This is a genomic window from Prolixibacteraceae bacterium (genome assembly GCA_019720755.1).
Classification (GTDB): Bacteria; Bacteroidota; Bacteroidia; order Bacteroidales; family Prolixibacteraceae; genus Halosquirtibacter; species Halosquirtibacter laminarini.
Map to the genome: position 1 here is coordinate 2,306,859 of CP081303.1, position 57,671 is coordinate 2,364,529.

Sequence of the window (57,671 nt, forward strand, 5' to 3'; positions counted from 1 at the left end):
AATGACTTTTTCTCTTGCTCATAACCAACAAGTAGCTTGAACTTGTGTTTTTTAATTACGACATTATACGTTGAGACCACGTTTACCATCTCATAATTATTCTGTCCATATGTAGAAAAGAATTTATTCGATTGATTAAAAGAAGCATATTTTGAACCATCTGGAAGCTTTGTAAATACAGTCTTTCTATGTTCAGAATTCTTATCATAGCTATTATTTAAGGAGTACTTAAAAGTTGTTTTCCAACGTTTAACTGGTTCAATTGATCCGATCATAGAGATCCACAAATCATCATTTTGTTTCTTAATTCCACCACCTTCTTCCATAATCAGAAGACGACTAAACGGTGAAATATCTCCATTAGGATAATACAAAGGTTGTTGAGGCCATAGTCGAAGCATATTGTGCCAGTTTACCTGAGGTTTTAACCCTTCATCTCCTGTTGGACCTTCCGTTTTACTCCTAGCATACTTGGTATCTACTGCAATATTTAACCACGAAGTGATATCCACTCCAATATGAGTATTAAAGTTGTATCGCTGATACCAATCATTACCAAAATTTAGTTGACCATCTTGGTCATAAATACCCGCAGAAAAAAAGTAACTAATCTTTTCACTTCCCCCTCTTACACTCAAATCGTGTTTTTGCCTAAAGGCTTTGTCCTTAAAGAAGATAGTCCCCCAATCATTATTCGCATTCCCATTCTCATGGTCTAGCCATGCATTACTACCATTATCTCTTGTTTCAGTAGTAATCTTTCCGTCAATATAGTCCTGCATTCGTTGAATATCCTCAGTAGAGAAATGAGGAGGTAAGCCATTACTCTCTAGTGAGTAATTATACTTTTCCGCCGCTTCTACAGAACTCATCCATTGAGGCAGATTTAAAGGCGATGAAAAGGCCATATTGTTCGAATATGAGATTTGTATCTTTTGATTCTTCTTACCCTTCTTTGTCGTAATTAATACAACCCCATTAGGAGCTCTCGAACCATATATCGCTGCAGCAGCTGCGTCCTTAAGTATCGAAACACTCTCAATATCCTCTGGATTCACTTTATTCACATCCACAGGAATGCCATCAACCAATATATACGGCGCACCCAAACCACGAATGTTCCAATTCATTCCTGCTCCAGGTTCACCTCCTAAGTTGGCATTGGTCGATAATTGTAAGCCTGGAGAGGTGCCTTGAATTGCCTGAGAGACATTTGCAACCGATCGATTCTCAATTGCCTCGGCCTTAACTACCCCAACCGCTCCAGTAATATTTACCTTCTTCTGAGAAGCATAACCGACAGCGACCACCTCTCCTAAATTGACAGAAGAACTTGTCATGGTAACATTTATTGTTGTTTTTCCAGTAAATACGACTGTTTTTCTATTTAGTCCAATGTAAGCAAAGATCAATTCATCCCCACTCTTCACCCCATCTAATTTATACTTTCCTTCAAAATCAGATACTGTTCCTTTGGTCGTTTTTTTAATCATAATAGAGACTCCTGGAACAGAGCCTCCTTTTTCATCGAACACAGCTCCTTGAATAGTGTGTGTCACTTGTTCTTGTCCAGAGACGTTCGCCAATAGTTGTGTGGAGAAAAATATAATTATAAAACAAAAAAATATTTTATAAGAACTTTCACTCAAATGATAATTGTACTTCATTTAATTTAGTTTAGTTTAGTTTTGACTTATTAGTTAGATCATTATTAAAATTTCAATTTACAACTAGATAGTAGAATTAACAATCAATATAAAACTACAAGACAAGGATTTCTATTAGTATGAGATTACTCATGTTAAATTGTGTTACAAAACACGATATCTATAAAAACAAAACACGAAAAGGAAATTTGTAACTACTCAGGTTCATTTATAGTCTAGCCTCTATTCGCTAAAGAATGGAGGTTCAAAAAACATATAATGTGTAAATTATTTTTTTGCCAACTGATCTTAAGATGGTTTTGAGATAACCAATGAGCAATCATTCTCACTACACTCTTTCCTTGTTTTTTAAGTGTATCAACAATAGAGCGTAACATGGCATACCTCTGGGCTCCTTCTTCTGTTCGATAACCTGCAGATACTTTTTGTTTTATTTTGATATTTGAAGGGATAGAACCCTTTATGTATTAGTCCACAACTACAACGGTTTTCATAAAGGCGGTGCTCAATACAAAGTGGTTCAATAGCAGATGGAATGTCAAAAAACCTAACGTTTGCATAATAGTTTAGCATCATCATGATTTAATGTATTACCACACTGACACGTCGATGTAAGATAATATGACTCTAGCTTGTTGGGAAATCACTCTGTTGTAATGTCGATCCTCTATGGTTGGGTTGACCTCCGGGTTTCCTATTGGATTTCTCTCGAAGTGAGTGATTCTTCTTTACTGTATGTAAATCTCTTGAAGGTGGAAAACTACTATTACTCCTTAATTCCGCAACTTCTTCACTTTGAAGTTTAATTTTAAATAGATACGTGATATTTGCTGATTTTGTACGTACTCCTATTACCTTAAGGACTATTTGTTTATCAATTATTATAAAAAAAACAGACTTTCCCCTACCCATCTATATATTCAGGCTATTGATCGGTGGCCTGTTGCAATTTCCGTAAAATATAAAGTTTACGTTTGATGAGTAAGATGGATAAGTCTCAAATTGGATGTAGATAAATGCATAATTTGTTGCCTTCCACTCGTTGTGAATTTAGCAACGATATTGATGACCCTAAAGGTGAATTTCTTAATTCTAGACTCTTTGTCAAGACCTTCTACAACGCTACTAAATAGCGCAACGAGCCATCGGTACATAATATGGATAATCAGGGCTTGTTCATGAATTGCTGAAATGATAAAAGGTCGACTATTCATATTATATTTGGATTGCTAAAAACAGATATAAATTATGAATAACGACCTTTCAAGTGCCGAAATTAGAAGATTCTATGAGAAATTACAAGTTAAATTAGTCGATAATCGGAGTCATGTAGGACGAAAGCATGAATTGGCATTTGTGATTACGCTTTTTATTATCTCAATTCTAACAAGTTCCGATCATCTTAGCATAAATAAGATTCATCGTAATATGGTTCGTTATTATGAGAAGTTATGTATCTGTTTACATAAAGATGTTGATCATTGTATAAGTCGAGTTCAGTTGACAAGAATTCTGTCTGAGTTTGATTATGAGTCCTTTTTGACAATTTGTGATGAAGTATACTCTTCTACAGAATGGATATCTATTGATGGTAAAGAACTTCGAGGTAGTATCGATTCTAAAAGCAATAAAAAGAGAGGGTTAAGTATTGTTTACTCTATTGGTCATAACACAAATGTACAACAGTTATTAGGTTTTTATGATGGGACAAAAGAGAGTGAAAAGAACATTGTTTATGATCATATTCTTGAGTTGCCAGAGAAGGCAAAGGTAACACTAGATGCAATGCACAATTCAGAAAATCTGTTGTCTAATATTCACCAAAATAGTCGATTCTATTTGACTCAAATAAAGTCAAATCAGAAGAAATTAAAGGATGACTTAGTGCATACATCCAATCATATAAAAGTAGGTGATGTGATGACAGAAACAGACAAATCGCATGGAAGAATAGACATTAGAAGGTACGAAATATTCCCAATCAATACAGAGATGTTAGAGCCTAGATGGAGTAATAGTGGTATATGTAATATGATTAAAGTGACAAGAGAGAGTCACAATGTAAAGAGAGGTAGAAGGAGTACAGAAACACGATATTATATCACCAATTATAATGGGGAAATAGGTGAAATTGCTGGTGCTATTAGAGGTCATTGGAAAATAGAAATAATGAACCGTATTCGTGATGTTAATTTTGGAGAAGACAAATTAAAGTCATTAGATCATGGATTACAAAAATCAATATCCTCTGTTATGTTGTTTATTTGTAGTGGATTAATGAAAATAAATAGCTACAATAACTTGAATATTTTAAGAGAAGAGCTTGTGCGCAATACTGATAAAATACACGATTTCTTCGCCGCTTAAATTTCATGAACAAGCCCTGTATGGATAATAGCTCTTATTATAAGGAAAACAGTATTCTCTTCTAATGAACTATGTGGCATCTTCTTCCAATTGAAATCATTATTTTGAATATCAAACACTCTTTCACTATTCCCTCTATTATTATAGAATCGGATGGCCTCTTCATTGGAGATTACTTTATCGTTCGTGATAAGAAACATATATTTTTTTGCATCTTTGGTAAAAGCAGATAATTGTCCTTTATTAGTAATTGTTCTGTAGACCACAATACGATGTTCATGCTTTCCGAAAATATATTTAAAACTTGAAACCTCTAAATCTTGATTGTTAATTCTGCACTTTTCCCAATGATCACAATTGCCTGCAGATAACAACAATGTCTCTGAACTAGATGCTCTTATGCTGAATAATATACGTTCTTCTTGAAAATAGTCTGTTACCTCTTTGATGTAGGATCCACAATCCATTCTTGCATATTTAGGCTTGATTCCCTTTTCTGACAATGCTTCTAATACTGATTTATGTGTTGATAATTGATTCGTTTTAACATTACAGTTGCCATTTCGGCCTTCCACATATACAGGAATATTTGATATAGTTGCAACTCCAGGAAAATAGCCTTTTCTCTTCTTGTAACTATAGGTTGCATCATATTTCTCGGTGGGAATAAATTGATGATCAAAGTCGTAAATTAATGAAGTGTCTTCAGGAATAATTTGCTTAAATTTTATTGCAGAATCAATCAAAATATCATTCATCTTGGTATTCACATTGATCTTATTTTCATTGTTGCTTTTTGTCTCAATAAAGCTGCAGGGTACAGATAATTCTTTATTTGATCGCAATATAGTATCAGCAGATGGGACTGAAATACCAGGAAGGTAATTTAAACACTCCTCTCGGATATAATTTACATTCTCAATACTACTTCCTCCACAGAAAACAGTATAAGCTTGAGTTAAGATAATATCTGAATAGCTGTAATTTGCCCCTTTGCCTCTATTCCCAAAGGATTTATTTATAAATTCCTTGACACCAAAAGATTGCAAATGCTTATTAACTAAACACAAGCCTCCAAATGCAGTAAGTTGTGATTTTGACTGTACGATCATTCACCTAAATAGGTGAATTTAATTTAACTACACAAGCGATACAATCGTAACTACTCAGGTTCTTTTTGAGTATAATAATCACACAAAAGTTCCAAACACGTTGTTTTAGTGATGATTGTTAATAATAATAGGCCGTATTGTTGATTACTTTCTGTTATAATATTTTCTAATTTGTCAAGATCGATGAATCTTTGTAGTCATGAGAACAATTGATTGTTTAGAACAAGAAAATAGAGCTTTAAAGAAGCAGGTTGAGTCCTTAAAGGAAGAGCTAGACAGAGTGATGTCATGAGTTCAAGCTTTGTCACAAGAGAATACTATGCTTCATGAAAAAGTAAAGGATCTAGAAGATAAACTATCGCGTAATCATAAAAACAGTAGTAATAGTAGTTTTCCACCTTCAAGAGATTTACATACAGTAAAGAAAAATCAATCACTTCGAAATAAATCCACTAGGAAACCCGGAGGTCAACCCAAACATAAAGGATCGACATTACAACAGAGTGATTTCCCAACAAGCATAGAGTCATATTATCCTCCATCGACATGTCAGTGTGGTAATACATTAAATCAAGAAGACGCTAGCTTGTTATGCAAACGTCAGGTTTTTGACATACCACCTGTTCTTGAACAAATCTGTACTGAGCATCGTCTTTATGAAAATAGATGCAGTTGTGGTCAACTACACAAAGGTTCTATGCCCTCAAATATAAAAGCACCTGTCCAATACGGTTCTCATTTACGTTCACTAATTGTAAGCTTGTATGTTGAACATTATATCCCTTTAAACCGTATTGGTTCACTAGTGGAAGAGATAACATCATTTAAAATTGGAGATGGGACTATTACTAATATTTTAAATAAAGCCCAAGAGGTGATGACTCCTTTATATGAATCACTTCGTGAATCGATATCCAAATCCAGTGTAGTTGACTCAGACTAAACAGGTTGCAAGATCAATGGAGGCAAAGGATGGATGTGGGTATGGCAAAATCATGAGGTAACATTCATTACAGCCAATAAGTCTAGAGGGTATAAAGTTGTTGTAGAAAATTTTAAAAAAGGATTTATTAATGCGACCTTAGTCAGTGACTGCTATGCTTCGCAATTAAAAACTCCAGCCAAACATTATCAACTATGTTTAGCACATTTACAACGAGAATTAATCTACATTAAACAACAAACGAATAACAGTTGGGCAGAGGATATTTTGAATATATTCTATAAAGCCATGAAATTAAAGAGAGAATCAGCCAAGAACCAATATCCTTTAAAAGAAAAATCAATATTTAAAGAACAGCTTTTATTACTGTTGAAAAATGACGAGTATGACGATCAGCTAGATGAGATCAAGACATTACGGAGTCGATTAATTAAAAGGATTGATAGTGTGTTTACTTTCTTAGAGTATTACGAAGTTCCTTTTGACAACAATGCATCCGAAAGGTCAATACGTAATATTAAAATAAAACAAAAAGTATCTGCAGGTTATCGAACAGAAGAAGGAGCCCAAAGGTATGCCATGTTACGCTCTATTGTTGATACACTTAAAAAACAAGGAAAGAGTGTAGTGAGAATGATTGCTCATTGGTTATCTCAAAACCATCTTAAGGTCAGTTGGCAATAAAATAATTTACACATTATATATTTTCTGAACCTCCATTCTTTAGCGAATGGAGGCTAAACTATAAATGAACCTGAGTAGTTACAAATAAAAAGCCCAGATAAAATGAAAATAATCATTGTTATCTGGGCTTTTGGATGTAGTATCTTAAATGATCTATTTATCGTAAGCCTCTAAAAAATTATCAAGCTGCTTATGTAGTTCGATACGATGTGTTTCTGTGATGAAAGAGGCATCAAAACTGTTACGTGCCAATTGAATCATTTGCTCTTTGGTTAGTTGTAATGATTGCTGTAAGGAAATGTAATTCTGAGCCAAATACCCTCCAAAATAAGCCGGGTCATCAGAATTAATGGTTACACGTACTCCTCGATCCATTAACTCTTGAAGAGGATGGTCCACTAAGTCGGCCACCACTTTAAGACTTAAATTAGAGAGAGGACAAAGAGTCATTGCTAAATCTGCTTTGTGAATTGCAGCCATCAACTCAAGGTCTTCAAGGGAACGGTTGCCATGATCGATACGATCAATCTTTAGCGTGTTCATAGCATCCCAAATATATTCAGCAGGTCCTTCCTCTCCTGCATGTGCCACCACACGTAATCCAGCATTACGAACCTCTTGAAAAACATTCTTAAATTTAGAAGGTGGATTCCCTTTCTCTGAACTATCAAGCCCTATAGCTCCAAAAAATGGTAAGAATGGTTTTAGCTCTTCCCATGTTTTCAATGCATCTTCTTCAGAAAGATGACGCAAGAAACTCGGAATCAACACATAAGTAACCCCAAGCCATCTCTTTCCATCTTCTAATGCACGATGTATTCCACGAACGATTGTTTCCATGGATACTCCTCTATGGGTATGAGTTTGAGGATCAAAGAAAATCTCGACATGAATAGTACCATCTTGATGAACTCGTTTTAGATATGCCATAGTAAGGTCATAAAAATCTTTCTCATGAATCAGCACTGCCGCTCCTTCATAGTAAAGATCTAAAAAGTCCTGAAGGTTCTGAAAATTGTAGGCTTCTCGCAATGCTTCAACACTATCGTACTTTAAAGTAATGTGATTGCGTTGGGCCAACAAAAACATCAACTCAGGTTCTAGCGTACCCTCAATATGCAGATGTAATTCTGCTTTCGGTAGTTTTGTTAAAAAGTAGTTCATCATTCTTTCAATCGTAAAAAAAATATTGGATAGGAAAGCAAAAATGCACTTTTATGATCAAATAACCATGAAAAAAATGCATGAAAAATATCACTTTAATGATGATCAATATAAGTTCCAATAGTTGGATAGAGGAAAATGAAGCCAGTACTCTCCCATTTCTCTGTGATAATGTCAGGCATATCATTAATAAGTGCAATAGATTCACCTAAAACAAGTCTAAGGATGGATTTAGGAACCGTGATATTGAACTTCAAACGATGACGACGTTTTAATGCTTTAGCCATCATCTGTTGGGTTGTATTTTCAGGCATAGCTATATTGTAACAACCCCGAATATTCTTTTTCGTTATAGCCCATTCATAACAACGAACGAGATCTTCTACTGCAATTGCTGGATAGGGAAGCTCTCCATCAATCAAATTTATACCTATCCCCATTCGTGCTAATGAAGAGATTCCTTTAAAAGCTCCTTGCTTAGGGTCGAGAACTAAAGAAAGTCGAAAAATAATGGTACGCACATTTGGGTTCGGAGGATATAAAGCAAGATGTTCCCATTTTCGACATAATTGGTTAAGAAAATCACCTCCTAAAAATTCACCATGTTCACCTGAAGGACCATTAGCAGGATAGATGCCAATAGCTGAAGTGGATATAAAAGTTATTTCACGATTTTGACTCTTTGCAACTCTATTAATAGCAGCTCTTAAATTCTGTGTTGTAATCCATCTGCTATTTTCTAATACTCTCTTATATCTATTTGTCCAACGCTGTGCTATAGATGCTCCAGATAGATGAATGACAACAGAGACATCGGATAAAATCTGATCTAGTTGCTCTGGATCATTTAGAATGGTCTCTCTCTCTAAAATAACAATTGTATGACGTTCCTGAAGAAATTCAGACAACTTCGATCCAACAAAACCTCGAGCACCGCTAATAGCTATAGTATGTTGCTTCATGCTGTATTTTTTAGATTAGAACAAGAGGCATATCCATTATGTTCTATTTTTATAGTAAAAGGCCCTTTCTATTTGCTTAGTTTTTTTTACCTTCGTAATACCTCTTTATATAATTTCATTTCAACCATACTATAGAAAATATTCACTATGCCTTTAAACCTTAAAGAGAGAATTTGTTCCGTTTCTCCACGCCAGTGGATTTACACTATTGCTATATTAATTGGGGTAGGAACTCTCTCTATTATTCTTTTTATCTTTAGTATATACATGGGTATTTTTGGTCCAGTACCAAGCTATGAGGAACTGAAAGAGATCAGCAATCCTATTGCCTCAGAGATATACAGCGCAGACAACCAGCTTATAGGGCGTATCTATCTACAAAATCGAAGTAATGTTGAATTTGACGAAATATCGAAACACGCAATCGATGCATTGGTCGCAACAGAGGATTCTCGATTCTATGAGCATGATGGTATCGATGAAAAAGCGCTTCTTCGTGTATTTGTAAAAACGATTATTCTTCAACAGCATGCAGGAGGAGGAAGTACACTAAGTCAACAGATTGCCAAGAATGTTTATGGAAGAGAGAATCATTGGATTCTTTCGATGCCTATAAATAAAATCAAAGAGGCAATCACTGCTTATCGTTTAGAGAAAACATATAATAAACATGAAATTCTAACACTATACCTCAACACGGTTCCTTTTGGAGACAATACTTATGGCATAGAGACAGCAGCACAACATTTCTTTACGAAACATGCAAAAGAGCTCTCTCTAAATGAGGCTGCCGTTCTTATTGGTATGCTAAAAGCAAATACATACTATAACCCGAGACTTCATCCGGACCATGCTTATATACGTAAAAATGTGGTGTTACATCAAATGGTAAAGAATAACTATCTCTCTCAAAAAAAGTATGAAACGATTTCGGAAGAGAAAATACTTCTAAACCTAGATAATGGTCCAATTATCACTGAGCTATCTGGATATTACAAACATGAAATTAGGGTACAAACAATCAAATATCTTGCCTCTGAGATTCGTGCAGATGGAAGACCTTTTAATATCTATACTGATGGGTTAAAAATATATACCACCATTAACAGTAAGATGCAAAAAATGGCTGAAGAGTCAGTTCTTGATCATATGAGTAGGGTACAGAAGACTTTCGAAAGACATTGGAAAGGACGTAATCCTTGGGGACGTGACACAACTATTTTAGGCAAAGCACTTCGTCGTTCTGTTAGATATCGTAGTTTGAAAAAGAATAAAGTAAGCAATAAAGAGATCCAAAAGATTTTTCGTACTCCTATTCCAGTTCAGAGATTTACTTATGATGGAATCAAAGAGGTGAAAATATCTCCATTAGACTCAATTAAATACTCAATTCAGCTCCTTCACCCATCATTCATTGCTATAGATCCTCAAACATCACAAATAAAAGCATGGGTCGGTGGACCGAACTATAAATATTATCCCTACGATCACGTGAAAGCGAAAAGACAAGTAGGTTCTACGTTTAAACCATTTGTTTATGCTGCGGCATTAGAACAAGGTATCGATCCCGGAAAATATATCAGTAATGCACAAGAGACCTACGAAAAGTATAAAAACTGGACTCCAAAGAATGCTGAAAATCATTACGATGGGTACTACTCTATGGAGGGAGCACTAGCACATTCCGTAAACACTGTTGCGGTTAAGATTATGATGGAAACAGGGCCAGAAAATGTTGTGAACCTAGCTCAAAATATGGGGATTAAAGAGCCGCTTCCTAAAGTACCATCATTGGCTCTTGGAACTGCCGACTGTTCTCTGTTGGAGTTAACTTCTGCTTATACTACGTTTGCTAATGGAGGGATGCACAGTGACCCGATATTAATCTCTAAGATTGATGATTCTGAAGGCAATACAATCCGTACAGTAGACTCCGAAATACCACGTAGGGTATTAAGTTCTGAAACCGCAAATATCATGAATCATTTTCTAGAAGCAGTAGTAGATAGTGGAACAGGAAGATCGTTACGCTCTAGATACGGGCTCAGAATTGCCTTAGCTGGTAAAACAGGGACTACACAAAATGGTGCAGATGGATGGTTTATGGGTTACTGTCCGAACTTAGTTACAGGAGCATGGGTAGGTGCGAACAATCCGAAAATTCACTTCCGTACGATTAGATATGGACAAGGGGCCTATCTCGCTCTTCCAATTGTTGGGACATTTTTCAAAAAACTTACAACAAATAGTTCGACAAGACGTCACTATCAAAGAGACTTTACTCCTCCTTCAAGAGACTTTATGAGAGAAAATGAGAAAATGTCCATGTTCTCTGAAGATGGAAAGAAGAGAGAGTCGTGGCTTAAATTTGGCTTGGATCTATTCAAAATGAAAAAAGATAGTGTTGAGAAGTTAGAACAAAGACCCGAGGGTAGTGTAAAACCTCAAAAGAAGAAAAAACGTAAGAAAAAAGGATTGTGGGGAAGCATTAAAGGCCTCTTCGGGAAAAAATAATATCGGATAAAAAAAATGTGCACTTATGGATTTTAGAAGTTTGGTCTTTCTATCGGTTGCTCGCAACCTAAATTTCACAAAAGCAGCAGAGGAGCTTCACATTAGCCAGCCTGCTGTCACAAAACACATTAAACTTCTAGAAGAGTCGTTGGAGACTACCTTATTCCAACGTAAAGGGAATCGTATCGCACTAACCGATGAGGGTTTTTTGGTGCAAAAGCACTACCTCGAAATGAACGAAATAGAAGATACTCTCACCTATGAGCTGCAACAACGTAACGATCAAACAAAAGGGGTATTACGCATTGGAGGAAGCTCAACAATTGCACAATATGTAATACCTCAAATCATTGCCAAGTTTCATCAACGTTTTCCCAACGTAAAAATCAGTTTGGTTAGCAGTAATTCTTTTCATATTCTAGAGATGTTGAATAATAACCTTATAGACATTGCCTTTGTCGAAAATCACTCTACTAGATCAGACCTGAACTATAAATATTGGATGGACGATGAATTAGTTATCATTACTGGGATGAAAACCAAATTGGGAATGGAAGAGATTACTTTGGAGAAAATAAAATACTATCCTCTTATCGTTAGGGAGATTGGATCAGGAACACTTGAAGTTATAGAGCAGATTTTTAAGAAACATGATACACAAATGGAAGATCTGAATATCCGAATGCATCTTGGTAGTACTGAGGCGATGAAGTACTATCTTAGGGAATTTGAGGGTATTGGTATTGTTTCAAATCAGGCAATAAAAAATGAACTAAAATGGAAGGAATTAAAAGTACTTCCATGTGAAGAGATAAAATTCAACCGTACATTTCGTATCTCAACAAGGAAAGGGGAGTCGAGAAGATTAATAGAACATTTTATTGATTTCACTCTTAACTATAACTTCTAGTTATAACCAATAATTATTAGGTATTTGACTTGAACCTCCTAACCACATACATTTGTAGTGTTCTTAATCAACAAAACAAATATAGGAGCTATGAATGTATCCATATTAAATAGAGAGAAATCGTATGATGGCTTATATAAGAAGTTGGTAGTTGCACTACCAATACTTTTTCTCATTCCTCATTTCGAAGCAGCCTTTGCACTACTTTTAGGAATAATTGTAGGCAATATTCCTGCACTAAACAAACATGTTCCTCGAACGATCACTGCCTCCAGTCTATTAAAATATTCCGTAGTATTAATGGGTTTTGGGATGCATTTAGCTCCCATGATTCAGGTCTCACAAGAAGGATTTATATTTACAGCGATCACCATCACCACCGCATTAGTACTTGGTAAGGTTCTTGGAAAACTATTGGGAATAGACAAGCAATTGGGGTTCTTAATCTCCTGTGGCACCTCTATCTGTGGTGGAAGTGCTATTGCAGCGGCGGCCTCTGCAACCAATGCCAAGACACAAAATATCTCTATTGCATTGGGAGTAATCTTTCTATTGAACTCTATCGCACTATTGATCTTCCCTCCGATAGGTCACCTGTTGAATATGAGTCAGACACAATTTGGTTATTTTAGTGCCTTGGCAATCCACGACACTACCTCAGTAGTAGGAGCCTGCAGCACCTACGGGGACCAAGCTCTACAGATGGGAACCATGTTGAAATGTGCTAGAGCACTATGGATTGTGCCCTTGACTTTGGGTATTGTATTTATGCACAAAAACCCAAGTACCACCGAAGATGGCAAGAAGCGTAAAACAGGATGGCCTTATTTCATTCTATTCTTTATTGGTGCGATACTATTGGTAGAGCTATGCCCACAATGGCAGGGAACTTTTGATCACCTATACTGGGGAGGAAAAAAAATGATGCTTTATGCGATCTTCTTAACTGGATTAGGAATAAACAAAGGATTAATACAACATGAAGGAACCAAACCTATTTGGATGGGGGTTGGATTATGGGTCGTGTTAATCGGAGTATCCTTATATATTACACTCAATTTTGTTCAATAATCATTAATAAATAGACTATGGACCACACTCTTGTATTGCTCTGTTTAGTCATTGCTGGGGCTAGCTTGTTAAAAGGAATGACAAGTTTCGGATTTTCATTGATGGCTTTCCCTATCCTATTGAATTTCTATTCTCCTTTGATATTGGTCCCAATGCTTACGCTTTGTAATGTATTAACCAGTGCTCAGATTGTTTTGACGACAAAGGTTAAAAAGAAGAATACGGAGAAACCAAATCATTGGTTGCTTATTGCAGGAGTAGTGGGCATTGTACCTGGAGTATTACTACTACAAACGTTAGATGTTGATACACTTAAAGTTATTGTTGGAGTAATATTTGTATTGTTATCCATTCTGTTCCTATCTGGGTTTCGTTTCAAAATAAAACATCCGATAAGAGCACAGATTATCGCAGGAACAACAGCAGGTTTTTTGGGAGGAGCCCTCTCTGTTAGTGGTCCTCCTTTAGTACTTTTCCTGACCTCTATGAAGTTTACGAACCAGCAGTTTCGTCTTCATTTTGCACGTTTTAGTGTTCTTACATCAAGCGTGGCATTCATAGGTTACTTTTTGAGTGGAATGATCACAGGCGAAGTTTGGAAACTATTCTTTATCTCATTCCCAATATTGATACTAGGAACCATTCTTGGACAGAAACTTTCAACCAAAGTCTCCATTCGATTTTTCCAAGTACTTTGTATCTCTATTTCACTGTGTGCTGGAATATGGTCATTAATAACAGGGTTACAATTATAAAAATAGACCTTCTTCATATTCACACACGATCGTATTAAACATGGTCTATGCAATAAAAGGCAGTTGACTTTCGTCAGAAAGTCTCTGCCTTTTATATTTTTTTCGACATACATTCATATCAAAATACCGCTTATATAGAAAAGGAACGATCAAAACAACCCCCTATAGACATAATCATTAATTATGAACCTATCTATATACGTTAATCCAGAGTTACAATTTCGCCTACAAACACCTTTATTAAAACATTAGGATTGACATAAATTCGATGTACATTTTTACATCGATGTTCATCGTTCACTAAAGGTTTAAAGAGCCATAGAGAACACTATACTTCAAATATTTAGGAAGAATAACAACATCCTATTTAGATTCCTATATTAGACGGTTTCTTTCCAAAGATAGATTTTCAAAAAGGAACAATGGAAAAATTGAATCTTAGGATCTCAAAGTTGAATACTTAATTATTCTACTCTTAATTTTACTTAATCGTTAAATTAGGATAAAGCTATCCTTATTTAGAACCGAATTTTAATTCATATTAAGTATAAATAAATAGCTTTGTAACGTCAAATCGAACGAACTAATACATTCAACATAATAATTACAACGATTTAATATGTCTAATAAGGATTTTAAGAACAGTAGATGGAACAAAGCCATCGATGTTAGAGATTTTGTTATCCAAAACATAACCCCATATGAGGGGGACGATAGTTTCCTTGAGGGAGCTACAGATCGTACCAACCGTTTGTGGGATGTATGTCGCCAAGCTTTAAAGGAAGAGCGTCAAAATAATGGTGTACGTGCAATCGATACAACGGTAGTCTCTACGATCAGTTCATTCGCAGCTGGATATATCCAAAAAGAGGATGAGGTGATCGTAGGTCTACAAACAGATATGCTATTGAAGCGTGCAATGAAACCATACGGTGGATACAATGTGGTTGCAAAAGCAGTTTCAGAACATGGACTAAAAGTGGATCCTAAGGTTGAAGAGATCTTCACTAAATATGCAAAGACCCATAATGATGGTGTATTTGATGTCTACACAAAAGAGATTCGTAAATTTAGATCACTGGGGTTTCTGACAGGCCTTCCTGACAACTATGCACGCGGTCGTGTTATTGGAGATTATCGTCGTTTGGCTCTATATGGAGTAGATCGACTTATCCAAGGTAAAATGGAAGATATGGATAGTCTTGTTGGTCCTATGGATGACAATCGTATCCGTCTTCGTGAAGAAGTAGCTGAGCAGATTAAGGCTTTGAAAGAGATGATCGAAATGGGAAACCATTATGGACTAGAGCTTCAACGCCCTGCACAAGATGCACGTGAGGCAGTTCAATGGACCTATATGGCTTACTTGGCTGCTGTAAAAGAGCAAGATGGAGCAGCAATGTCTTTAGGAAACGTTTCTTCTTTTCTTGACATTTTCATCCAAAGAGATCTTGAAGCAGGTGTCATTACAGAGGTAGAAGCTCAAGAGATGATTGACCAATTTGTGATGAAACTTCGTATGGTGCGCCACCTTCGTATGGATGCTTATGAGCAAATCTTTGCAGGAGATCCAACTTGGGTAACAGAATCTATCGGTGGTATGTTGACTGATGGTAGAACAAAAGTAACAAAAACATCTTTTCGATTTCTTCAAACGCTTTACAACTTAGGAGCTTCTCCAGAACCAAACATTACTATTCTTTGGTCTCAAGATCTCCCAGAAGGTTTCAAGAGATTCTGTTCAAAGGTATCTATCGACACCTCGTCAATACAATATGAGAATGATGACTTAATGCGAGTAAACCGTTGTTCTGATGATTATGGTATCGCATGTTGTGTATCATTCCAAGAAATTGGAAAACAGATCCAATTCTTCGGAGCACGTACCAACTTGGCTAAAACTCTTCTTTTGGCTATCAATGGTGGACGTTGTGAAAATACAAATACCATGATGGTAGAGGGTATCAATCCTCTTAAAGGAGAGGTACTAGACTACGACGAAGTAGTAAAGAACTTTAAAGTAGCGATGCACACTGTCGCTCGTGTCTACAATGAGTCGATGAATATCATCCACTATATGCACGATAAGTATTACTACGAAAAAGGACAGATGTCATTAGTTGATACCAACCCTAAAATCAATATCGCATATGGTATTGCAGGTCTTTCGATTGTTGCCGACTCACTTTCTGCAATCAAACACACAAAAGTGACTCCTATTCGTAATGAGGATGGATTGACAGTAGACTTTAAGATTGAAGGAGAATTCCCAAAATATGGAAATGACGATGACCGAGTAGACGATATCGCTCGTAAAGTCGTAAACCACTTTAATAATGAATTGAAAGCATTAAAGGTATACAAAGACGCAGACCCTACTCTTTCAGTTCTCACTATTACTTCGAATGTAGTATATGGTAAGAAAACGGGGGCAACTCCTGACGGTCGTAAAGCAGGGGTTCCTTTTGCTCCAGGAGCAAATCCAATGCATGGAAGAGATACTCACGGTGCAATTGCATCCCTTAACTCTGTAGCAAAAATTGACTACAAGGATTCTCAAGATGGTATCTCTAATACTTTTAGTATCGTGCCTAAATCATTGGGAGCAGATAGAGAGGACCGAGTTATTAATCTTGTTGGTACATTAGATGGTTATTTCGGAAGAAAAGCACACCATCTGAATGTAAATGTACTAAATAGAGAAACCCTTCTAGATGCCATGGAGAACCCGGAAGAGTATCCACAGCTTACTATTCGTGTCTCGGGATACGCTGTAAACTTTACACGTCTTTCTAGAGAGCAACAACAAGAGGTTATCTCACGTTCTTTTCACGATAGAATGTAATATATAAGAATTGCTTTATTGAATAAAATAAGAGTGCTTCTCATGATAAATCTTTCATGAGGAGTCACTCTTTTGTGATTTAAAAGTGTTCGCACTGCGAAATATAAAATGGATATAATGAATATGGATCAGCTATCTGTACACTCTATTGAGAGCTTTGGGACTCACGATGGTCCTGGAATCAGGATGATTATCTTTACCCAAGGATGTAAATTCAAATGTCTCTACTGTCACAATCCTGACACCATCCCTATGTCAGAAGGGACATCCTATGAAATAGATGACTTGGTAAGAAGGGCAGTCAACATGAAAAGCTATTTCGGGAAAAAAGGTGGTGTAACCATTTCTGGGGGAGAACCTCTGATTCATAGTAAAGCATTAATTCCTCTTTTTAAGAAGCTTAAGGAGGAGGGAATAAACACCAATATCGACACCAATGGTAGAGTATTGAACGCTTACACCAAAGAGTTGATAGATAATTATGCCGATCTTGTAATGCTAGACATAAAACATATTAACAACGAATGGCACAAAAAAATTACCGGTGGACATGATGTAACATATCCTCTAAGATTTGCAGCACATAGAGAATCTTCGGGTAAACCGATGTGGATTCGCTATGTGTTAGTACCAGGATGGACAGATCAACCAGAATATCTTCATGAACTAGGACAGTACTTCAAAGATTATAACACCATTGAAAAAATTGAGATTCAACCATACCACCAGTTAGGTATTCACAAGTGGGAAGGTATGGGATGGGAATATCAGCTAAAAGATGTTTCTGAAAATACACCAGAGCAGTTATCGAAGGCTAAAGAGATCTTATCACGGTACTTTAAAGAGGTAAAAGTTAACTAATGTTTGATCTTAGCAAATCAAACATTTTGATTCTGAGACTTGTTCATAATTATAAACACGATGCTATTATGAACAATCTTTACTCTTTTCTTATTATTCTATTTATATCGGTAAGTTTACACGCACAAGTAATCAAAAACTACAAGGAAGTGGATGTTACCTTTCCTTCAAAAAATATAAAACTTAATGGGTCATTGATGACACCATTAGATCAATCGTCAAATACAGCAGTTCTAATCATTTCAGGTTCCGGACCCACTGATAGAAATGGAAACTCGACCTATAGTCAAACAAATAACTTATTACAAATTGCACAATTCTTAGCCCTACACAATATCGCGTCCCTCCGTTATGATAAAAGAGCAATACAAAGGAACAACTATCTTATCAGCGAAGAACAAAATTTAAGATTTGGTCAGTTTACCAAAGATGCTGAGGCTGCTATTCAATTTCTAAAGAAGAAAAAATTTAAAGAAATATTCGTTATTGGTCATAGTCAAGGTGCTTTGATAGCATCCGTTGCAGTACAAAAGGAGAAGGTAGATGGTTTGGTTACACTCTGTGGTGCAGGAAAGACAGGGGATCAAATTATCGAAGAACAGATAAATGCAATCCCACAGAAAGAGTTCACAAACCAAGCGATTCCTATTCTTAAAATACTTCGAGAAGGAAAACAAACTCAAGATGTACCGATTACTCTACGTTCACTATTCAGACCTTCTGTTCAACCTTTTCTTATCTCTTGGTTTGCAGTAGATCCGATAGAAGAGATTCATAATGTCAAATGTCCTATTCTTATCGTGGCAGGAAAACAAGACGTACAAATTCCAATCGGTGATTCAGAATTGTTATACAAAGCATCAAAAAAGAGGTCAAAATTAGTCATTCTGAATAACATGAATCATGTCCTTAAAGACGTTGGACCGGACCTTAAAAAGAACAGAGCATCTTATAATGATCCAAACAAACCTATCTCAAAAGAATTAGTGAATGAGATATTGAAATTTATCCACTCTAATAAATAATTATAAGAACCTTTATTGAAATGAGTTTGGATTCATAACCCCATTTGTATATGAATACATATGGGGTTTATTCGTTTTCAATATTTTCAAGAAACTCACACCAGAGAAATAAATCTTTACCAAACACCTATTGAATTATAGAATGAGAATAATTCAAATCATCAAACACATGATGATTATTTGAATGTTTCTAACGTATCAAATATTCCTATTTGAGGATCAAAATATGCGTCAGGTCTTAGCTTTGACATTCTGGGCATATACCATAAAGCTCCAGATTTGCACTCTCGACACAAAAACTTGCAGGAATAGCTCTTAAAATAGACTTAGACCAAGGGAGCTTTAAAACAGACTTACACTCTTTGCAGTGGAAATTAATAGGATTCTTATCAATAGTCAATGGATCCCAAGGCAAGATGCGAAAAACCTTTGTGTCATTCATTTCTATCCGTTCCTCCAAGATACCGTATAATTGAAAAAGACGAACCATTCTAAATATAGTTGTTCTATCTACATCTACAGAGAGTTCTGACAATCTATTTAAGGAACATGTTCCTTCTACAATAAGCAGGTCTAAAATCTTCTCTCTCTCAGGAGTAGCAGTAATTCCATAATGATTTAAGCGGGCAGTAGCATTCATGATGTTGGTAATTTCGACGATTATTATATTGTTTAGTAATAGTGAATACGATATTTTATCTTTGAATAAACTTTCAATCTCTTTTTTGCACCAATTTGTTGTGCAACACAAGTAATCACGCGCAAATAACGTTTATCTCTTGCCCTCTGATCAGAGTAAACTTCCACTAATGGTGTTGGGAATGGCAATGACGATTCGTAATATTGCTTATTAAAAGTAAAAGCAGGAGGTTCTGCACCATAAACATCCGAAGGCAAAGGTTGAGCAGGGTAGATCAAAAGATTATCAAATGACACAGACTCAAGTTCCAAAATTTCAATATGGGGCTTCGCATCTAATGGTATCTCTATAAGGTTGTTTCGCATAGGTAGAGCAGGGGCTCCCTCTTTTCCAAGTTTACCCATCCCTGGAATATGTAGAAAATAGAAATCCCCAACAGGAGAACTCTTTTTCATCAACTTACCACCCGTTAAATGGTAAGTAATATCCACATATTTAGCATGCATTGTTTTCTCCAACTCAGGCTGATTATACACCGATTCATCAGCAATACTCGGCTCCTCAAAGGAGATAAATGCACTTTCACCGTAGTCCTTTGTAATACCACAACAAGAAAAAAACATCATACACAGAATCATAATGCATTGTAACTTTAGGCTTTTTATCATAGGTCCCTTTTTTACTATTTAAACACAAAGATATAGAGAAACAATAGAATCAATTCTATTTCATTGGATTAATTCAACTATTGTTGCAAAAATAGCAGCGATAATATAGAAACAGATAATAACAGACAGATGTTCTAAATATAACGAGAAAACCTTCATATCAAAACATCGAATTAAAATCAAGAGATAGCTCAAATTATAAAACATGAATACTCTTTGCATAAGATTACTTCCCATCATGCCGTATAGACAAAGAAACAATCAACCCTATTAAAATGCAAAAGGAGACCTAGCATATGCTAGAGCTCCTTAAGTGATTCAAATATATATAAACTAGGACTAATCCTCCACAATAATTCGGAAACCTACTTTAGTTACCTTTTGCCATGGATAGTAGTAGTTTCTAACTTCAGGAGTAGATAGTTCAGGACGATCTCTCCAAGATCCACCTTTCACCACCTTATATTCACGAGGTTGCCCAGTCAACTCGATCTTATCGACATAAGATGAACGAGTCCACTCTGCAACGTTACCAAGCATATCATATAAGCCCCAAGCATTAGGCTGATATGATTTCACTGGAGCAGTAAGCATCTGTTTATCATTGATTCCATGAACTCGTGGAATGAAATCAAAATACTTACGTAACCAATGGTTCTTATGCATAGGTTGTGGATTCACTCCAACAACAGCCATATCTGCAAGCATATCATCAGCAAAATTCTCATATTTTGAGAAATCAGCATTGATAGAGCCGAACCAGAAACCATGGTCAGTACCACAACGTGCAGCCCACTCCCACTGCTCTTCAGTTGGAAGAACGACCTTCACTCCATTCTTTTTAGACAATGCTTCACAATAAGCATTTGCCTCATCCCAACTTACACGAATCACGGGTTGTAATGGTTTATTCGCAGGATAACCAGCGGTCGTATGATCTTTCCACTGTTGTGCAATAAATCGACTATCATGTTTTGGGAAAATCGCACGATACTCCTCATTCGAGATTTCAGACTCACTCATCCAAAAACCTTTTTTGATCTTCACTTTACGCGCCACCTCTTGATGTGAATTAAGATCTTCATCAATAGCCACATAAGTTCCTTTAGGAACATACACTAAAGTAATCTCCATCCCTGAATCCACCACGAGTGTCTTTCGTTTGTAATCAGCAACCATGTCAACAGCACGACTCTTTCCAAAAGGCCACTTACGAACTCTAGGCTCTTTCAATGGTCTCTTTTCTACTTTCTTAGGAGTTACTGTCTTAACGGGACCTTGCTCATCAAGATACTTTGTATAATCCTCAATCTCTTTCTTCCAGTCGACAGAAACATTATTATATTTCTTCATCAACTCTTGACGACGACATACTTGGTCTACCCCATTAATATCATTACTTTGGAAAGTCCCATGATAAGGAGCATTGAAATCGATCCAATTATATAGTGTATGCCACTCTTTCTCTTCTAAAGCAACCCCATGATGACCTTTCTTCAACATCTGAACAAGATCACTAGTATTTGCGTGATACTCCATAGGTTTCATCACATGGATATCAGCTTCAGGGCCTTGACGTCTAACATATGGGTGTATCGCTAAATAACTTTTACCATAACCAATCTTTTTATCAATCGAATGATCCTTAAAATTTGGTAGATCATTACTTCCGTCGTGACAACCAATACACTTTCTATCCAAAAGAGGTTGCATCTCCAACTTAAATGTAAAAGAACGAATACCTCCTTCAGGTGCTGTAATAGCAACAGGCTTTTTACGAGAAGCGATAGTAAATTTAGGTCGAGCAATTGTATTTTGATCTTCGTGACAACCCACACAAGAAACCACCTCTCCTGGCATTGCAGTCATCCAACTTCTCATCCATTGAATTGCAGCCCCATCCTCATCTAGAGGTTGCATTGAAATAGGGATATTGGCTGGCACAGTAAACATCACTGAACCATCCTTTTCAACAGGAACAGTTCCTAACAAACGTTTCATATCCCAACCACTCTGAATACCTTGAGCAGCATGGTTCGATGGAGATTTCACGAAAGCATATTCGTAAGCAAAGATACGAAGCTCTTTTACAGAACCTCTTGGCACACCTTTTAATCCTTGACCTTCATAGATATCTTGGATATAAACAGTAGCATCTTTCTTATCTAACTTCACCTTTTCAGGAATTACAGGAGGCGTCTCTCTCTTTTTAAAAGGGACGACATCACAGAACCCGACACCTTCTTTAAGAGCAATGGGAGTCATGTTATCATAAATATCAACCAAATAAAGTCCCCAAAGGGCATCCTTATCCATCTTAGCTGATACTATAAAGTACTTCTCATTCAAAGGATATGGCTTCACAAACTGAGGATATACCCCATCAACAAGACGATCCATAATTTCAGGAACTACTTTTCTATCTTTATAAGGAATCTCTTGAACTACCCCTTTTTCTTCTTGACGTCCTTTGGTTGGATCGAAGATAACCAAGCGACCAGAACGAGCAACTCCATGGTGACCAGAAACAATAGCAACAAATTTATTGGTATTTACTCCAGGAAGAGGCTGTGCATCAAACATTGAGTTTGGCCAAAATGACCCACTACCATAAAGCTCTTTTTTGTTCGTTCCATCCGGATTCATATGCATCATGATACGTGAGAAGTAATGTGTATTATCCGTATACTCCCAACGAAGATACTGAACCTTACCATTATTCATAATCACAGGATCCCAGTCATTATCTTGTCCAAAATTCAATCGACGTAGTGCTTTTGTTTTGGGATCAAATAGAGTCAAATTACCCACCTTATCACTACCATTCACACAAGGAACACCATTATATCCTAAAGTCGAACTCATAATTACCTTTCCACTTGGAAGATAGGTCCCATCAAAGAAGTCGACATCTGCCTCATCAATATCAGTAATACGTTTAACTTTATTCCCTTTTGTTTCCAATTCAAAAAGATCCCAACGCTCATGTTCAAGTTTTTCGCTCTTTTCACTCACAGAGGTAAACATTAAACGATCTGCATTCCAATGAAGCTGAATATCAGTAATAGGGAAATCCTCCTTAGGCTTATAGATCTCTTTTGATTCTAATTTACCAGTAAAATCAGAAAGTTCAACTAATTCACAGTCATAGCCCCTTTTTCTTTTAGAAGTGTGAACAGACCAGTTATTCACTGGCATACCCATATCACGAGCACTCATTCTACGAGCTGTTACAGGATTATAATGATACTGAACCGTTAACAATTTCTCATCTTTCAAAAGATCATTATTCAATAAAATTGACTTCTGCATCTCAACAATCTTCGAAGCTAAAGCTAGTGAATTTGCATCATTTTGATAGATCCCTTTCTTAGCCTTATCTAGATTATTTTGAATAAAAGACAACTTCTCTTTTGCTTTTGCAAGTTCTTGAGTATTGTCAGCATACATATCCTCGATTGCCATCTTAATTGATGAAGGTTTTATCCACACCAAATTACTTTGAGCTCTATTAGCTGCAACGACATCAGGAATAAGGAATAATAATTTATTGATTTTTTCAACATCTCCCAATTCACTAGCCTCTTCTACCTTTAAATTAAAATAAGTAGGATCATTTAGTGTCTTCACCAAAGAGGTAACAGAAGGTGTAAGAATATCAATATCATTATGTCCAAACCAATATGATACACCTATCTTATTCTTTTGAACTGCTTCCATATAGATTGGATAATTCTTTTGCAGCTCCTCAATTGCATTCATTGCATCACATGAACCAACAGTAAATTGAACAGAAGATTTTTTGTTCACGATATCAGACAGAGCCACCTTTGCCTCAAATCGCTTATATTTTCGATTCAAAGGGACCCTTACAATAGTGTTACCATTAGAAAATAATCCATGGACAACTGGTTGCTTTTTGAAAACAAAAGCTTTTGATTTTCTCCACTTCGTCCATGAAGTACTCCAGCCAAAAGAGTCTTCAAACATCTCCTCAGTAACACGAACGGTATCTCCTTTAGTGGTAATCAAGATAGGATCAATCCACAAGAAATCATCATCCCTATTTCCATCTTTTGTGTTCCATGTAGATAGTACAAGTTTATTCAAACCTCGAACATCCACAGATACATTCTCTGACATTCCTTTACGAATGACAGAAGAGGTAAATAGATTTGGATGTTTTTCTAGCTGTTTCTGATAAGCAGAACGTTTCGAAACAACGTCATGCCCCCAGTCAGAGTTGTTATTTGCCGTGACATGCTGCGCACTCCACATACAAGAGATCGCAACAGCAAGTGTTTTTAAATTCATGGTGATTTATTTACAGGTCCAAATTATTTCTATCTCATACAATCTTCGTCCCACACCGGAAATACCGATGAGACCATCCCCAAAGAGTCTGATAGTTCAATACTCCAAACAACCTCTTTTTCTGGGGTTATCTCCATTAAACTTGACACACGCTTCTTGCCTCTTTCATGACCACCCCAATTACATATTAGGGTATTGCCACTGCTCAGACGAACTGATTCTGCCACAAAGCGTAGTGGTATATTATGGATATCATCACGTTCTATTTTACGAATCACTTCGTTTGTCAATGGATTAATCTCTAATAAGTAGTGTCCATCTCCACACGAAACCATCCAGTGATCTTCAGCCATCTCTATGGCAGAGAATGGGACTCCTCCAACCTTCACCTTTTTAAGGACATCACCAGAGTCATTTAACTCCCAAACTTCTCCTCTTCCAAAAATTGGAACCAAATAGGTACCTCTCTCTGTTTTTCTTACACGACGTAACTGTCCGTGAGGATTTTTTACTCCCGTATCAAAAGTTATTTTTTTCAATAGATGACCTGCTCTATCATACTCAAAAATTTCAGCAGGAGAACCACATTGACCTAACAAAATATTACCATCGATAGTTATCGATGCAGACTGTAGTTCAGTACCGTCAGGAGCATCATAGTTCCATAAAGTTCGGTGATCCTTCCCAACGATTTTTGCTCCCCTTCGATAAGAGTACAACACATCTCCATTGGGGGTTAAAGAGACCTCATTACACTCTTGTCCACGCTCCAATTGGTGACTCCACACAATTCGCTGATCATCAAGATCATAACGAACAATCTTATTCCATCCCGAACCTGCAATCATGATCTCTCTATTCTTATTACTACAAGAGGTCATAACAAGCACCACCGAAACGACGATAAGCAACTGTTTAGTTAATTTTTTTAAGTTCATAGTTAGTTATAGTGATTTTACATATTCTGACAAATACTCAATATCTTTTTTCTTTACCTTCTTCCCTTTCAACCCATGATGATGAACAGAAAATATTTCCTCAATTGTTTTAGCTCGTCCATCAAAAAGATAAGGACCAGTACGCCAAACTTCCACAAGCGTTGGAGTATCCCATCCTTTTTCAAATTCAACCTCCCCGATACGATGCATTTTACCATCAGTAAACAAACTACCACTATGACAATAGTTACAATTAAATTTTACAAATAGCTTCTCTCCTTTTTGAGCTCTCTTACTCAGCTCCCCATTCACCAAATAAGGACTAGGCAGTGGTATCAACGACTTCAAATAAGCATCCACAGCTTTCGCTTCCGAATCACTCACCTTTGCGAACTGGATATGTTGAAACCCTGCACGAACAGCAGTCTCCGCATCAGGTCGTATTCCAGTAATCATTGCAGGAGCAGTTCGATGAGAATAAAGCATGCTTTTACAATTCTTAGGATTTCCAATACCGTCATTCAATAGATCCCAATTCATTCCATCAGTACGAGCATCACTGGGGTGACATCCATTACATGATTGCCAGCTCTCTAAACAGTAAGAAGCATCGTTAAATAACTGCTCACCATGTCGAACTATTGATGTTTTAAAATCAGGATTCATTGCATAACTCTGCAGATGCTTATCCGCTATGTTATAACAATTCAATCTATCTGAGAAGTAGGTCATAACCCACACTTTACCATCATTCAACACAACATTTCTTGGACCATTTCCATCCAAAGAGATACGCTCTCTAATACCATTAAGAAAACGAAGATCATATGACAAACTCTCTTTATCTTCTAATTTCTCAAACTTCTCTATAAATCCAACATAATCAATTACACTCATATCATGAGTTCCTGAATGGGTCACTATAATTTGATGATCATCACAATCCACCCCCCAAGTTCCAGCTGCACCATGATCAGATTCATCAAGAAGCACTGTTCCTAGAAGATCTAATGTTTGTATATCAATCACAGACATAGCACTAGTATTCATCCAACCTTGTTGCAATTGAGAAGTAGGGACCTGAAAACGCCCCAGATTATGAGTTACTAAAAGGTACTTCCCATCAGGAGTTAAAACCATATCACGTAACGCATTGCTACCATTGGTCAATTTAATTTGTTTTACCACCTTCATTTTTCCTGCATCAATCACCGACAAATCAGCTGCTACCGTATCGATATCAGCACGTTGACATGGCAAGAAGTTTGTAACAAACAAGTATTTTTCATCTTTAGAATAAACCACATGGTTCGGTTCTCGTTCCACTTCGCATGAGGCAATATGCTTAAAATTAGGAAGAGAGATTTTAGCAATTTTATTGGTGTAACGATTACAAACAATAACCTCCGTACCATTTTTATTTATCGTAGGATCACATGCCCCCATACCTACTCTGATAGAGTCTTCAACCATATCTGTTAGTAAATCGATACGATAGAGCATTCCTTTAGAATAAGAAGTCGTTACATATAACTTATTCTTATAGATAGTTATCCCGGTAGGAGTATCATTAAAATTCCATGTATGCACCTTCTCTTGTGTTGCCGTCTGATAGCACACAACAGATTTTGTGTCTTTTTGAGCCATATACACCACTTTATTGTCAGAAGACAATGTAAAGTCAACAACAGAAAAAGTATTGTTTTGATCAGAGATGTTTTGACTCTGTCCTTTAATTGTAGAAAGTAATAAAAATAAAAATAGTGTGTGTGTAATATATTTCATCGATTTATTGATTTAATTAGAATCCATCTAAATCCCATGCCCATAATGCTTTGAGATATTCAAAGCATACTGTTTGATCTCCTCTCCAACAGATTCAAAACAATCTAAACGCATTCGCGCAGAGGGAGCAGTAACCCATATAGAAGCTATCGGATACCCATATTGATTAAACACTGGTGCCCCTACGCAGTGCACACCCTCTAACTCTTCAGCTCGATCAAAAGCATACCCTTGCTCTTTCACTTGCTTCAACTCTTTTGCGAATGCTGTTTTATTTAATATCGTACGTTCATTAAACTTTTTAAAACGTATTGTTTTTAATATCTCTGCCCTCTCCTCTTCTGGCAAAAAAGCAATCATCGCTTTTCCTGGAGCGGAAGTATGTAAATCAAATTGTTTGCCTACAGTCAACATAAAAGTAAACCCATGATTTCCGACAACCTGCTCCAAAACAACGCCTTTTTTATCAATCAAAGTTCCTAAAAGTATCGTCTCATTAAAGTTATCTCTCAAAGATCTCATATAAGGTAAAGAACTCTCGACAACACTTGATTCATTCACTGTAGTGAGACCTATTCTTAGAAATTTATTAGACAGAAGAAAACGCCCATCTACACTTGACTTCAGCAAATAATCTCTCTCAACAAGTGTATTCAAAATACGAAATAACGAACTTTTAGGAATACCCAGAAACTCCTGTATTTCACTTAGCGTCATTCCATTATGCTGTACAGACAATAACTCTACAACTTCCAATGCACGTTCTAAATTAGGTACAGAATAACTATTTGAGACTCCAGACTCTTGTTTCATATTTAAACTAACGTTTTATATATGGCACCAAAGGTAACAAATAAATAGATACATGTTTATATAGAAAGTATTAATCCATTCTAAATTGTTTAAATAATTATCATCAAATATAGAATCACAACAAAGCCTAGCCCAAAGACATAATGTATAAAAAAATAGATAGTCTAGTTCAGTACAGAACAATGCAAAATATAAGGCTTCATTAAAGACAAAAAAGGCATTGAATACAGAGTTATCTCACATCTCAATGCCTTTCTAAAATATTTTCCAAGTAAAACAGTTCAATCAATCTCTTCTACTCGGAAAATAGACCTACCATACGACCTATCAAAACTCACAAAGTAGATACTTATTATACGCTGTTCCTACCTTCCAAAGAGCCACTTTAGCATCTACAAATCGTTCTCCCACCTTAAAGAAATGAGTCATTGGGGCAGGAACATTTTGCTGAACAAAAAGAACATAACGGCAACCGTCATAGATAAACTCGAAAGCTTCTGCTACACTTTTCTCGACCTCTCCTCCGGTACGAGTCGTCACACGAACAGAATGCAATATAGGTGTTCCTCTCTCGGGGTCATAAATAAGAGTCTTTAACGAGACCAATTCACTTCCTTCACACTTAGTAATATAACGAGATGCTGGCTTCTTTTTATTATACTCCTCAGAATATTCTGAGACCTCACGAGAAAGACGAACCTTCGAATCAAAACGAACATGGATGTTATGATCTGGATAGGTGGTTCTTAGCACCTCTCCTTCGACGCGCTGTTTGTTGTTCAAAAAGTTAAAATATTGATTAAATTGATGAACCTTTTTAGAGTGAAAATTATCCATTACCACCCACAGTGAAGGCTTAATATAAAGCATCGAACGCTTCATTTGAACCGGATCATCAAGACGACTGTAAGCAGTGTTATTTGCCTCTGCCCAAACACCCCAAGAGGCAATCTTCACGTGTTGGTAATCCGAAGATGGCTCCCAACTATTACTCCAACTAGAGGTATAAACTGCATTATCCAAACCATCTACCCCAATTGTATTATGAGCTTTACTAGATTTAAAATATGCTCTTTCTGGTTTGTCCAAATAGGTATATCGACCTGAATCTATTAAATAATCTCGTCCATGACCAAAAACAGTAAAATGCAATAGATCATCATGCCCATGACCACAGTATAAGTTTTTCAAGTGAAAACTTCCATAAAAAGAACTACTACTCCAACCATCTCTCATATAGAGGTCTCCTGACACCTGCTGATACACCGATGTATATTTTGGATCACTTCCTTTCCACCTCTTACTCTTCTTTAAAGTACGACGATCTAAATCAAAATAGCTTTCATAATCTATCCCACTAAAATTCATACGTTTTACTAAGACTGGGTCTTTCGTTGAAATGGCTGATTTAACCCACATATGACCAAGATCAGTATCATCACTATCCCCAAACAGAGGTTGATTACCATTAGGTTTCATCCATTGGACATTTGCCAATGCCATTTTATGAGTAATATCTCTCACTTGATTTGGCAACTCCACCTTAAATCTATCAGCCAAAAAGACCAAACCAGACAAACAGTGAAGTACCTCATTGTGATACATAGGAGATTTCTCCCACTGAACACCATCTGTCCCAATCTGCAAAAAAGCAGATCGATTTAAGCGATCAATTGCATGCTTTTGCCATTGTACTGCCTCAGGACTATCGTGAAAAAAAAGAGACAAACAAAAGAGACCATAATTCTCTAATATACCCCAATTACTAGTCTTTGAAAAATAGTTATAACTCTCATCTAGAAATGCACCATGTGCTTTCAATGATTTTTTAAAAAGAGCAACAAATTCGGGTGTCAGTGCTTTTGATCCCTGCATAAACTCATAAGTACGAATCCAATTCTCACAACGTATACCAACCTCGATACGTCGCCAAGCATTGGCTAAGCCAGACTGCTCCTCTCTACGATTCTTCTTAATCCAATCCGTACAATCTTGAACCCATTTCTCTGCATACTTCTCATCTCCAGTAAGCCAATATGCCCTACCCAAGTCGATCCAAAACTTATGACGATTCAACATATAGCACCACTCAGGATCTCCATTCGGCATGGCTAGCCAATCAATTGAACCCTTAAATTGGTGAACAGTATGAGTCTTTTCCATATCCCAATCATATCGAAAAAGATAAGTTTGATTCAACACCTCATCTGCCACTTTTAATGTTTGAGACACACCATCAGGATAACACGCTTTCACCTCATCCCTATCAGAAATAGAATGCTTTAAAAATAATACCCTATCTATCCTTTTAGGGTTCTTGGCAAATAAAGGTGCCAAAATACCACTAAAAAAACATACAGAAACAGCAAATACTATTCGACGCATTCTTCTATTTAACTCAGTCATCTTGATTATTGATTTTGTAAGTGGGATGAATATAATAAATATGAAACAAATAGAAATCCATCTGATTCTAAACATTATTTAGACTAAAAAAGAATAAAGTGTAACAAATGTGACACTAAGAATAGAAATATATTCCCCATCTTTGTTGTATCACTAAAATAAAACAAGATGAAAATCGTAAATATCAATACCCTACATCCCAAAGAGGGAAATAAACCCAATGTAGAACTCCTACTCAACACAGGAACTCTTAAAGAGATACAGATATCCTTTACCAAAGGACAGGTGATGGCAGAACATACTGCTCCTGGGGCAATCATTGTAATGGTATACAGAGGAGAAATTCTTTTTGGTATTGGAGAAGAGAAACATACCCTAAAAGAGGGAGACATGATCTCATTAGATGCTAAAGTACCACACGATTTATTAGCATTAGAGGATAGCATTGTTCGTTTAACCCTTTCTCCTAAGGATGATTTCTCTAGAGTTCAAATGCTAACAAAATAGCACCATATAGTATAAAAAAAAGGGCTATAGAAACCATGAATACAGTATACTATAGCCCTTTTACTAAATATTGAATCCTATTTATATAAAATTCTACTCCTCATTGTACCTCAATGGAATCGTTACAATATAAGAGCGATCCCCAACAAACACAGAAGTTAAAAGTGTTTTAGGAGTGCTTCCTTCTACATACACAAAAGGACGTTCCATTCTTCTTGGAATATCAGGAGCACCATGCGATTTAATATCATCTTTCTTCAACACAACCTCATATTTTGATTTCTGCCAATCCAAACCATTATCAGAAACAACCAGCCCCAAATAGGTATGGGCATGAAATATTCCATAAAACAACGATCTCTTTACATCATACCAAAGCGACATATCTTCCGTATCTTGATTATCGATCACGGGGTTCTTTTGCATTACAAAAGGACCTGCAGGAGACTCTGACACTGCAATGGCTTGATTTCTAACAAAATTCTTATCATTTGGCTTATCCCCTTTTACAATAAGATAATATTTCCCATCAGCTCCTCGTGATATTGCAGGATTCACCGTAAGTGTAGAAATCGGACCAGACGGCTCTATTAATGGCTTATCTTGACGAACCCATGGTTCACTCAGGCTTGTAGCAACCGCCACACCAGTTCTTTGATTCACACGCAACGTATTTCGAAGCGCACAAGTACTAGTACTCTTTCCATTCGTTGCTCTTAACATCTTCATATTATAATCAACATTCGGAGCATTGGTTGAAATATAATAGAGATAATATTTCCCCTCAAAATACTTTATCTTTGGGTTATGAACTGTCACCGCATCCCAATACCCTTTTCCTCTCCCATTCAATACAGTCTCTTGGTAGACCCACGGTCCAGATGGAGAGTCTGATACTGCATGAGCCACCTCCGATTCAACAAGCCATCCATAAAAATTATTTGGCCATCTAGAATAAAAAAGATGATAACGATTGTCCTCTCCTTTTATAATCGATCCACCCCAATTAAAATAACCCTTCGTGACCAATAGGTTCTTTTTCTTAATCTTACCGATACAAACATTTAGATTTAAGTCATCAGAGGGCAATTGTTTTGCCTGGGTAACACCGACAGAAAAGATAAAAACGATCAAAAAAGAGATGATCCAATTAAAGTGTCTCATTTTAGTTTAGATTTAGTATAAGCACCAAAATACTCATTTTTAAATCAAAAACCACAAATATGAGACCAAACATAAAGATTTATAAAGAAAACAGAATGAGAGAAAAACTCAAAGATAAGGCACAAAAAAAGTGGTTCGGGACGAATCGAACCACTTTTTATATGTTGTTTAAAATCTTTAAAGACTATTCAGGAATTGGTTTAACAATCCTTTATGAGCAAATAAATTACTCAGAAATCACTTCAAAAGAAAAATCTACTACTACCTCACGGTGAAGTTTGATTTTTGCAGTATGAGATCCAATTCCTTTAATTGAATCCTCTTTGATAGTGATTTGCTTACGTTCGATATCGAACCCTTGAGCTTTAAGAGCCTCAGCAATTTGGATGTTGTTTACCGAACCAAAAATCTTACCTGTAGATGAAGTCTTCGCTCCAATAGTTACTTTAAGATCTGCTAGTTTCGCTGCAACTTGTGATGCCTCTTCTTTCAATTTAGCTTCTTTGTGAGCACGCTGACGTTGGTTTTCTGCCAACACCTTCTTTGCCGACTCGGTAGCCAAAATTGCTATACCTTGAGGAATCAAGAAATTACGAGCATACCCATCTTTTACAGTTACGATGTCATCTTTGCCACCCAAACGAGCAACATCTTGTTTCAAAATAATTTCCATCTTTTCTCCTTTGTTTTGATTATTTCAACAAATCAGTTACATAAGGCAACAAAGCGATTTGACGCGCACGTTTGATAGCCTGAGACACCTTACGTTGGTACTTCAACGATGTTCCTGTAATACGACGAGGAAGAATTTTACCTTGCTCGTTCAAAAACTTCTTAAGAAACTCTGGATCTTTGTAATCTACATACTTGATACCATTCTTCTTGAAGCGACAGTATTTTTTCTTTTTGATCTCAACTGTTGGAGGAGTCAAATATCTAATTTCGCTACTATTCTGTGCCATGATTAGTTCTCCTTTTCTGCTTTAAATTTGTTACGACGTTTCTCACTGTACTGTGCTGCATACTTCTCTAGTTTCACTGTCATGAAACGTAGAACGCGCTCGTCACGTTTGAATTCTGTTTCAAATTTTGCAAGGAAACTTGGGTCTGCCTTGAACTCAAAAAGATGATAAAATCCTGTAGACTTCTTCTGAATTGGGTAAGCCAATTTCTTAAGTCCCCAGTTCTCTTCGTGAATCATCTCGCCGCCGTTATCGACAACAAGTGCACGAAATTTATCTACCGCTTCCTTTATCTGACCTTCAGATAAAACGGGAGTAGCAATGAAAACGGTTTCGTACTGGTTAAACATGATATAATAAACTTTAAATGAATATTAAAAACTGCCCACCTTCGTGAACAGCGCCGCAAATATAACACCTTTAACCCTACTCACAAACAATGAATCAAAATTTTTATCAAAAAAACTTCCTTTTACCAAAAAAAAGCCCCTAAATTTGCCGCAGGTTTTCTTTCAATAAGAAAAACCTCTGGCATATTCCACAGAACATATGTTTCGATGCATCAAAAAATCACACCAGCATTGAAATCTATTACGTTTTATTTAAATTGATGAACTCAACTCAAGAGAATTTCAAAAGAATTACTACTCTCGCCATTCCTCTTATTTTTTCTCAAGTCGGTCAAGTTGTTGTTACCCTTGCCGACAATGCAATGATAGGACACGTTGGAAAAGAGTATCTAGCCGCATCCTCTTTCGCAAACAGTATTTTTATTGTGATTATGATGCTCGGCATGGGAATTACATTCGGACTTACCCCACTTGTGGGAAAAGCATTCGGTCAAAAAGACTACCCCAAGATCCAAGCACTATTCCACAATTCAATCTTTCTGAACACCGTCTGTTCCATTTTTTTAATTCTTATAGGGTGGTTTGTAGGAAACCTTATGCCATTTATGGGACAGACAGATCGTGTTGTAGAGCTCGCACAACCCTACTACTTTATCATCCTAATCTCGCTTCTTCCAATGAACTATTTCTTTACCTTCAAACAGTTGGCAGAGGGATTAGAAAACACAAAAATAGCAATGGTTATAACTGTTGCAGGTAACTTAATGAATATTGTCGGAAACTATATCCTTATATATGGTAAATTTGGGGCACCACAAATGATGCTTAATGGAGCAGGACTATCCACTCTCATCTCGAGAATAGCTATGATGATTGCATTTGTTTTGGTATTCCGAAAAAATAGCCTTTTTGAGGGCTACACACTTCGATTTAAGCTTAAAGAGGTGAAAAGATCCATACAAGGGAAGCTATTTAGTATCGGTAGTGCCATAGGACTACAGATGCTTGTAGAAGGACTTATATTCAGCTTGGCATCTATTATGATGGGATGGATTGGTGAACTACAACTTGCAGCACATCAAATTGCAATGAGCCTATCCTATTTCACCTTTATGATCTCCAATGGTATTGCACAAGCGACAACCATTAGAATAAGTACTTTAAATGGAAGAAAAGAGTATGTCAAGCTACAATCAGCTGTTCGCGTTTCTGTAGTGATTACGCTTATCTATTCCACAATTGCATGTATGGTATTCTTCTTAATACCAGATACACTCGTCTCGATATTCACCTCCGAAGATAGTGTTATCACTGCTGCTGCAACCCTATTAGGTATGGCCGCAATATATCAAATATTTGATGGAATGCAGGTGCTAGGACTAGGAGTCCTAAGAGGATTTGCCGACGTAAAAGTACCAATGATATATGCTGCCACCTCTTATCTTTTAATTGGATTGCCACTAGCTTATGCAGCTGCATTTATTTTCAAACTAGACGCCATTGGCATTTGGTCAGGAATCATAGCAGGATTGGCATTTGCTGCTATATTATTTTGGGCTAGAGTAACACATCGATTAAAAAATCTACACACAAAAAACATTTAGTATTTACAACAACATCTACTACAAATTCACCTTACATATTTATGTTGTAAAATAAACACTTCTTCTCTTTAATCTTCCATTTACTATTGTAGTTTTGCCATGGAAATTAAAGATTAGAAGTTGTGTGGTATATACCCACAACATGCTGATAACATAATCTAATAATTACATTAAATCATGACCGAAAACACCTTCTCGAGACGAATGACTCTACTCGCAATGCAAGCTGCATTAAGAGGAGGGAAGGAGATACATAAGATATATCGTAGAAACGACCTGGAGGTTGACTACAAAGAAGATCATTCCCCCGTCACCATCGCCGATAAAAAGGCTAGTGAGGTTATTTGCGACATTCTCTCACTAACCAACATCCCAGTCCTCAGTGAAGAGGAACAATTTCCTTCTTATCAAGAACGTAAAGATTGGGACTATCTATGGATCATCGACCCTTTAGATGGCACCAAAGAGTTTATCAAACGAAACAACGACTTTACTGTGAACATAGCCCTTGTTCATCGTGGTCGTCCAGTTTTAGGTATTATCTATATTCCCATAGCAGACATCCTCTACTACGGAAATATCGACGAAGGGGCCTATATGTGTAAAAATGCACACAAGATGGACCCTGAAGAGATTCTACAGAAAGCAATTTCAATACCAACAACAACACTTAGAGATAAGTATACTGTCGTGGGTAGTAAATCGCACATGAATGAGGATACACGCAAATTCTTTGATCAAGTGATCCAAGAAAGGGGAGAAGAAAACACCCAAATCATTCACTGTGGAAGCTCTATTAAAATGTGTATGGTAGCAGAAGGTAAAGCAGACATATACCCTCGCTGCAGCAACATTATGGAGTGGGATATTGCAGCTGGGCATGCCATCTGTGAAGCAGCTGGATGTATCGTGACTAAGTTTGATGGTTCTCCCTTAGAGTACAACAAAAAAGAGTTTAAACAACCGTGGTTTGTTGTCAAAAGAGAGGTGTAAACATAAGATATAAAGCGATCGATACATTTTGTCTTATTCCGAGACTTTTGTATCATTGTCTTTTTACTATCTTTGTGAATATAAAAAAACAGGGTATATAAAGAATGTTTGAAAGTCTTAACGAAAAATTAGAGAAATCTTTCAAGATCCTCAAGGGGCAAGGAAAGATTACCGAGATCAATATTGCAGAAACCTTAAAAGAGGTACGTCGATCACTACTTGATGCCGATGTTAACTTTAAAATTGCAAAAGATTTTACCAACAGGGTAAAAGAGAAAGCCCTTGGACAAGAAGTCCTTACTGCTGTGAAACCAGGTCAATTGATGGTGAAGATTGTTCACGATGAATTAGCTCAATTAATGGGTGGTGAAGCAGAAAATATTAACCTTCAAGGCGAACCAGCAATTATCTTAATGGCAGGTCTTCAAGGTTCGGGTAAAACTACTTTCTCTGGAAAACTAGCAAATAGATTAAAGCAAAAAGAGAAGAAAAATCCTCTTTTGGTAGCGTGTGATATCTATCGTCCTGCTGCGATCGACCAGTTAAAAGTGGTTGGTGAGCAGATTAATGTTCCTGTATACGCTGAACCTGAAAATAAAAATGCAGTTAAAATTGCGGAAGCAGCTATAAAACATGCAAAAGCGAATGGACATGATGTTGTGATTGTCGATACTGCAGGTCGTTTGGCTATCGACCAAGACATGATGGACGAAATTGCTGCTGTAAAAAAAGCAATTAACCCATCAGAGATCCTTTTCGTAGTCGATTCAATGACTGGGCAAGATGCGGTAAATACAGCCAAAGCATTTAACGATCTATTAAACTTCGACGGGGTTATCCTGACAAAGCTAGATGGTGATACTCGTGGTGGTGCTGCTCTTTCTATTCGTGAAGTTGTTCAAAAGCCTATTAAATTTGTAGGTACTGGAGAGAAAATGGAAGCCTTGGATGTATTCCACCCTTCTCGTATGGCAGACCGTATCTTAGGTATGGGAGATATCGTATCTCTTGTAGAGAAAGCCCAAGAACAGTTTGATGAGGAAGAAGCAAAGAGACTTCAAAAGAAGTTGGCTAAAGATCAATTTAGCTTCAACGACTTCTTAAAGCAGATCCAGCAGATCAAGAAGATGGGTAACATCAAAGACTTGGCTTCTATGATTCCAGGAGTAGGTAAAGCATTGAAAGATGTAGATATCGACGACGATGCATTCAAAGGTATCGAAGCAATAATTTACTCAATGACTCCTGCTGAACGTGAGGATCCTACACTTCTAAGTGGCTCACGTCGCCGCCGTATTGCTGATGGTTCAGGTACTTCAATACAAGAAGTAAACAGACTAATCAAGCAGTTTGGTGAAACTAGAAAGATGATGAAAATGATCTCTGGTGGAGGAAACATGAGAGGAATGATGGGTAAAATGAAAGGAATGAAGAGACGCTAGTCCTTAATCCTTATTACCTTTAAAAATATACAAAAGGCGTGTAATAATACACGCCTTTTCTTTTTCTTACCAAAGAGATGCCCTCAACACATGATATTGTATCCACTCCTAGCCCCTTTACTACAACCCTATCATGAAACTTCGATAAAATAGGTCATTGAACTTATCGAAATATAACAACCTAAAATCAATATAATCCTTCAACCTCTCAAAAGGCGCAATCTTAAACATAGATAGTAGACCCTAAACTTATCGAAGGGCATTGCGAATGCAGGAAGTCTCGAACAATCGCAAAGCGGGAGCTTCACTGCTCCCAGAAGTTGCAACAACATTCCTTGACGTCAACATCGATGCAACAACACATTGATGCAACAACACATTGATGCAACAACACATTGATGCAACAACACATTGATGCAACAACACATTGATGCAACAACACATTGATGCAACAACACATTGATGCAACAACACATTGATGCAACAACACATTGATGCAACAACACATTGATGCAACAACACATTGATGCAACAACACATTGATGCAACAACACATTGATGCAACAACACATTGATGCAACAACACATTGATGCAACAACACATTGATGCAACAACACATTGATGCAACAACACATTGATGCAACAACACATTGATGCAACAACACATTGATGCAACAACACATTGATGCAACAACACATTGATGCAACAACACATTGATGCAACAACACATTGATGCAACAACACATTGATGCAACAACACCTGGGAGATAGGAAGCTCCTGCTTCCGTTGGCTGCAACAGCACAAAATACCTTATAACCAACAACATCCACACACAGCAAGCAAAATATCACCCTATCAGAATCATGCTAATTCGTCGTGGTAGCTGCAAACCCATGTGTTTGCCCTAGTTCCAACAATATCATTACAACCCATACAAATACCACAACAAATTACCACCAAATCAGAACGTCCACAGACAATGAAACATCATGGCAAACACATGGGTTTGCAGCTACTATACAATAAATTGACACATCAACCCACAATATAAAAAACGATGATGATCAAAACATATGATGACAATCGCATATAACTATTGATTGTATTTCACATGTTCGACACATACTAGTATATGAAAATTCTACATGATCATATTTACGAAAATATTGTGATTGTATCCCTTTGACAAGCTATGGACACCTTGTCTATATTGCACGAAAAGAGAGTATATCGGCTCTAGCATCTATTAAAAACATTCAAAACACCAAACCTTTTATCTATTCAAAACTTCCCCTGTCTCATAATCTCTATTATACAATTCCTTATTCACATGAATCTGTTTTCCAAAAGAAAGTCGATATGAGAGATTGATCATCCACATCATCTGGTTATCCTTTATTAAAGTATAGTCGTGATATTTCACTAGATTCTTATCCACACTATCAGTCCATCGCTGCCAACCATCCTCAAAGATATAATGTAGAGAGCTACTCACAGAAAAGTCCTTGTACTTATATTCAAGTCTCACAAACGAATAGTTTCCTGCTTTGAATATATTTTCATCATTCAAACGATTGGCTGTTTTCGTATACTTTAGCATCGCAGTAAAACGATCGGTAAAATAAAAGGAAGAACATACACTATACCCAAAATCTCCATATCCCACACTATTCCCATTCATATAGTGATTGCGAGCATAGTTATAATCCAGTGCAAGCTCTACTTGTAATTTCTTTTTGAAAAAATAGGAAGAGGTACTAATGCTTGCATTGTACATATCGTAACGCTTCTCATTCGAAAGACTCTCCATAAGAATATCATCCACCTGCTTATAGGTCGTCAGAATTGGGTCGTTTGCAAAAGTATAACTCAATGAAGAGACAATGGTGTGATTCGACTGATGAAAGTAATTAGACAACTTCATATTCTGACGACAAAAAGGCGTGAGATCTGCATTCCCTTTTTTGGTATAATGGGTGTCGATATAGTAGATACTTTCATTCAGCTGATTTAAAGATGGATTGGATGTAATCGTTCCATACGATAAACTCAAAGTATTGTTTTTAGTTATCGGGCTTTTAATTCTAATATTCGGAATCAAAGTATTAAAATGATAGCTGTTATTCGTATTTTGATTCTCAAAACTACTCGAAGAGTAACCCATAGACAACTGTGTTTTTATCCATTTTGAACTATACAACAACTCCCCATACCCATACACCTTAGAAGTAAGCAACTTGTTTTCCGTCTTTCCAAAGCGATTATTAATATCTTGATCTGTCATCCCAAGCTTATAATGTCCACCAACATGAACAGCCACTTTATTGAATTGCCTTTGATATACCAATTCACTCAATAGTGACTTTCGTGCACTATTACTCTCCAAATAATCATAAAGAGTCGTCGTATTCTCTGCATCCAACGCCTTCTCATTAAGATCATAATCGGAGTTATTATCAAAAATATTCCCGACCACATTGAAAAGCAACTCTTGGTTTTTCGAAAAAGACTTCTGATAATAGAGATCCACCTTACCACTTCGCATCCTCATATTAGAGTTTTTCGTTCCAGTACCAGACTCTAAAGCAGAATTCATATTGCCCCTCACACCCCTCTCTAAAGAATATAATGACTCACTAAAACGATCTACGTAGCTGCCCTGAAAATCGAGGCTAAACGTATGTTTATCCTTCTTTATATTGCTCAGCCCAACAAATAGCGTATGATAATCATATCCAAAAGGACTCTCCTCCCCCTTTTCAGACTTCAAATATCTTTGATCGTTTGTAGGATATTCTAAGGTACTATTATCAATACGCTCCTTATAATTTCGCCTTTGATACTGATATCTTGTTTTTAACTGTGTCTGTTTTTTGTTGTACTTCGCAGAAACAATATAGTCTGATGTAGCGTGGGTTGTATTATCTCGAACATTTCCATATAGCTCCCCTCCGATAATGGCACTTTTGGTAATCACATTTACCACCTGCGAAATATTAGAATTAGCATACCTTGATGGAGGCATATCGAAATGCTCCACCTTTTGAATATCCTGTGGAGACAAGGTCAGAAGATCATCCTCCGTGGCATTTACTCCATTGATAAGGATCTTCACCTTCCCACCATCATTCGCCTCCAACTTTCGATTCAGTTCATTGAGACGGATGGTTGGTACCACCCTCATCAGTTCGAAGCCTGAGTTCGCACGTTTTATATCGGCTTCGTCTATTTGATAGACCACCCGATCTGCCTTTTGAACGAGAGAACTTCCTCGCACAGTCACCTCACCAATATTTTGCACCGAATTTTTTAAAACAATATGCAGAGGTTCATCCGTGTTCCCATTAAAAGTAGATTGGTAGTTCTCATATCCAATAGCAGAAACAATAAGGGATCCTTTTTTAAGATCCTTTGTTTCTAATATAAATTGCCCCTTTAGATCTGTTACGGTGCCATTTATAAAATGAGTAGAATCCAACTCCGACATCAAACGGATATTTACAAATGGAATCGCGTCCCCTTTGACATCACAAACAACGCCCGTTAGAGATTGTGCAGAAAGGCTCATGCAACTGAAAAGCAGAAGAAAATAGGTAATAGATAGTCTCATAGTTTAGGTTTAAATGGATCATTTCGTGATCTAGCTATAAAAGCTTCTCATCTTTTATGAAGCATAACGATTCACAAACATTTATCAAATATATAAAATTTATCATAAGACACCCGATAAAACCCTAGGCAGCAAAATATTAATAAAAAGTGTACAAGAAAAGATGTAAAAGAAAATTTATAAGAAACAGAGAGCAAAAAACAGGAAGTGTAACTATATTTTCACTAGCCCCTTATTTCTCACTCTCAGCTCTTAGTATATATTATATTTCAGGAAGCTTCACCCCCAATTTATAGATACCTCTATATGTGGATACAGGATTATTTCTTAAATCTATCTCCTTCATATTCTCCAATCCATCCTCTTGATCAGGGTAGATAATCAAACAATCAATAAGCCGATTATCATCGATATTCAACTCATGATACACCGAATTCAATCGAGCATAACCACTCACCTGTCGCGCATCCTCACTAGAGATACCCCCATCTTTATAATATGGTTTATACTTAGCATCTATCACCATCTTATGCGCTTCAGAATTCAACAAAAAATCTAACGCTAATCCATGTGTTTGAAACTGAAAAACAACCTTCACTCCAAATACTTTGCGAAGTTGATGCAGTACATGCAATTCAAAAACCTTACTCATATCAATCCAAAAAGGTGGAATCCTAATACAAGCACTCCAATTTTCTGCTTGCTGTATATTGTATCCAAAACGACGCAATATAAAGTGTGCCAAACTCAGGCCTCTCTCATACTCCTTATAAAATTTATTTCGCGTAGGATGTTTCATATCATGCAACGACACCTCATCCGAAACAGACATCAAAGCAGGGGTAATATAGTGAATGGTAGCTTGTAGTTGACTATACGATGCCACATTCATATAGTTCGAAAGGTAACGCTGTGCAAAAACAAAAGCCTTTTTCAACAGACGATTCTCCACACCATTCACTCCAAACTCTTCATAACTACAAGAGGTATATAGCGGTCTATTTCTCAAAATATTCCTTTTGATAGTCTCCCCTACCAACACCTTCCCTTTGATACGGCCATTTAAATTATGCGACACCCGATAGTAAGACTTCTTCAAACCCTTGCGCACGATCTCTCTCAATATCGACAAAAACTCAGCCACCATCAAAGGAGTAAGTAGGTCTTGTTTTTGAGTTATCTTGATCGGTGTTTCATCCCATTTAATATGAAAAAGTTCCTCCACCTCTTTATAAGCATCTGGAAACTCCATGGCATTAAAAACAATACCCAAGAAGTTGATCTCTCTCCCAAGACGATTAATTTTAGGATGAATCTGGATCGCACAATCATGCTTCTTCGAGACCCAGTCCACCCCAATAAAATAGGAGGTTTCCAACGCCCAATCATCGTCCTGTTTGGTAATCTTATAACAAGAGGCAGAAACATCTTTTCCCCTATGCCGTTTAGGAAACAATACTTCATACACAGGCTTCTCTAGCCCTTCCGCCTCCGCTTGTGATAACACTCTTTTTTTCGTAGTATATACATTCGATTCATGCTCTGTGCATGAGATAATATTATTCTCCATCCACATGCAATGCCTCTATTAGTTCCAAAGCAGTAGAGAGCAACACCCCATCCTTTACATATTCACGAAGAATTGGTTTAATCTCATACTCTAAACTCGAAGAGATTTCCTTAGACATAAAATAGCTATGCCCCAACTGAATCTCTTTATAATCGAAATCGGGAGACAGGTGTACTGAATTCTTCAAGCCCCCATTCTCTTCCATCACAAATAATTTGCTCACTTCATAGAACAGTTCTCTAGCAACTTCTTGAGAAATGATCTCCGAATTAGGTAACATATCAATAAACGCAAATCGTCTTCGGATTGCATAATCGATGTGCCCCACACTTCGATCCGCAGTATTCATTGTACCAATAATATAGAGGTTTTCAGGAAGCACCAATTTATGGTCCCCATCCAATGCATACATACTCTCTACAGCCTCTCCTCGATACTCTAAAGCATATATCAACTCTCCCAACACCGAAGGCAGATTTGCTCTATTGATCTCATCCACAATCAACACATAAGGCTTCACCTCCATCTTTGGTGTTGTAGAGACACTTTGGCGAGATAGTTGCTCTTGATACCTTTCACGAAAAACAACAGAGAGCTTATGAAAATAAGATGCATGTTCTATTCCAGTTCTCGAGATTCCTTCCACCTTACGCACCTCTTGTCGCGTGTAGGCATGATTCATTTCAATCTTAACCAAGTCATCTATTCTCATTCTTAGGGCATTCGGCCAATTCTCCCCTTTATAGTAAAAAGAGTTTTTCTCCACACGTACAATACCCACAGCATTTGAAATCATCATGGGACCATTTGCATCAATCTCCTCTTGAACCTTATCCGCAAAATCCATCAACAGCTCCAATACATACTGCTCTCTGCCTACCTGATCCAAGGGCAATTGAGACTGTGTCAAATTCGTATTCGCACGCTTGGCAAAAGAAGCCAGTATCTTATCTTTCGTCTCATATGCAATAACCCCATCGTGAGAGGTTGCCTCTATTCCTCGAACGAAATCCTCATAACTATAAGAGGGATGAAACTGCGTCAATTGAAATTGTTCAGAATCCTCCAACCTTCTTTTCTGTTCCTTCCTATCCAACGACACCTCTCCAAAAATAAGCTTTTCTGCCATATCCTTGGCTGAATATGTTTTTCCTGTTCCCGGAGGTCCTTGTAAAATAACTTGTTTCTTAAAAGTAAGGGTATCTATCAATTGTTTCATTTGCTCGCTCATTTCTATTTTTTTATACCATTCATCTACAAATTTCCACGATTGGCTCTGTTGGTTCACCAAACGCTGAAGGGTCCCTTGTGGTTGCGGAAACTTTTCATCCCCCTGAAACAGCTCCAAAACCTCCACTTTTCTAAAAATATTTTGTCGAAACTGTTGTCTCAAATTTTCATCTTCAAAAAGATCTGACACAACACGACAGAGCCCTATAATCGTATTTCCTTCGTGTACGCAAACGACATCCCCAATCTGTATGGCAGTCTTGAAGTTTTCACATTGAAAATTTTCCCACTCGGTGGTCCCTATCACAGGATTCGGAAGCATCAACATCTCAATCGAATCAATCGAATCCCCTTCTCTACCATTAGGTAGATGCATTTGCATATGCCAATATTGCATTTTATTGTTGTTTTATTGTTGTCCATAAAGAACACTCCTACATCAGACCTTGAACGAAAACATAGTAACCATCCCCCAAGACCTCATACAAAGAGAGATATCGTCTATAAATTAGGAGTATTTAGTAATCATTTTATATCTTAACATAGAGAACAACCATGAAAGGTCGCAAACAGTAATTGGCTTAAAAAGGAAGTCGTAACTTTAATACAGATCACATTAAAACGCCAAATCAATCAAAACGTACTCCATATAAAACCACTGTTGTTATGTTAATATTTACAATATATTAAAATTATACACTTTTAACAATATGGTCAACATAACGACAACAATACAATTAGAATAACGACGCATTAATATTGCAAGTATTGCACGAAGTTTCGTGCAATCACGAAGCAGGAGCTTCGAGGCTCCCAGAAGTTGCAACAACAATCCTTGACGTCAACACATTTGTTGCAACAACAATCTTTCGCTTCAACACATCGAAACATCAACTCCTGGGAGATAGGAAGCTCCTGCTTCCGTTGGTTGCAACAACACAATACACATAATAAATATTGCAACACAAATACCTTATAACCAATAACATCCACGCACACAACAAGCAAAATATCACCCTATCAAAACCATGCTAATTCGTCGTAGTAGCTGCAAACCCATGTGTTTGCCCTCATTGGGACAATACCGTTGCTACAATATCATTGCAAACCACATAAATATCACCTTCGAAATTACCACCAAATTAGAAGGATTACGAATATTGAAACAACATGGTTGACACATCATGGCAAACACATGGGTTTGCAGCTACCATACATCAAATGGACACAACTACATATGACACGTCATTATAAGAGGGGGGGGTATTGCTTTTACGAAAATTTGATGAAGTAAAGTTACCACTTACAGCTTTACTTTATGATTGGGGTAAAATAACGAAGAATATAAGATGCAAAGGATGTGCTACTCAAAGGACTGAGAATAAGATTACGAATAAACATCGCTTTGTTAAAACCCAGAAGGTCAATAAAACCCAACTTACACAACAGCATCAAAATAAAGCTTTTAAGGCACTTAGAAACACAAAAGCAAGGATTATACCCCAATGACTATTAAAACCACTCAGTCAATCTAAAAGGCAGATTTAATCCAACATTTACAAAACACCTGTTTGCTTTTTTGCTACAATACGATAAATACTATGGATATAAGAAATATTGCAAGTATCGTGCAATCACAATGCCCTTCGACAAGCTCAGGGACCACCTTCGACAAATTCTGAGAAATCATATCGATACACGATTGCTGAGCTTGTCGAAGCACAGAAAATCAAATGATCGTATTCTTTATAAGGTTTGTAACACAAAAAGTGGCCCCACAAGGGGAAACCCTACGAAACAACACATTGTAACATAAACAACTGACAATCATTACACCCACATCCAAATAACAAAACCATCACCACATCAAAACCATACAAATCAAACACAAAAACAGATACGATAAATATTGCACGAAGTCTCGTGCAATCACGAAGCAGGAGCTTCGCGGCTCCCAGAAGTTGCAACAACAATCCTTGACGTCAACACATTTGTTGCAACAACAATCCTTGACGTCAACACATTTGATGCAACAACAATCCTTGATGTCAACACATTTGATGCAACAACAATCCTTGACATCAACACATTTGATGCAACAACAATCCTTGACATCAACACATTTGATGCAACAACAATCTTTCGCTTCAACACATCGAAACATCAACTCCTGGGAGATAGGAAGCTCCTGCTTCCGTTGGTTGCAACAACACAATTAATACATCTGACACATAGAGTATTACTCAAAGTATTATGTAATATCAATGCCCTTCGACAAGTGGTCCCTGAGCTTGTCGAAGGGCTCAGGAACTACCTGTCGAAGCATTATCCGACTCTCGCTGGAACATACTCTCTGACAGACTGAGTACTTCTTCTCGAAGAGTGTTCAGTCGTCTTAATCCTACTCTCGCTGGAACATACTCTCTGACTTATATTAAGAATCCACCTGAATCTGTTCAACTGTCTTAATCCTACTCTCGCTGGAACATACTCTCTGACTAATAATTGAGACTATATCGGGCTTCAAAAGTGAGTCTTAATCCTACTCTCGCTGGAACATACTCTCTGACAAATCTAATAGTGTTAAATACAAAAGAGGTTTGTCTTAATCCTACTCTCGCTGGAACATACTCTCTGACAAACAAGATGCGCAACAACAGACGCAAACGATCAAGTCTTAATCCTACTCTCGCTGGAACATACTCTCTGACTTATTGATACGGTCGATTGGCTAGATCAAATTGTGTCTTAATCCTACTCTCGCTGGAACATACTCTCTGACGAGACATCAATGCAAGATCTGGTATTCCAAGACACGTCTTAATCCTACTCTCGCTGGAACATACTCTCTGACAGCTTCTGAAAAGAGCTCACGAGTTATTCAAGAAAGGTCTTAATCCTACTCTCGCTGGAACATACTCTCTGACTTTGTAGAAAGAATTACATCTTCAGATGATGATGTGTCTTAATCCTACTCTCGCTGGAACATACTCTCTGACAGGATGGTCGGAATCCGTAAGGACGATAACCTAGAAGTCTTAATCCTACTCTCGCTGGAACATACTCTCTGACCAATATGACTCATTGTATATGAAAATGTTAAACCAGTCTTAATCCTACTCTCGCTGGAACATACTCTCTGACTATTGGGATGCGATGTCAGAAAGCAAAAAGGGTCGTCTTAATCCTACTCTCGCTGGAACATACTCTCTGACACAGATATTGAGCCAATGGCTCGTCTATGCAGAGTCTTAATCCTACTCTCGCTGGAACATACTCTCTGACAGACATTATCGATTCACCTGAAAAAATAACTCTGTCTTAATCCTACTCTCGCTGGAACATACTCTCTGACCAGAACTAAAAGCTGAAGCTGTCAAAATAGACGGTCTTAATCCTACTCTCGCTGGAACATACTCTCTGACAAAGATTGTATTTTTAAAGGATGAAAATCCTGAGTCTTAATCCTACTCTCGCTGGAACATACTCTCTGACCTCTACTACTGAAAGCTAAGGAAGATATCAACGATGTCTTAATCCTACTCTCGCTGGAACATACTCTCTGACGGTTATTGCTTTCACAGCAAGTGTAATAGCCACAGTCTTAATCCTACTCTCGCTGGAACATACTCTCTGACCAGGGCAAGAAGGACCCTAGCAAAATGTATTACAAGTCTTAATCCTACTCTCGCTGGAACATACTCTCTGACAGGTTATAAAGCTATTCTCAAAATGACCCACACGTCTGTCTTAATCCTACTCTCGCTGGAACATACTCTCTGACAGATAGAAAATTAAAATGCTGACTATCAAGACTATTTTTTAGCAAAGGCATCAAAAACGGCCATTTCTTTACATATTTTAACACTCTTCTTAGAGCGAACAAAAGTAATAAATAAATCAACATTAAAAAGATGTTATATAGCAATATATTATGGTTTAATAGACAGCCATTATGAACACTCTATCATAAATTCAAATATATACAAATTTGTGAATATATAAAGCAATCTATCATAAAATTCAATTTAATATGATTTGGTTTCCTTTAGCTTACCCATATGTACTAAAAATTTGACCTATCAAAGCCCTACTTTGGTTACCCTTCAGATACCCTTCCGTTACCCTTTGGTTACTCTAGGAGTAAACAAAGGGTAACGAAACTATGCATAAAACGTAAAGGAAGGAGGGTTTTGGTAAGAAAGCGTCAGTGGTAGAAAAATAGGCAGGGAGCAATAGAGAAAAGAGGGTTTCTGAGGAAGCCTATAAGAGAGATGACATGGGGTGATATTTTTTTTATTTAAATCGAAACACTGGAGATTCTCATTTTCAAGAGGTTTAAATACGGAAGCCATTATATGGGAAAGAGGAAGTGAAAAAATGGTACATTTTTATTTGCAAGTAATCAAAATGGTATTACTTTTGTTCCCGGGTGAGTGCTACACGACATGCTCCTACTGAAACTCCCCAGGGTCGGAAGGCAGCAAGGATAGGTGGTTGTAGCAGTGCGATGTAGTTAGCTCGCCCACATGCCGAATTAGCTCAGTTGGCCAGAGCACGTGATTTGTAATCTCGGGGTCATCAGTTCGAATCTGATATTCGGCTCTCTTCACAAAAAAGGTTGTCTATACGTTAGACAACCTTTTTTTTGCTCTATATTATTTATTCTTTTTATTCGGATAATCGCCATATTGTGATAGGGTAATTCGTTTCACTTGTTGTTGCCCGAACAAACTCTAGGTTTATACATCTTTCTTGAATAGCAGAAACTGTTTTATGATAATCTTCATCCCCTTGATGAACCAAGACAATCCAACCAGAAGGATTCAAACGATCTGTCAACTGTTCCATGAGCGCTTCATAGGACACTTGCATATCGTAGTTTGAAACGACAATCAAATGGTAGTCATTGAAAAAAGGTTTCATATTCATAAAATCGATCTGAAAGAAAGCTCCATTTTTCGAATAATCAGGATCAAAATAATCTTCCAGAACCACTTCCTTAATCTGATCGTCGCAGAAAACAATTCGTCCATGCGTTTGCATGGCCACACCACATCCAATAAGTCGTGCAGTTCGGTCTGCTGCTTGTACATTGGTAAAGTGACGCATCAATTCGAAAGAAGATTTCCCTGTAGAACAACCTACATCTAACACTTTTTGTGCTTGGGGATCCTTGAATAGAGATGCTGCCAAATCAGCCAGATCTCGTTCCATATTTCTTGATGTATCAAACCACTCTAACGCTATTTTATCTATTACATCTCGGTCATAGATCATCTGCTGGCTATCGTTCTCTGTTTCGACTGTCCCCACGACATAACGAAATCCTGCATGCTGATAGAAGTGTCGACGGAAAGCATAACGTGCGTATCTAGTCGCTTCGTTTCCTGTAGAGATCCACGACCCCCCTTTAAATAGATTATGTTTTTGATCAAATGTAGGCACTGAAAAATCATCATATATTGGATGTACTTTAAAACCCTCATATCCATCTATTGGTGTTCGTGTCCATTGCCATACATTTCCGATGACATCATAGAAGTCAGAGAATTCAAAATGATTTATAGGGCAAGGAGATTGATACATATCCAAACCTATATTGGCAAAATCTCCCCCCATATCCATCACATCAGGAATGTTGCATTGTAGATAGAGTTTTTCCCACTCGGCTTCTGATGGGAGACGGTAATCAACTCCCTCTTTGGCACGTTTCCAACGACAGAAAGCTTCAGCTTCCAAGCAGTTGACCTCAACAGGCCAGTCCCATGGCATTTCGATCTCTTCAAAAAGAAGTCGTAGTCGCCATTTATTACTTTTCAAGGACCAAAAGCGAGGGCTAGTACAACGTGTATATAACACCCAATTCCACCCCTCTTCACTCCAATATTCTGCACTACTATATCCTCTATCCAGAACAAAAGCAAGGTATTCTGCATTAGAACACAGGTATTTGGATGCCTTAAAGTCCGACACCACCTCCTGTTTTGTTCCATATTCATTATCCCAACCATAAGTTGGATAGTCTGATGGTTTTCCTAAAGTCACCTCTCCTCCATTGACATCGAGCATACTATTCACCGGAGGGAAGCCACTAGTAGGAGCATTTCGCCAATAAGATATTGGAGAGAGATAGTCTAATGAGAGTTGTCGGATTAGGACCGAAGAGGTTTCAATATGAATACGAAGATGCTCTATTCCCATCAATATGATCCACATTTGGCTGTCCCATGTGATAGGAAGGGTGAAATTCATCGTTTGAATCTTTTCACGAACCAAGTCAAACACCTGCTTGCGATACTGTTTCACCTCCCCTATTGGAGGCCAATCGTAATGCTTAGAGTCTAGATCGTCCCAAGACATTTCGTCCACCCCTACAGCAAAGATCGATTCGAAGTTACGATTGAGTCTCTCTTCAATAATGCCTGCAGCAAAGAGTTTGTTGATAAAAAAACAGGCAGTATGCCCATAATAGAAGATCAAAGGATGTCGCAAAGGATCGGCCCTTTTGTAGAAACCAAGAGAGTCTGTAATACACGAGTACAGAGTCTCCTCAGAGATAATTGCTTGGTCTAAATAGGATAGTATATCTTCTCTTTTTTTTGTTATATCGCCCCCATCAAGAGTCACTGTTTTAAGAGCTCCTTGGGTGAGTAGGGATTTCATCATGACAAGTAAATTATGTTTGCTCCCTAATAGGACAACCGAAGCCTATTTTTGTTTCTTTTTTTGAAAAATTTTGTCTCTTTTTTTAATAAAATTATTTTGAAAAAGCATAAAAATAGCGTCATCTTTTCCAATCGAATCATAGAATCCGTATCCAGAAGTAGGGAGAACAACCATTTTTTGCAGTCTATCATGGGGTATCGAAACTTACATAAACTCCAATTAAAAAGCAATAGCCAACGATTGGAGAGAAGGATATTGTTTTTTTTTATATTTTTATAAAAATAGGGCAATAGTAATCGTTTGGATCATCGGATGTACCTAAACGATATATTTATTATCTGAAAGAATTTATGACTATAGAAATTCAAACCACAGTATAGAACGAATGAAAAAAATTTCCCTTGACCAAGAACAATTAAGCTTGGCAAAGTTTAATAGTAGTGGTCCTTTTGCGATTAAAGGAATTGCAGGCAGTGGAAAGACTACTGTCGGGCTAAAGAGACTTCAATATTTAAGAACAAAAGCCACTTCTGAAGATAAAATATTGGTAGTGACATACCATAAAGTTCTCACAGATTATCTCAAATACTTAGGCGATGAGGGAGAAGATATATTCGAAGAGGAGGTCCTTGATAATCAAGAACTATTCCAACATAAAAAAGAGGAGGACAAAAAGCCTTGTGGGGTGGATATCATCAATATAGATAAGTTAGTACATCAATATTACAGTAAATATAGAGACCTCAAAAAGAACCATAAGCACTATAAAAGCTTACCAAGATTCACCTCTCCCTATCGCGATCTCCACGAAACATTTATGCAAAGTTTGGAGATACTAAAAGATCGATATCCTGACAGCAAAGTGTTAAAAAGAGATTATAACTTTCTCAAAAAAGAGATCGATTTCATCAATAATTGTAGGATTGTTTCAGAGAAGAGTTACCAGATATTTAGTCGTGTAGGGAGAAACAGAAACGAAGAACAGAAATATACGATTCCGAAGAAGTCTCAAGCAAGAAGAGAGTTGTTCGAATTACGAAGAGAGTATAACAACAATTTGATCATTCAGGGCAAAATGGATTTTCCTGTGATGCGTCTATTGGCCATTCGTTATATCTCGGAAAATCCTCCAATGTGTTACCAGCACATCATTATCGATGAGTGTCAAGATTTAGATCGTTCACGAATGGACTTTTTAAAATTCTTCCTAAAAGATAATAATACAACGACAGCAACTTTTCTCTACGACAATGCCCAAAGCATCTATGAGGGATCGTGGCTCGGAAACGGGCATGCTTTTAGCAGCCTTGGGATCAACATATTGGGCAATAGAAGTAGGATACTAAAATATAATTACCGCACTACTTACGAGATACAGTCTGCTGCACAAAGCTTGATTAAGCACAACAATTACAAACAAGAGATTGAACCTGTAATGATCAATAAGGGAGGAGTAAAGCCATTCCTTGCCGAGTGTAAGACGCAAGCGGATCATGACAAATATATCATAGACACCATCAAAAATCAGGAGCGCAATCTAGACTTAAAAGATATTATTGTTGCATGTAGAACAAACCAAGAGGCGGAGCGTTTGACTCTTGTCATTTCAGATAGTGGTATTGATTGCACCCATTTCCGAAGTAGTCAAAACAACTTTAAGAACAATACGGTTCGTGTGATGACCATTAACTGTACCAAAGGGTTAGAGAGTGAGATGGTGATTCTTGCCAACCTCAACAAAGATGTAATTCCTGTCAATTCCAAAGATCCGATACAAGCACTTCAAGACCTTCGCATTCTCTATGTTGGGATGACTAGAGCTTCAAATATTCTTCATCTGGTATCGTACGAAGAGAGCTCGCCATTCATCCAAAATATGCCTCTTGACTCTTTCAAATTAGTCGACCTAGAGCAGTATCAAGAGTTTGTCCTTCTAGAGAAGGATATGAAGCAAGAAGTGCGCTCGTTGATTTCACAATTAATGGATGAGTTGGCACTGTTTGAGCAGATCCGAAACGAGTATAGACCCGAAAGTAACTTTCAAGAGTGCTTTGAGAATCTCATGACAGGGGTCATTAATATTGAAAGAATAACGGATAAAGCAGAAGAGATCCATGTTAAGTTGGATCAGAACAGTTCTCTTAAAAATCTTATCAGCTCCTTTATCGAGACCTGTTTGTTAAAGAAACATCTTGCAAGAGAAGAGATGATGAAGTTCTCACGTTGCCCATTTAAAATGGAATCTCGTAAAAAGAACTTGGAAAAGAGGTATCCATATTTTAGCGAAGAGAGTATCCAATCCTTGGCTTCCATTGGACATCTCACCCAACAAAACCAAAAAGAGTCTATAGACTATAGCTCTTTTATTAGCGGCTTCTCTAAAATACTGGAGATAGAGCTTCACAATATTTTTGAAGAAAGAAGCTACTTCGACAACGCCAATTTTGAGGGGACCAAACAGTTTGGTTCAGGAACCTATAAACTATACGATATTCTAAAATATATCTACCATCATGTTTCGGGAACATTAAACGATATTAACGAAAGTTTGGAGTATATAAATTTCCGTAAACAACGAAATAAAGCGACCCATGCACATTGTGTTCGTTTGGAAGAATATGAGGTCATCGAAAAAGAGATGCTGAGACCCAATGGAATTATTGATATGTTGCACGATCAATTAGAAAAGGAATAGGTATGAAGATTGAAGTCAAAGGAAACGAATTTTATATTGGAATAAATTGGGGAGCCATCAAGGAGTTAGGATGGTTTAAATCGACCTATGCTATTCCTGTTGATCTAGATATACTCTGCTTTGAAGTGAATAACAAACGCCAATTAGAGGTGATCACAAATCTTGAGAAAAAAGAGACCACTTGGGCTGAACTTAGTCAAGACGACATGAGCGGGGATATGAATGGAGACGACAAACTCGACAATGAATGGATCACCTTCTACACAAAACGTATACATGAAGGAAGTAGATTCTATGTTGGAGTAATTAACTATACAGAACAGAGCTTGATTAAAGTGTCTCATTTCGATTATCGCATATATAATGGGGCACCCAATAAAGATGACGAGATATTCTATAAAAAAGATATACTGAAAGAGGTTGCATTAGATCATGATTCTGAATCGATCATTCTCGGGTACCTTACAAAAGAGAGCGGAAAAGTATACTATATTCCAATAGAATCTCCTTCACAATGTAAGATGAAAGAAAATATGTTCGAAGAGATAAAAGAAAAATTATTTTATTAAATAGTGGTCATAGAAAGCCATATTTTATTATAGCCAACAAAATGGACGTATCGCTATTTGTGAAACGCACAACTATTTCATAAAAACAGAAGAGCCATATCAGTCTATTTCATTAGACCAATACGGCTCTCTTTTATGGTACTTCTTAAAGATTAATATTTAATACGGTAGAACAACGCATAGAGCGAAGGGATAAATACCAAAGTAATCATCGTACCAAATAGGAGTCCTATCATTAAAGAGATTGCCATTGGTTCCCAAATCAATCCACCCCCAAGATATAGTGGAATTAAACCGAGGGAAGTGGTAAAAGTGGTTAGTAGAATTGGACGTAACCTCTGCACCCCTGCATCGATCACAGCCTGTTTTCTACTTTTCCCATTCTCCGACATCTCTATCTCAATCCGGTCGATCAACACAATCGCATTGTTGATGACAATACCAGCAAGAGAGATCATCCCCAAGAAGGCCATAAAACCAAAATAAGATCGGAACACTATTAGACCAAAAACGACACCGATCACTCCTAATGGGATCGTAGAGACAACGAGAATCATCTTCTTATAAGAGTTAAACTGAATCACTAAAAGAAGAAGGATTAAGAATGCTGTCAAAGGAAGGTATTTGAAAACGGCAGCCATGTTTTCTGCAGTATTTTCACTATCTCCACCAAGCTCATAACGATACCCTTCAGGCCAACTCTTCTTCTCTTTTTCAAGCCATGGCACCATGGTCTTCATGATGGATGCAGCATTTCCGTCGCTGTTCAGTTCACTAGACACATTGATACTACGCACCAAGTCAAGGCGAAGATACTTGTTGTATTGCCACAAAGGAACAATCTGAGCCACTTGTGAAAGAGGAATTGATTTTCCTGACGTTTGAGAGTAGACATTGATATTTTTAAGTTTCTCGAAATCGATCTTTTGACTTCCTTCATGACGCAATAGAATAGGTATCGATTTATCATCTTCACGATAGTCTCCTGTTTTGAAACCATCTAAGACAGTTCGCAACGAAGTGGCAATATCTTGGTTTGTAATTTGTGCCATTCGAGCTTTATTCTGATCGATATCAATAACCAACTTTTTAGATTTTGGTCCCCAGTCATCCTTCACATTCTTGGTTCCATTGACTTGAGTAAGCTTTAACTTGATAGACTCTGATAGCTCCGCTAAGATATCTGGATTATCTCCTTGTACCTTAATTTCAATAGGGGTACCTCCACCTCCTCCTTTAAGGAAACCTACGCGAATATCTGCATTAGGGAAATGTATAAAACCAAAAGCATCCAGTTTATTGATCATCTTTTGATTTACTTCGAAAGAGGTGGTATTAACCAACATATGTGCATACGATGAGTTTGCTTCATCTTGCGAATAACCTAAATCGTATGAAAAAGGACCTTGACCAATAAATGAGGAGAAGTCTACGACACCCTCTTTACGATCCTCAGAAACCAACAAGGAGTCGTTCATATATTGCTCAATAAGACTGACGACTTCAGAAGTTCTCTCCACCTTCGTTCCTAAAGGAAGATTGATGTCGATAGTAATCATATTACGATCACTATCAGGAAAGAAGGTAAATGGGATAAAACGGAATGCCCATATCGACACAAAGAACAATAAGATCACTACGGTAACAACCAACCCTTTTCGGGGTAGTAGCTTCACAATATATTGTTTGTAGAAATCGGTAATACGATCAAATATTCGATCCACAAAAGGTCTTTTCTGTGACTCCTCCTCTTTTGATGCCTTTTTCACCTTAAGGAATAGTGCACAAAACATTGCAGTGATGGTCATCGCAATTAACCATGAGGACAATAAAGCAATCGTAATTACTACAAAGATTGGCCCCATAATATCTCCCATCACCGAATCGGCTAAGAAGAAAGAGAGGAATGCAACAGAGGTCGTCAGAGTGGAGATAAACAGCGGTATTGCCAACTCTTTACATGAAGCAATAGCAGCATCTTTGGCACTTTCCCCCTGATCCATTCGAACCATAATGGACTCGGAAACAACAATGGCATTGTCTACCATCATCCCCAGTGCCATAATCAAGGCAGCCAAAGTAACCTGGTTCAAACCGACTCCCATCAATCCCATGATTAACAACGTCATAATCGTCACGATTGGAATCAAACTAGCAACCACCACCCCTGTACGGAAGCCTAAAAACAGCAACATCACCAAAAGCACAATTACGATAGACTGAATCAGGTTTGAGATGAAGTTTTTAATACTTTTATCTACATAAGTATCCATAGAGGCAAGGCGCTTCACTTCTAGTCCATATGGCAGATGCTCATTCCATTTATTAACAACACGATCGACCTCCTCACCCAATTGAATAATATTGGCTCCTTCTTTAAGAGATACTGAGAGCGATAGAGCCTTCTTCCCATCTACACGGACCAATGAACTGGCAGGCTCTACATACCCTGCAGAAACTTCTGCAATATCTTTGAGCATTACTACTTGACCTTTGCTTCCAACAGGAATCAATAGGTTGCGAATGTCGTCCACAGAATTGAAGTTACCAGTAGGCTCAAGAATAATTCGCTCTTGGTTCATTTCAACCATCCCTCCTGAATTAAGAATATTGGTGTTGGATATCATGCTTTGAAGCTTCGAAGAGGTAAGTCCATACTCTTGTAGTTTTGCTTCGTCATATGACACAAAGATACGTTCATCTTGGGTTCCTCCCAGCTCCACACGCGCAGCATCATCTAGTTTTATCAGTTTGTCTTTAAGGGCATCAGCACAATCCTTCATCTCCTTATAACTAAAACCGTCACTAATGACTCCAACCATAATACCATAAACCACTCCGACATCATCATCTTTTAGTCGTGGTTGAACATTGTCAGGTAAATCATCAATCTCATCTAATTTTCTGCGCACTTTATCCCACACAGCTTGAAGCTTTTCAGGGGTAACTTTATCATATAGTTTTATTGTTACCACAGAGAGACCTGTGCGTGAAGTACTAGATATCTCCTTCATTTCAGGAATCTCTTGTACTTTTTTCTCCACCTTGTCGGTTACCAACTGCTCTACCCTTTCAGGACTTGCACCAGGAAACTGGGATACAATCGTTGCCACACGAACAGTATAAGGAGGCATACTATCTCTTGGCAAACTTTTATATATCTGCAATCCCATCACTATAATCACCAAAAGCATGGTAAAAGTGATACGATTTTTTTCAATTGCATACTTTGTTAAACTCATACTAGCAATAATAAATTGATCATTGAAAACATCCTTTATTTTTTCTCACTAGGAAGCAGTACTTGCTGTCCATTTAATAGAGTCTGAAGACCAGCTACAGCGACGAAATCACCCGAAGATAGACCACGCTTCATAACAAAACCTTGCGCAGTCATTGCACCAATCTCCACATATACTTTCTTCACCAAAGCCGTATTATTCTCTTTAGGAACAATCTTAAAGACAAAATGACCTTTTCCATCTTGACCAACGGCTTCGATAGGAACAAATAGAGACCTGAATTGATTAGAAGGAGCAACTGAGAAACGCACTTTTGCTGCCATTCCGGATTTAATCATCTTTGTTTCTCCAGAGATTTCCACTCGTATCGGATAAGTAGAACTCTCTGCATCCATCGAAGGAGAGATCTCTTTTATATTACCTTTAAAAGTTCGTCCTTTTAAAACAGATATTTCAATTTGAACAGGATCCCCAACTTTCACAAAATTGATCATGTTGTCAGGCAGCCCGAGACTTACCTCCATCTGAGAGCCTGCATTAAGAACTGCAATCACTTGTCCAGCACTGACATTCTCGTTTAACTCTACTGCCTTACGAGTGATAACCCCATCAGTAGG

General features: G+C 37.3%; 39 protein-coding genes, 1 tRNA gene, 1 other RNA gene and 1 CRISPR repeat array (2 of these 42 cut by a window edge). Of the genes, 18 read left to right on the forward strand and 23 right to left on the reverse strand.

From position 1 onward, the window contains the following. The 3 genes from K4L44_09090 to K4L44_09100 form a co-directional block, all read right to left on the reverse strand. On the reverse strand, nucleotides 1-1,667 hold the 5' portion of the coding sequence (locus K4L44_09090) for a TonB-dependent receptor (protein QZE12744.1). It extends 1,498 nt beyond the left edge of the window; the window shows 1,667 of its 3,165 coding nt (coding positions 1-1,667); its start codon is at nucleotides 1,665-1,667; its stop codon lies beyond the left edge, outside the window. A 627-nt stretch (nucleotides 1,668-2,294) separates the two neighbouring features. Beyond that, nucleotides 2,295-2,579: a hypothetical protein gene (locus K4L44_09095; GenBank protein QZE12745.1), complete on the reverse strand. Its 285-nt coding sequence runs from the start codon at nucleotides 2,577-2,579 to the stop codon at nucleotides 2,295-2,297. 56 nt (nucleotides 2,580-2,635) lie between these two features. Next, nucleotides 2,636-2,881 carry a hypothetical protein gene (locus tag K4L44_09100; protein ID QZE12746.1) on the reverse strand — a complete coding sequence of 82 codons (246 nt, stop codon included), beginning with the start codon at nucleotides 2,879-2,881 and terminating at the stop codon, nucleotides 2,636-2,638. Nucleotides 2,882-2,915: 34 nt separating this feature from the next. Between K4L44_09100 and K4L44_09105 the strand changes: the two genes are divergently transcribed. Then, entirely contained in the window at nucleotides 2,916-4,034 is a 1,119-nt protein-coding gene (locus tag K4L44_09105; protein QZE12747.1) for an ISAs1 family transposase, read from the forward strand. On the opposite strand, the gene K4L44_09110 is transcribed toward K4L44_09105, so the two are convergent. Further along, nucleotides 4,031-5,146 carry an IS1380 family transposase gene (locus K4L44_09110; GenBank protein QZE12748.1) on the reverse strand — a complete coding sequence of 372 codons (1,116 nt, stop codon included), beginning with the start codon at nucleotides 5,144-5,146 and terminating at the stop codon, nucleotides 4,031-4,033. The two genes, K4L44_09105 and K4L44_09110, sit on opposite strands and share 4 nt — an antisense overlap. Before the next feature lie 319 nt (nucleotides 5,147-5,465). Between K4L44_09110 and K4L44_09115 the strand changes: the two genes are divergently transcribed. Together K4L44_09115 and K4L44_09120 are read left to right on the forward strand one after the other, a co-directional pair. Next, on the forward strand, nucleotides 5,466-6,089 hold the full coding sequence (locus K4L44_09115) for a transposase (GenBank protein QZE12749.1): 624 nt from the start codon (nucleotides 5,466-5,468) through the stop codon (nucleotides 6,087-6,089). A gap of 33 nt (nucleotides 6,090-6,122) precedes the next feature. Beyond that, on the forward strand, nucleotides 6,123-6,773 hold the full coding sequence (locus K4L44_09120; protein ID QZE12750.1) for a transposase: 651 nt from the start codon (nucleotides 6,123-6,125) through the stop codon (nucleotides 6,771-6,773). Between the two features lie 153 nt (nucleotides 6,774-6,926). Here K4L44_09120 and K4L44_09125 read toward each other — a convergent pair whose 3' ends face one another. Continuing rightward, on the reverse strand, nucleotides 6,927-7,940 hold the full coding sequence (locus K4L44_09125) for an adenosine deaminase (GenBank protein QZE12751.1): 1,014 nt from the start codon (nucleotides 7,938-7,940) through the stop codon (nucleotides 6,927-6,929). Nucleotides 7,941-8,032: 92 nt separating this feature from the next. Next, nucleotides 8,033-8,899, reverse strand: a complete 867-nt coding sequence (locus K4L44_09130; GenBank protein ID QZE12752.1) for an NAD-dependent epimerase/dehydratase family protein — start codon at nucleotides 8,897-8,899, stop codon at nucleotides 8,033-8,035. A gap of 147 nt (nucleotides 8,900-9,046) precedes the next feature. On the opposite strand from K4L44_09130, the gene K4L44_09135 reads away from it, so the two are divergent. From K4L44_09135 to K4L44_09165, 7 genes are all read left to right on the forward strand, one after another. Continuing rightward, nucleotides 9,047-11,413 carry a PBP1A family penicillin-binding protein gene (locus K4L44_09135; protein ID QZE12753.1) on the forward strand — a complete coding sequence of 789 codons (2,367 nt, stop codon included), beginning with the start codon at nucleotides 9,047-9,049 and terminating at the stop codon, nucleotides 11,411-11,413. A gap of 25 nt (nucleotides 11,414-11,438) precedes the next feature. Further along, complete coding sequence (locus tag K4L44_09140) at nucleotides 11,439-12,323, forward strand: LysR family transcriptional regulator (GenBank protein ID QZE12754.1); 885 nt, start codon at nucleotides 11,439-11,441, stop codon at nucleotides 12,321-12,323. Nucleotides 12,324-12,413: 90 nt separating this feature from the next. Then, nucleotides 12,414-13,394 carry a putative sulfate exporter family transporter gene (locus K4L44_09145; GenBank protein QZE12755.1) on the forward strand — a complete coding sequence of 327 codons (981 nt, stop codon included), beginning with the start codon at nucleotides 12,414-12,416 and terminating at the stop codon, nucleotides 13,392-13,394. A gap of 17 nt (nucleotides 13,395-13,411) precedes the next feature. Continuing rightward, entirely contained in the window at nucleotides 13,412-14,149 is a 738-nt protein-coding gene (locus tag K4L44_09150; GenBank protein QZE12756.1) for a sulfite exporter TauE/SafE family protein, read from the forward strand. 619 nt (nucleotides 14,150-14,768) lie between these two features. Continuing rightward, nucleotides 14,769-16,994 (forward strand): formate C-acetyltransferase, encoded by a 2,226-nt coding sequence (pflB, locus tag K4L44_09155; GenBank protein ID QZE12757.1) that lies wholly within the window; start codon nucleotides 14,769-14,771, stop codon nucleotides 16,992-16,994. A gap of 123 nt (nucleotides 16,995-17,117) precedes the next feature. Continuing rightward, nucleotides 17,118-17,855 (forward strand): pyruvate formate lyase-activating protein, encoded by a 738-nt coding sequence (pflA, locus tag K4L44_09160; GenBank protein ID QZE12758.1) that lies wholly within the window; start codon nucleotides 17,118-17,120, stop codon nucleotides 17,853-17,855. A 68-nt stretch (nucleotides 17,856-17,923) separates the two neighbouring features. Beyond that, nucleotides 17,924-18,880 (forward strand): alpha/beta hydrolase, encoded by a 957-nt coding sequence (locus K4L44_09165; GenBank protein QZE12759.1) that lies wholly within the window; start codon nucleotides 17,924-17,926, stop codon nucleotides 18,878-18,880. A 238-nt stretch (nucleotides 18,881-19,118) separates the two neighbouring features. Here the strand turns inward: K4L44_09165 and K4L44_09170 are convergent, their stop codons facing one another. The 7 genes from K4L44_09170 to K4L44_09200 all read right to left on the reverse strand — a co-directional run bounded on the left by K4L44_09170 (nucleotide 19,119) and on the right by K4L44_09200 (nucleotide 30,444). Then, nucleotides 19,119-19,520, reverse strand: coding sequence for a hypothetical protein (locus K4L44_09170; GenBank protein ID QZE12760.1), 402 nt, complete (start codon nucleotides 19,518-19,520; stop codon nucleotides 19,119-19,121). A 32-nt stretch (nucleotides 19,521-19,552) separates the two neighbouring features. Further along, a complete protein-coding gene (locus K4L44_09175) occupies nucleotides 19,553-20,146 on the reverse strand; it encodes a hypothetical protein (GenBank protein ID QZE12761.1) in 594 nt (197 codons plus the stop codon). A 381-nt stretch (nucleotides 20,147-20,527) separates the two neighbouring features. Beyond that, entirely contained in the window at nucleotides 20,528-24,502 is a 3,975-nt protein-coding gene (locus K4L44_09180; GenBank protein QZE12762.1) for an SUMF1/EgtB/PvdO family nonheme iron enzyme, read from the reverse strand. A 29-nt stretch (nucleotides 24,503-24,531) separates the two neighbouring features. After that, on the reverse strand, nucleotides 24,532-25,440 hold the full coding sequence (locus K4L44_09185) for a hypothetical protein (protein ID QZE12763.1): 909 nt from the start codon (nucleotides 25,438-25,440) through the stop codon (nucleotides 24,532-24,534). Nucleotides 25,441-25,446: 6 nt separating this feature from the next. Then, entirely contained in the window at nucleotides 25,447-27,225 is a 1,779-nt protein-coding gene (locus K4L44_09190; GenBank protein ID QZE12764.1) for a hypothetical protein, read from the reverse strand. 27 nt (nucleotides 27,226-27,252) lie between these two features. After that, nucleotides 27,253-28,038 (reverse strand): IclR family transcriptional regulator, encoded by a 786-nt coding sequence (locus K4L44_09195; protein QZE12765.1) that lies wholly within the window; start codon nucleotides 28,036-28,038, stop codon nucleotides 27,253-27,255. Between the two features lie 327 nt (nucleotides 28,039-28,365). Then, entirely contained in the window at nucleotides 28,366-30,444 is a 2,079-nt protein-coding gene (locus K4L44_09200; protein QZE12766.1) for a heparinase II/III family protein, read from the reverse strand. Between the two features lie 168 nt (nucleotides 30,445-30,612). Here K4L44_09200 and K4L44_09205 point away from each other — a divergent pair, with 168 nt between their 5' ends. Continuing rightward, the gene (locus K4L44_09205; GenBank protein ID QZE12767.1) at nucleotides 30,613-30,951 is read left to right on the forward strand and encodes a cupin domain-containing protein; all 339 of its coding nucleotides are present in this window, start codon (nucleotides 30,613-30,615) and stop codon (nucleotides 30,949-30,951) included. 93 nt (nucleotides 30,952-31,044) lie between these two features. Here K4L44_09205 and K4L44_09210 read toward each other — a convergent pair whose 3' ends face one another. The 4 genes from K4L44_09210 to rpsF form a co-directional block, all read right to left on the reverse strand. After that, a complete protein-coding gene (locus K4L44_09210; GenBank protein QZE12768.1) occupies nucleotides 31,045-32,115 on the reverse strand; it encodes a glycoside hydrolase family protein in 1,071 nt (356 codons plus the stop codon). Between the two features lie 226 nt (nucleotides 32,116-32,341). Then, on the reverse strand, nucleotides 32,342-32,788 hold the full coding sequence (gene rplI / locus K4L44_09215; GenBank protein ID QZE12769.1) for a 50S ribosomal protein L9: 447 nt from the start codon (nucleotides 32,786-32,788) through the stop codon (nucleotides 32,342-32,344). Between the two features lie 19 nt (nucleotides 32,789-32,807). Then, nucleotides 32,808-33,077: a 30S ribosomal protein S18 gene (gene rpsR, locus K4L44_09220; GenBank protein QZE12770.1), complete on the reverse strand. Its 270-nt coding sequence runs from the start codon at nucleotides 33,075-33,077 to the stop codon at nucleotides 32,808-32,810. A 2-nt stretch (nucleotides 33,078-33,079) separates the two neighbouring features. Continuing rightward, nucleotides 33,080-33,427, reverse strand: coding sequence for a 30S ribosomal protein S6 (gene rpsF, locus K4L44_09225; protein ID QZE12771.1), 348 nt, complete (start codon nucleotides 33,425-33,427; stop codon nucleotides 33,080-33,082). Between the two features lie 260 nt (nucleotides 33,428-33,687). Between rpsF and K4L44_09230 the strand changes: the two genes are divergently transcribed. From K4L44_09230 to ffh, 3 genes are all read left to right on the forward strand, one after another. After that, nucleotides 33,688-35,031 carry an MATE family efflux transporter gene (locus tag K4L44_09230; protein QZE12772.1) on the forward strand — a complete coding sequence of 448 codons (1,344 nt, stop codon included), beginning with the start codon at nucleotides 33,688-33,690 and terminating at the stop codon, nucleotides 35,029-35,031. Nucleotides 35,032-35,208: 177 nt separating this feature from the next. After that, nucleotides 35,209-36,024, forward strand: coding sequence for a 3'(2'),5'-bisphosphate nucleotidase CysQ (gene cysQ / locus K4L44_09235; protein QZE12773.1), 816 nt, complete (start codon nucleotides 35,209-35,211; stop codon nucleotides 36,022-36,024). 104 nt (nucleotides 36,025-36,128) lie between these two features. Further along, nucleotides 36,129-37,466: a signal recognition particle protein gene (gene ffh / locus K4L44_09240; protein QZE12774.1), complete on the forward strand. Its 1,338-nt coding sequence runs from the start codon at nucleotides 36,129-36,131 to the stop codon at nucleotides 37,464-37,466. Between the two features lie 1,276 nt (nucleotides 37,467-38,742). On the opposite strand, the gene K4L44_09245 is transcribed toward ffh, so the two are convergent. The 3 genes from K4L44_09245 to K4L44_09255 form a co-directional block, all read right to left on the reverse strand. Then, nucleotides 38,743-41,079, reverse strand: a complete 2,337-nt coding sequence (locus tag K4L44_09245) for an outer membrane beta-barrel protein (GenBank protein ID QZE12775.1) — start codon at nucleotides 41,077-41,079, stop codon at nucleotides 38,743-38,745. A 262-nt stretch (nucleotides 41,080-41,341) separates the two neighbouring features. After that, nucleotides 41,342-42,649 (reverse strand): McrC family protein, encoded by a 1,308-nt coding sequence (locus K4L44_09250; GenBank protein QZE12776.1) that lies wholly within the window; start codon nucleotides 42,647-42,649, stop codon nucleotides 41,342-41,344. Next, the gene (locus K4L44_09255; protein ID QZE12777.1) at nucleotides 42,639-44,276 is read right to left on the reverse strand and encodes an AAA family ATPase; all 1,638 of its coding nucleotides are present in this window, start codon (nucleotides 44,274-44,276) and stop codon (nucleotides 42,639-42,641) included. The genes K4L44_09250 and K4L44_09255 overlap by 11 nt, the downstream gene beginning before the upstream one ends. A 1,924-nt stretch (nucleotides 44,277-46,200) precedes the next feature. Further along, a CRISPR array of direct repeats spans nucleotides 46,201-47,663; the repeat unit is 37 nt; unit sequence GTCTTAATCCTACTCTCGCTGGAACATACTCTCTGAC. 646 nt (nucleotides 47,664-48,309) lie between these two features. Between K4L44_09255 and ffs the strand changes: the two genes are divergently transcribed. Continuing rightward, nucleotides 48,310-48,409, forward strand: an RNA gene (ffs, locus tag K4L44_09260) — signal recognition particle sRNA small type. A gap of 1 nt (nucleotide 48,410) precedes the next feature. Beyond that, nucleotides 48,411-48,484, forward strand: a tRNA-Thr gene (locus tag K4L44_09265). 66 nt (nucleotides 48,485-48,550) lie between these two features. On the opposite strand, the gene ovoA is transcribed toward K4L44_09265, so the two are convergent. Further along, nucleotides 48,551-50,548, reverse strand: a complete 1,998-nt coding sequence (ovoA, locus tag K4L44_09270; GenBank protein ID QZE12778.1) for a 5-histidylcysteine sulfoxide synthase — start codon at nucleotides 50,546-50,548, stop codon at nucleotides 48,551-48,553. 385 nt (nucleotides 50,549-50,933) lie between these two features. Here ovoA and K4L44_09275 point away from each other — a divergent pair, with 385 nt between their 5' ends. Continuing rightward, nucleotides 50,934-53,243: a UvrD-helicase domain-containing protein gene (locus tag K4L44_09275; GenBank protein ID QZE12779.1), complete on the forward strand. Its 2,310-nt coding sequence runs from the start codon at nucleotides 50,934-50,936 to the stop codon at nucleotides 53,241-53,243. A 2-nt stretch (nucleotides 53,244-53,245) separates the two neighbouring features. After that, entirely contained in the window at nucleotides 53,246-53,812 is a 567-nt protein-coding gene (locus tag K4L44_09280) for a hypothetical protein (protein ID QZE12780.1), read from the forward strand. A 152-nt stretch (nucleotides 53,813-53,964) separates the two neighbouring features. Here the strand turns inward: K4L44_09280 and K4L44_09285 are convergent, their stop codons facing one another. After that, a complete protein-coding gene (locus K4L44_09285) occupies nucleotides 53,965-57,054 on the reverse strand; it encodes an efflux RND transporter permease subunit (GenBank protein QZE12781.1) in 3,090 nt (1,029 codons plus the stop codon). Between the two features lie 35 nt (nucleotides 57,055-57,089). Beyond that, nucleotides 57,090-57,671, reverse strand: the 3' portion of a protein-coding gene (locus K4L44_09290) for an efflux RND transporter periplasmic adaptor subunit (protein QZE12782.1). The gene runs 534 nt beyond the window's last position; only the last 582 of its 1,116 coding nucleotides appear in the window; the start codon falls outside the window, past its right edge — the gene reads right to left on this strand; it ends in the stop codon at nucleotides 57,090-57,092.

What these genes read in the sequence shown, in the direction of transcription:
- K4L44_09095 (QZE12745.1), bottom strand. Translation starts at nt 2,579, where the DNA reads ATGGGTAGGGGAAAGTCTGTTTTTTTTATAATAATTGATAAACAAATA.
- K4L44_09100 (QZE12746.1), bottom strand. Translation starts at nt 2,881, where the DNA reads ATGAATAGTCGACCTTTTATCATTTCAGCAATTCATGAACAAGCCCTG.
- K4L44_09105 (QZE12747.1), top strand. Translation starts at nt 2,916, where the DNA reads ATGAATAACGACCTTTCAAGTGCCGAAATTAGAAGATTCTATGAGAAA.
- K4L44_09110 (QZE12748.1), bottom strand. Translation starts at nt 5,146, where the DNA reads ATGATCGTACAGTCAAAATCACAACTTACTGCATTTGGAGGCTTGTGT.
- K4L44_09115 (QZE12749.1), top strand. Translation starts at nt 5,466, where the DNA reads ATGCTTCATGAAAAAGTAAAGGATCTAGAAGATAAACTATCGCGTAAT.
- K4L44_09120 (QZE12750.1), top strand. Translation starts at nt 6,123, where the DNA reads ATGTGGGTATGGCAAAATCATGAGGTAACATTCATTACAGCCAATAAG.
- K4L44_09125 (QZE12751.1), bottom strand. Translation starts at nt 7,940, where the DNA reads ATGATGAACTACTTTTTAACAAAACTACCGAAAGCAGAATTACATCTG.
- K4L44_09130 (QZE12752.1), bottom strand. Translation starts at nt 8,899, where the DNA reads ATGAAGCAACATACTATAGCTATTAGCGGTGCTCGAGGTTTTGTTGGA.
- K4L44_09135 (QZE12753.1), top strand. Translation starts at nt 9,047, where the DNA reads ATGCCTTTAAACCTTAAAGAGAGAATTTGTTCCGTTTCTCCACGCCAG.
- K4L44_09140 (QZE12754.1), top strand. Translation starts at nt 11,439, where the DNA reads ATGGATTTTAGAAGTTTGGTCTTTCTATCGGTTGCTCGCAACCTAAAT.
- K4L44_09145 (QZE12755.1), top strand. Translation starts at nt 12,414, where the DNA reads ATGAATGTATCCATATTAAATAGAGAGAAATCGTATGATGGCTTATAT.
- K4L44_09150 (QZE12756.1), top strand. Translation starts at nt 13,412, where the DNA reads ATGGACCACACTCTTGTATTGCTCTGTTTAGTCATTGCTGGGGCTAGC.
- pflB (QZE12757.1), top strand. Translation starts at nt 14,769, where the DNA reads ATGTCTAATAAGGATTTTAAGAACAGTAGATGGAACAAAGCCATCGAT.
- pflA (QZE12758.1), top strand. Translation starts at nt 17,118, where the DNA reads ATGGATCAGCTATCTGTACACTCTATTGAGAGCTTTGGGACTCACGAT.
- K4L44_09165 (QZE12759.1), top strand. Translation starts at nt 17,924, where the DNA reads ATGAACAATCTTTACTCTTTTCTTATTATTCTATTTATATCGGTAAGT.
- K4L44_09170 (QZE12760.1), bottom strand. Translation starts at nt 19,520, where the DNA reads ATGAATGCTACTGCCCGCTTAAATCATTATGGAATTACTGCTACTCCT.
- K4L44_09175 (QZE12761.1), bottom strand. Translation starts at nt 20,146, where the DNA reads ATGATGTTTTTTTCTTGTTGTGGTATTACAAAGGACTACGGTGAAAGT.
- K4L44_09180 (QZE12762.1), bottom strand. Translation starts at nt 24,502, where the DNA reads ATGAATTTAAAAACACTTGCTGTTGCGATCTCTTGTATGTGGAGTGCG.
- K4L44_09185 (QZE12763.1), bottom strand. Translation starts at nt 25,440, where the DNA reads ATGAACTTAAAAAAATTAACTAAACAGTTGCTTATCGTCGTTTCGGTG.
- K4L44_09190 (QZE12764.1), bottom strand. Translation starts at nt 27,225, where the DNA reads ATGAAATATATTACACACACACTATTTTTATTTTTATTACTTTCTACA.
- K4L44_09195 (QZE12765.1), bottom strand. Translation starts at nt 28,038, where the DNA reads ATGAAACAAGAGTCTGGAGTCTCAAATAGTTATTCTGTACCTAATTTA.
- K4L44_09200 (QZE12766.1), bottom strand. Translation starts at nt 30,444, where the DNA reads ATGACTGAGTTAAATAGAAGAATGCGTCGAATAGTATTTGCTGTTTCT.
- K4L44_09205 (QZE12767.1), top strand. Translation starts at nt 30,613, where the DNA reads ATGAAAATCGTAAATATCAATACCCTACATCCCAAAGAGGGAAATAAA.
- K4L44_09210 (QZE12768.1), bottom strand. Translation starts at nt 32,115, where the DNA reads ATGAGACACTTTAATTGGATCATCTCTTTTTTGATCGTTTTTATCTTT.
- rplI (QZE12769.1), bottom strand. Translation starts at nt 32,788, where the DNA reads ATGGAAATTATTTTGAAACAAGATGTTGCTCGTTTGGGTGGCAAAGAT.
- rpsR (QZE12770.1), bottom strand. Translation starts at nt 33,077, where the DNA reads ATGGCACAGAATAGTAGCGAAATTAGATATTTGACTCCTCCAACAGTT.
- rpsF (QZE12771.1), bottom strand. Translation starts at nt 33,427, where the DNA reads ATGTTTAACCAGTACGAAACCGTTTTCATTGCTACTCCCGTTTTATCT.
- K4L44_09230 (QZE12772.1), top strand. Translation starts at nt 33,688, where the DNA reads ATGAACTCAACTCAAGAGAATTTCAAAAGAATTACTACTCTCGCCATT.
- cysQ (QZE12773.1), top strand. Translation starts at nt 35,209, where the DNA reads ATGACCGAAAACACCTTCTCGAGACGAATGACTCTACTCGCAATGCAA.
- ffh (QZE12774.1), top strand. Translation starts at nt 36,129, where the DNA reads ATGTTTGAAAGTCTTAACGAAAAATTAGAGAAATCTTTCAAGATCCTC.
- K4L44_09245 (QZE12775.1), bottom strand. Translation starts at nt 41,079, where the DNA reads ATGAGACTATCTATTACCTATTTTCTTCTGCTTTTCAGTTGCATGAGC.
- K4L44_09250 (QZE12776.1), bottom strand. Translation starts at nt 42,649, where the DNA reads ATGGAGAATAATATTATCTCATGCACAGAGCATGAATCGAATGTATAT.
- K4L44_09255 (QZE12777.1), bottom strand. Translation starts at nt 44,276, where the DNA reads ATGCAATATTGGCATATGCAAATGCATCTACCTAATGGTAGAGAAGGG.
- ovoA (QZE12778.1), bottom strand. Translation starts at nt 50,548, where the DNA reads ATGATGAAATCCCTACTCACCCAAGGAGCTCTTAAAACAGTGACTCTT.
- K4L44_09275 (QZE12779.1), top strand. Translation starts at nt 50,934, where the DNA reads ATGAAAAAAATTTCCCTTGACCAAGAACAATTAAGCTTGGCAAAGTTT.
- K4L44_09280 (QZE12780.1), top strand. Translation starts at nt 53,246, where the DNA reads ATGAAGATTGAAGTCAAAGGAAACGAATTTTATATTGGAATAAATTGG.
- K4L44_09285 (QZE12781.1), bottom strand. Translation starts at nt 57,054, where the DNA reads ATGAGTTTAACAAAGTATGCAATTGAAAAAAATCGTATCACTTTTACC.